This window comes from Agarivorans sp. JK6, from assembly GCF_045277145.1.
Classification (GTDB): domain Bacteria; phylum Pseudomonadota; class Gammaproteobacteria; order Enterobacterales; family Celerinatantimonadaceae; genus Agarivorans; species Agarivorans albus.
In genome coordinates this window covers 3,344,729-3,402,399 of record NZ_CP113525.1, presented here as the reverse complement: position 1 = coordinate 3,402,399, position 57,671 = coordinate 3,344,729, and the positions used below count along the sequence as shown (strand labels likewise).

Here is a 57,671-nt window from a genome sequence, read left to right as displayed (position 1 = left end):
CGTACATGTATATGTTTGCCATTTTAAATCGAAACGACCTACACGAATAGATAATGAAGATTGGTATGACGATGCGCAGCATAAACCGCATCGTAATGCCTTGGGTTATGCCATCTCTACTTTGCGCCGCACCGCTGAGGCTGTAGCGTTAAGAATGATCTTAACTGAGCAAATGAAACACACCGATACGCCAGTGATTGTCTTGGGCGACTTGAATGATGGTCAAGCCAGCAACACCTTGAATATTCTTACCGAGCAACCGCGCTTTTTATTAGACGGCGATGCGCGAGGAGGGGCCGATAACGCCTTGTACTCAGCTGGCACCATGCAGCAATATCGTAGTCAGCGTGATGTTTACTACACCCATGTGCATAACAACCAGCTTGAATCCTTAGACCATATATTACTTAGTGAGCAGTTTTACGATAAAAGCCGCGATAGAATTTGGGCCTTTAAAGGTTTAGAGGTATTTAACGATCATTTAAACGATGAGCATTACGAGCAACTAGGTGCCACAGACCACGGCATTATTAAAGCAAATTTTGTTTATAAGCCTTTAGATTAAACCAATTTTAGGGGGCTTAAGTGCAACGCTAAGCCCCCTAAAGCTCTATTGGGGAGCGTCGTGCTGGTAGCCAAACTGTTCAATAAACTCGGCCACCTTGGGAATGTGTGGCTGTAAGAATTGTTGGTAGTTAAGCCACTTGTAGCGTGACTCTGTATAAATCGGTTTAACTACTTGGTTACTTGAGGCAGACATAACAATTTTTTGTTGGGCGTATTTCTCAAACTCCAAATAGCTACTGTTTGCAGACATCCCGAGGAACTCAAACACTTTGCTGGCTTCTTTCTCTAAATCTTCAACTAAGTCTTCATAACGTACAAAATGAATATTTAAGGCTAACTCAGCTTGGTAGCGATTAAACAGCTTGAATACTTGTTGGTAGCGCTTAAAGCAATCGCCTAGTTGGTTAAGCCAGGCTTGCTCTTGGTTATTGGCAGAGTTTTGCTGAAAGTTACTCAAGCATGTGTCGATTGGATGGCGTAAACAAAAGATAATCTTCGCCTTTGGGAAGAGCTGCAAGATAAACGGTAGGTCTACAGTATAAAGCGGAAACTTGTCCACTATAAGACTATTGGCCTGCGGAGCCAAACCTAAGCTTTGGATGTAGCTAAAGTATTCCTCCCGTAATTGTTGTAACTCATCTTCTGTTAGTGTCGCTAGATCTTGCGGATAACGTTTATTAAATTGGCTAGTGATACTTTGAGTTAAATTATAAATAGAACGTGTTTCACTTAAGGCAACGATGTTCGGCTGAGTATCTAATATGTTCTCCAGCAGAGTAGTGCCAGAGCGATTAAAGCCCATCATAAATACCGGTTGTGGTTCATTGGTCTCAGCTAGTTGTTTGATGAAAGACAGGTCTAGCTTTTGAAATTCTGCCACTTTGTCTGTGCGCGTTTGCCCTTGAACGCGTTGGTGATTCAAACTTGCCATGGCCGAAAAATCGGCAAAGGCTGCTGAGTAGTCTTGCTGTTTATCGAAGGCCTCTGCCCGCAGTTTAAAAGCCGCCTTTTGGCGCATAAAGTCGAGACGGTCAATAAGTTCATCGCTCAACAACTCTATGACGTGTTCGCTGTGACCATTCCTTGCGCTTAGTTCTGCTTGGTAAAAACTTATCCAAGCTTTATTTACAAAATCAATTTGCGCTTGCTGTAACAGTTGTTCGGCGTGTTGGTGCTCGCGAATGAACATTAGGGTGTCTATGGAAAATTCTAGCTGCCACTCTTCTACAAACTTGCTGTGGCTCAATAGCTCTTCAATTAGGTGTAATATGAGCGCTCGTTGATTTTGACGTTTAGCGCTAGATATGAGTAATGCTTGAGCTGGTGCAAATTGCCCCGGCCAGGTTTTCATTTTTTCTGCCAAGCTGCCTAAGTCTTGATATCTATCTTCTTCTAAGTAGCACTCGCCCAGAGCTGCAGCTACATCGGCATTATTTGCCTCACCGGTTAAGCTAAAGCTTTGTTCAAAATGCTCAATGGCCGATGAAAATAAGCCAAGTAGTTTTTCTGCCTTAGCCATGTTTTTGTATGTGGCGCTTCGTTGTTGTTGGTTTTCGCATAGCGCTAATAAACTTTTATAGCTGGCTAAAGCACGCTCTAGTTTCTGCTGTTGAAAAAGTACAAACGCCTCCAACTCTAGGCTTTTATAGTCTTGCTGAGACTTAAGCTTATTGATTTTGCCAATGGTAGATAAGGCTTGGCTATATTTACCCGCTTGTAAGGCCTTTACGGCTTTTTCCATAATGGCGTGGCGCATCTCAGGCTTCATTAGTGCTTCCTATCATGTCGAGCGTTTACTTGTTTGGCATTACTTTAAAGCAAAATAACAGTTTTTGATGCGCTGTTTATCGCAGTGCTAAAAGCCAATGATGTTTCATGAAGAAGTGTTAGCTAGCGGTTAATTTCATCATTGAGCTGCCCAAGCTTGGGGAGTTGCGACAGTAGCCTGCTGCACCAACTTGTCGTATGGCCTTTATTGGTGCAATTATCAACATCTCGGTGCAAATCCAGTTAAATAAACACTTTTTGTTTTGCCACATTGTATTTGAAAATCAGGCTGCAGTTGCCGTGTTGTTAGGGTTTTGTGTGTTTTTTGTGGTGTTTGGCTTAACAATTGCAATTTCCCCTTTGTAGGTCAGGGACAGGCCCAAGCAGCAAGGAAGCAACGAAATCCGTTCTACTTGTAAAGGTGAACTCGCCAAGGGAAACCTAGGTGAACAGAACCAGCCAACAGTTTTTATCTACTACTTAAGCAATATAGGGAAATATTATGTCTTATTTAGCTCCTGCGGAGTTCGTAACCAAAATGGTTGACGCTGGTGAATCTAAAGTATTCATGTCAACACGAGATACTCTTATTCGAGCCTTTATGGCTGGCGCCATCTTGGCATTGGCAGCAATTTTTGCCATTACCATGGCAGTGAATACAGGCAACTTCCTCATTGGGGCTATTTTGTTCCCTGTTGGTTTCTGTATGCTTTATTTAATGGGTTTTGACCTATTAACGGGTGTGTTTGTACTGGTGCCTTTGGCCTTGTTAGATAAGCGGCCTGGGGTTGATGTTAAAGGCATGCTAAGAAACTGGGGCTTTGTATTTTTAGGTAACTTTGGTGGTGCACTTACCGTTGCCTTCATGATGGCCTTTATCTTTACCTACGGGTTTAACATTGAAGCGGGCGCTGTAGGTGCTAAAGCTGCCGCCATTGGTGAAGCACGTACTGTAGGTTACGCAGAACATGGTGTTGCTGGTTGGTTTACTATTTTCATCCGTGGCATGTTGTGTAACTGGATGGTATCAATGGGCGTAGTAGGCGCAATGATTTCTACTAACGTTAGCGGTAAAGTAATCGCCATGTGGATGCCTATCTTCTTGTTCTTCTACATGGGCTTTGAGCACTCAGTAGTTAACATGTTCCTATTCCCATTTGGTTTGATTATGGGCGGTGATTTCTCAATCATGGATTACTTCCTATGGAACGAAATTCCAACTGCATTGGGTAACCTAGTAGGTGGTTTAGCCTTCACTGGTTTAACACTTTACACCACCCACGTAAGAACCGCGCCTAAGCGCAAAGTAGCTAAAGCAGCGGTTGAAGCGCCAAGTAAAGCGGCTACTAGCAACGCTTAATTAAAGGACAGTAGATGACGAGCCAGCTGAGTATCTCCATCGGTCAGTGTTCTGATAAAGGTCGCAAAGACATTAATCAAGACAGTTATGGAAGCTATACTCCGCGTGGCTCTCTACTCAATCATAAAGGCTTTGCTGCTGTGATGGCCGACGGCATAAGCAGCAGCGAAGTAAGTCAAATAGCCAGTGAAACCGCAGTAAAAAGTTTTTTAGATGATTACTACTGCACCTCCGAAACTTGGTCAGTTCAACATGCAGCAGAAAAGGTCTTAGACGCCACCAACTCTTGGTTATATAGCCAATCGCAGCAAAGCCCTTACCATTACGACAAAGACAAAGGTTATGTTTGTACGCTTAGTGCTTTAGTGATTAAAGGCAATAAGGCGCATATTTTTCATGTTGGTGATACCCGAGTGTATCGCCTCAATCAGCAGGGCTTAGAGTTACTCACTAAAGATCACCGACTATGGGTGAATGACAATAAAAGCTACCTAAGCCGTGCGCTGGGTATTGAAGAATATTGTGAGTTTGATTACCACACGCTGCCTGTGAGCCCTGGTGATATTTTTTTGTTGGCTACCGATGGTGTGTACGAGTTTGTTGATGCAGAGCTTATCAACAATACTATTGCCCAATGTGCCAACGATTTAGAAGCAGCGGCAGCGCAAATTGTTTACAAAGCCTATCAGGCAGGCAGCGACGACAACTTAAGCTTACAAATAATAAAGGTAGAGCAACTAGCAGAACAAAGCTCTCAGCAGCTTAAAGAGCAAATAGAGACTTTACCTTTTCCCCCAGAGTTAAGTGCTCGAATGAGCATAGACAACTACACCATTGTTCGACAAATTCATGCCAGTAGCCGAAGCCACGTGTTTTTAGCATTGGATGAACAAAGCGGCGAGCAGGTGATACTAAAAACGCCTTCGGTAGATTTGCGGGACGACCCCGATTATTTAGAGCGCTTTTATACCGAAGAGTGGATAGCGCGGCGTATTAACAGTGCCTATGTGTTAAAAGCGAGCCGCAACCCACGCCAACGTAACTACCTTTATACGGTATTTGAATACATAGAAGGGCAAACCTTAGCCCAATGGATTATCGATAATCCCAAGCCAGAACTCGCTAAGGTGAGAGAGATTGTAGAGCAAATTGCCAAAGGCCTACGTGCCTTTCATCGCATGGATATGCTCCATCAAGATCTTAAGCCAGACAACATTATGATTGATAGTTCTGGCACCATTAAAATCATCGACTTTGGCTCGGTATGGGCCGCAGGTCTTGCAGAGCAAACTCAAGACATTACCCAGCAACATTTGCTAGGTACTGCGTTATATTCGGCGCCAGAGTTGTTTTTGGGTATTGGCGGCAGTACCCGCGCAGAGCAGTTTTCGCTGGCAGTAATTACTTACTACATGCTAAGCGGCCGCTATCCTTACGGTACTAAAGTGGCGGGTGCAAAAAGCCATGCAGCGCAAAAGCGCTTACGCTATCAATCGGTAATTGACAGTGACAGCGAAATCCCAGCTTGGATTGATGATGCCCTAGAAAAAGCGCTGCACATAAACCCCTTAAAACGTTACGAACAAATCACCGAATTTCTCTGTGATTTACGCCAACCCAACAAAGCTTTTTTGAATAAGGCTCGCGCTCCATTGGTAGAGCGCAATCCGGTGGCGGTATGGCAAGGGATCTCTGCAATTTTAGCAGCTATGGTGGTGTACCTATTACTTAGGTGAACACCGAGTTGTTTCGTTTTTCAATCAAAGGAAGGAAGCAAAAAATGATATCAAGTAGAGAAGAAGTAACTCAACAAATTGTATCAACCAAGGTGAGAAAAGGCATTAAGTGGAGTGAGGTTGCCAGCGCTATTGGTTTATCGAAAGAGTGGACAACTGCAGCGTGTTTAGGGCAAATGACCTTTGATAAAAGCCAAGCTGAAACCGTGGGCGATATTTTTGAGTTAAGTGACGAAGCCATCGCGTGGTTACAAATTGTGCCTTACAAAGGCTCACTGCCTACCGCTGTACCAACCGATCCGCTTATCTACCGTTGGTATGAAGTTGTAAATGTATACGGCAGCACCATTAAAGAGCTCATTCATGAAGAGTTTGGTGATGGTATTATGAGCGCTATTGATTTTTCGATGGACATCAAGCGTGAAGCCGATCCTAAAGGTGATAGAGTAAACGTAGTGTTGTCGGGTAAGTTTTTACCTTACAAAACTTACTAGATGCTAGCCTCATGAAGCATGAGAGCCAGCACCTCGCTGGCTTTTTTGTGAACGTCATAGCCAGATACTGACCCATGATCTACAAAGTTGTTGTTATGAGTACTGGTCAATTCCATACCTACAAAGCTAAACTGTCGCCTAATTTTATTTAGTCTAAAAGGTAATGTGATGAACCCAATTCTTGCCATGTTGAGAGAGAACAATATTAGTGACCAGCAAATCAGTGAGCTTTTTGAAGTGCTTACTCAAAACCCCCTTGCTGCTATGGCGACTATCAGCCAGTTAGGTTTGCCTCAAGAAAAATTGCAATTGCTGATGGGACAGGTGATGCAGAACCCAGCTTTGATTAAAGAAGCAGTAGAAGAATTAGGTTTAGACTTTGCCAAAGTAGAGGCAGCTAAAGAACAGCTTAATAAATAAGAAAAAAGCGCTAAAACCGTCGATTTTAGCGCTTGAAGATTGTCTGTTTGCTTATAGCCTCGTTAGATTTTAGCGGCTGTAGCGTTGGTTTTTGCTGCGTAAACGGCGTAACCACTGGAAGCGAGCTAAGCGTTGCATGTCTTCAATAGCATCGGTTTCGTCGGTAATCTCTTGGCCTAACAGGGTTTCAATAATATCTTCCATGGTAAGCAAGCCTTGCACTTCACCGTATTCGTTCACTACCGCTGCAATAAGCTCTCGAGCCTGTAACAAGCTTTGGTAGGCGTGCCTAACACTTACGCTAGCTGGCAGCATTAGTAACTTACGCGAGTAATCACTTATTTGTGTGTCGCCATTGCCACTAGCAGCAGCGCCTAAAACATCTTGTTTATGCACGTAAGAGACAAAGTTGTCGCGCTCACCTTGGTATACCGGAAAACGCGAAAACGGCTGGCTTAAGTGCTCTTCAACAAAGCTTGCCACGGTGCTATTTAGTTCAACACGCTGCACTACCGCGCGCGGGGTCATCACTTCAGTAATCTTTAACTTTTCTAGTTGAAGTAGATTACGTAATACTTGCGACTCGCCTTGCTCAATCACACCTTGCTGGTGGCCCAATTCAGCTAAAGCACTAATTTCGTCTCGCAAGCTTGAAAAATCTTCTTGCTGTTTACCAATACGTGCAGTGATGCGATCACTTAACCATACAAAAGGGTAAAACACTTTAATCATTAATGGCAGCAACCAAGAGGCAAACGGCGCAAGTTGGCGCCAATAAGTCACTCCTAAGGTTTTAGGCACAATTTCAGACAATACTAATACCAGTACCGTCATAATTGCTGATGAAATAGCTAAGTATTGTGAGCCATAAAGCTCTGCTACTTGTGCACCCACACCAGCGGCTCCGGCTGTGTGAGCAACAGTATTTAGGGTAAGAATCGCCGCCAGCGGCTTGTCGATACTCGCCTTTAGCTTGGCGAGCCGCTCTGCAACTTTAGGATATTGCTGCTGTTGCAGCTGAATATAGCTAGGAGAAACGCTAAGTAGCACCGCCTCTAGCACAGAACACAAAAATGAAACAATAATAGCAAGACACAAAAAACTTACTAAAAGAAACACTTAATCCACCATTTTATAAACCCAAATACACTGTTGGGCGTGCAGTAACGCTGCCACAAATAATCTTGCCGCTGTCGTTAGCCGCAGTTTATCAAGTTATATCAACAAAAGGGCAGAAGAATATTTAGATTTACATAACTTCGGCGGTAAATATGAGGCACAAAAAAGACACCCTTAGGAGCCTTAGTTGCCAGTATTTAAGGCTCATAGACTTTCTCTTCATGTTCTAGGTCGCGAAAAAGATTTTCTCGCCAATCAAACTCTAAGCTGCGGTCGTTGGGGGCGGGGTTGTAGTAGTAGGTGAACCTAATAGCGCCTGCGCTTTTTTTCTTTACTTGTGATGAAGTATTAATATAGCCTAGTATTTTTCCATAATTTGCGTTTATTATTTCACCGTCACTATTGATCTCGGTATTTACGCGAAAAATATAACCTAAAGCTGATTCATCATAGTTTAAAAGTCGTTTGCTTTCCAAACCTTCTCTTGACTTCTTAAGTACTAGGCTGTTTTTATATGATTGACTATAAGCCAAATAAGGGAATTTAAATTCAGAAGTACTAGTGTTTTTGCTTACTTCAATTATTCCATCTAGTGAATTTGGGAAGGTTATATTTAGTTCGCTGTGGTGATTCCACATATCTACATACTCCCCATCAAGGTTAAAGTAGATATGGGCCGTGCTTCCCTTACCATAAGGTGCAACCCAATCTGCTTGCTCAAAGTCAAAACCAATCGACGCTTGCTTCTTGGGAAAACGAAGAATATGTGTTTTGGCATACATGGCGGTGGGTTTTTTCTTTTTGCGCAGCTCGATGATGAGGTTTTGGAGGTTCTTGTTAGTTCTTAGTTTAGTTTGGTAGTAGCCTTCTTTATTTACCCTAAAAACTACAGCAAGATTTTTTCGGCCGATAGTTCGGAATACTCCCTCTTTATCTGTTAAATCTTTAATGTTTTCGCCATCAACACCTAACTGACCGCCAGCAAATACTTCAGCACCTTCAATTGCTAACCCGTCTTGGTCGACTACTTTGACTTTTACTGTGGTGAAACCTCCCGCACACCTGGTGGTGCAAATGATTAGCAAACTGAGCTTCAACCATTTATTAAAAGTCATTGCTTACATCCTTGTTATTAAGCTACTGCAGTATTACTTATCACCATGAATCATCGTTTATTCTTATTAATACTACTTTGTAACTAGTTGAACTACCTCGTGAATATACTGATTTATTTAACAGCAGTCTATCAAGTTATATCAACAAAAGGGCAGCAGAATATTTAGATTTACTTGACTTGGGTGGTAAATATGAGGCACAAAAAAAGACACCCTTAGGTGCCTTTATTTTGTCGAATTGGTGGGGCTGGCGGGAGTTGAATTGAGCTTTAAAGCCCAGTACTAGCGGGCCTTCTGAAGTCTCTATGTTGAACGGTGTAGCATTCCGTGTATTGATTCGTGAGGTCTAGCCTTTGCTAAAGTGGGGGCCAGCGCGAGTTAACACTGCTACTCATAGGCTAATGGGTCAGTAGCCGAGTTCAAGGCAAAGGCTTCTAATCGTTCAACACAAGACCCACAGCGGCCACAGGCTTTTGTGCGCCCATTGTAACATGTCCATGTCTTGTTGTAGTCCAAGCCCATAGCCACACCTTCCTGATTAATTGTCTTTCATGTAAGCGTGTACCGATACAAACCTGCGACGAAGTGCTTTTCTTCAAAGGCGTTCCCCTCGTCACGAAATCTCCTTAATGCGCGAGTAGCGCTTATTTCCGAATCGCTAGACAGCAGATTTTTCAGGTAGTTATCGACTTCTTCAATACTATTGCGTTTACGCTTTGGGGACTGAACCATTTCAGGTAGTCCTCTTGTGTAAGTAGTAATTTTTTCTTTGACTACAGAAGCGCTTAGGGCCTGACGAAGTTCTAACAGTGCATGCCCAGCAAGACGAATATTGAGTGTGGTGTCGCCACCATCAAGCCAATGCTGGCTCATCTTTCGCTCGGCGCGGATGAGATATGGGGCAAAAGTGGCAGCCATAGTTGAATCCACTTTGCTTGTTACAATCAATAGCTGTTCTTGCGGTACTCGCAAGTGCTGGGTAGCTCTTAGCAGTTCATACTTCACGGCTCTCAAGTAGGGTATAGACCCCGCGATGACAAAAAAACTGTCTCGGTTGGCCTCGAACAAGGCGGTGAGAGAGTTAGGTTTTTGGGGCTCAAGTTTGGCCTTTCTTGCACATACCAACTCCCACCAACGCTGCTCTAACGTTGGTTTGTCCGAACAGCTATTCTTTTGTGTGGGTTTGTTTGGTATCCGGTCTTTGTTTGAACGGTCGAACGTCGCTTGATAGCCAGGAATTTGCTCTGTTGAGTGCAACAGGCCTAATCCTGCAGACAAAACCCACAGTTCAGCGTCGGCATCTTCTGCAGACTTTTTGCGAAACTCCAGTGAGGCCCTTTATACATCTCTCCAGCAGGTAGGGATTCTTCGGCGCCTGCTTTCTCGGATGCTCTTATCCAGTCATCAGTCAACTGCTCCAAGTATTGATAGTCTTGGTACTCGTGAAGACATCCTCCAGCTTTTGCTTTGGCTTTGGTGCAGGTGGTGATTGGGTGAAGATTATACATTGAAGCAATCGGTGATTAATAAATTCCAAATTCTAATTATTATGTAACAAACCTCCGCTATCAGATACTCCAGATTGACTTGTTGTCGGTAGTATTTGTGAAAATGTCTAATAAATCGCAGTAAATGGTCAAGTTTGTAAGTAGCATAGTGGTTTTGAGATTCTGGATTGTACCACCATATTAGGAGTAGGCTGATTCGATCGGATTTCTCTCGGCGAGATTTGCGATGTGAGCGGCATTGCGGTTGAAGCAACCTACCGAGAGTTTTTGCAGAAAGTCGTCTCGGGGCAACTTTCTTTGAAAGATTCTGATTTAGATTGGTCCTCTTACTTACACCAAGTTATGGAGTCCCAACTCACAGAAGAAGTGTTGGATTACTTAGCTAATTGTTTTCCTGACGAGGAGTTATCAAAAGCTTGGACTCTATATATAAAGGTGTATGCAGGCTCGGATTCCACATAATAGTGTGCTCATCATAGAAGAAGACTTATTCAAGTTGGTTTGACGCCTATCAAAGATGTTTGGTCTTTGAGTTGTAAATATAACAGGTACACCGACTTGCTGTCCCGCTTGTCATAGTTTATTAGTTATCTCTATACGAAGTACTGTCCTTTTTTCTTTTTCTTTTTCTTTATGTGCTTTTATGGTTAATAAAAATGAGTTAGTTTTAGCGAGAAACGGACTTGGCATTGGTAAGATTCTTGCCTCAGAGACGAACTTTGTCACCGTTAGTTATTTCGACTCTCCGATGTCGATTAACGCTCACAGTGTTGAAGTATCTTTGGGTGATGTGAAACCTGCTGCGTTAAATCAAGAATCCCTTGTCTTTTATTTCAACCTGGAAAGCAGTGCGTGGGAGGTTGGACGAGTTATTGGACCTGCTCCATATCCCAAAGACTACCGGATTCAGTTTCCAAACGACGTTTTGAGGGATTTATCGGAGGCCGAGATTTATGTGCGGTGGGATAAACCCATCCAAAATGCTATGGAGTGGTTAGCTAATCAGCAAACGTACACACCATTTTTTCAAGATTCGCGCTTGGAGTTTCAAAACCACATGCTCGCTCAGCGAGAAGCGTGTGCAGGGGTTACAGCGGCACTTTCTTCGTCGATTGCGCTTGAGGCTCATCAATTGGCAGTCGCGCGCCGGGTGTTATCTGATCCCATTCAGCGCTACCTTCTGGCTGACGAGGTTGGATTAGGCAAGACGATTGAAGCCGGGTTGATACTGCGCCAGCACGTCTTGGAAAACCCGCAGCTGCACCAGGTATTAGTATTAGTGCCGGATCCCTTACTGCAGCAGTGGCATACAGAACTAACTGAGCGTTTTCACTTGGCAGAGTTGTTGGACATTAGTATCCGGATCAGGACCTACGACCAATTTGTAACCGATGACCAAGAGTTTGAACAGGCAAACTTGGTCGTTATCGATGAAGCGCACCAGGTCGGTGAATGGGCCTGGTCAGTGGAGCGCGTCGCGCACTACAAAGCCATTGCCGACCATGTCCACGCCAGTGAAAAGTTACTGTTGCTTTCGGCAACGCCGCTGGTGGGCAACGAACGTAATTTCCTGGCTATGCTGCACCTGCTCGATCCACTGAGCTACCAGTTGAGCCAAGAGGGGGTAGCAGAGTTTCGCCAGCGGGTCGAAATGCGTGAACAGTTGGGTGGTATCATCCAATCTTTCCGTACCAATAACGGTAACCTGCAGTTGAGAAACAGCTTGAACAACTTGCTGCAACTGTTCCCATCTGATGAATACCTTCAAGAGCAAGGCCAGGCGCTGTTGACGTACCTCACGGCCAATCCGTTCAGCAAAGAGCGTCCGGATGAAGCGAACCAACTGGTTCAACAGGTACGTCACCATATTGCCAACCGCCATGGCGTTCATCATCGCTTGCTGCGTAATCGCCGCTCGATGCCACAAGTTGGCAATCTGCTACCTGGCTTGGATGGGCTTGAGCGCAGGGAATATCAAAGTGCCGACGTCGTTGAGAGCCTGTCTGCCTGGCGAGAGCACATGATGTTAAACGACGCCCATAGTGCTTGCTTCGCTTCGATTTATCACTTGTTTGTGGAAGCGAGCCTCGGTGCTCCTGCAGTTCTGTCTGAGTTTGCGTCCTCGCGCCTCGAGCAACGTAGTCTCGATGAGAATGATTTTTACCTGTCCCAACAGCAACGCATGGCTCTGTGCTCCCCGCTGTCAACGGGCGAGGCAGAATTGCTGCTAGAGTTGATTGGGCGTGCACAAACAGAGCAGCCGGCTCTTCAGCAGCAACTGAATCGACTGCTCGAAGAGTTACTACGAGAAGAACAGCTTGGCGTAGTGATTTTCTGTGACCATCCGTGGTCAGCTGACCAGTTGTTTATGAATATCGGCATTAAGTATTCAGGACAGATCCAACGACACAACCCGAGTAAGCCGTTACGGTTTGGCGACGATGAAAACTGTCGGATTTTGATTTGCGATCGCCGGGCGGAAGAGGGAATTAACCTTCACGGCAGTCACCGCGCAGCAATCCATTATGATGTGTTGTTTTCACCCAACCGGATGGAGCAGCGTAACGGGCGAATGAACCGTTACTACGCCGATCATCACGCAAAAGCTGTTCGCAACTTTGTCATTCTGGGCAATGATCAGCAGTCACTGGCTACCCATTGGATCAATATCCTCGAGCGCTCGTTTAAAGTATTCGACCGCTCTATCGCTGGTTTGCAGTTTATTATTGAAGAGCAAATGGAGCAGGTAGATCAGGAACTGTACTTGGAAGGTCTTGCTGCGTTACTTGCGCTGGATGAACGTTTAGTCGGTGAGCAAAATATCCTGGTTACCGAACTGGAAAAGATCCGCAACCTCGAAGCCTTGATGTCGGTTGATGCAGAAGTGATTGAAGCTGAACATTTTGTGCGCAAGTTGCAGACAACGGATGGGCAGGAAGAGGAGTTCCAGTCGGCTGCAATCAGTTGGATCAAGAAACAGCTTGGCTTTAAGGTTAGCGAAGGGGAAAGCCCGGGTATGATCCGATACCGTTTCGATCATGGCGGGGCCGCACGTGGCACCATGCTCAGCCTGCAGATGCTGATCAAGCATTGCCTTCTCGGCTTTGACTTCGAGAATGGGCACTGTGATGCACCGGTTACATATGAAGTGAGTTATCGCCGAGCGCTTGCTCAAAACAGTCGTCAACGGGTTGCTCGCTTGGGAGAGCCTTTCCACGACGCGATGTTCTCGATGCTGCCTTTCGAGTCACGTGGCATGGCCAGTGCCATGGTGCGGCAGTTACACGGCCTGCCAAATGACAGCATGCCACTGTTTTTTCGCTTGGATTACGTTATCTCTGCTGGCGTTGATGAAAACGCCGGCGCATTGCGCCGTTTGGCAGACCGTTTGATGCCGCCGAAGCAGTACACTGTATGGCTAGATGACAAGGGCAAGCAGGTCTCCAACCAGGATCTTCTGAATATCGTAGGGCGCCAGTACTTGAGCCATGAAAAAGGTGGAAGCGATAAGAACTTGGCCAAGCGTTGGCCGCTTGTCGAGGCGTTGTACAGCAAGGTCCAGTGGAAAGACATTTGTCTGTCTGTCGGGCAGCAAGCGCAGCAGGTGGTTGCCGGTGATTACCAGGACAATCATCAGCAAGGTATACATAACCTTGGTAATTATCTGACCTCCAGTGTTCAGATACCAGAAGGTTATTGTGCGCAACTGCGTCAGGCAATTGAGAGCCCGCAACACCAATGTTTGTCTGCGCGAGCAGTCTTCTTGGCTTCGTCTGAAGTCTTCAAAGCAATCTAGGCAGGGCAGGCAATGACGTGGAACAGATGCTGATACGCGCACTGGCTGAAGGCAGCAATGCTGGATTAGAAAAGCCACTGGACATAGTCGGTGTTGATAAACGGTTATGGCAATGCTTAGGTGAGGGAACAAAACCGCTGGATCGACGCAGCGCGGTCGCCCATTGGCTAAAACAGCAGGCGGCACAGGATGCTGGTTTCGAGATCCAGGTACCTATTGCAGGTACAGGTGCAGGCTCCTGGCCCACAAGAGAGCAATGGCTACAGTCGGGGATCCAATGCCAGCAACTGGGGCAGAGCTATTTGCTTCTGGCCGGTAGCCCTTGGAAACCGGACTGGTTAACTGATGCGCAGCGTCCTGTGTTTGCAGCCACGCTGGCTCAGGCAGAGCGACGCAAGTTCAGTTGGGTACCCATGGATGCCGGGGTAAGCAGCCTGCTGGGTAAGGGCTATAACCAGTACCAGGCGCCAGGCCAGCGAGAGGCCGTAAGGGCTGCACTGTTGAGTGAGCCCGGCAGTACATTGCTGGTTAATCTGCCAACCGGCACCGGCAAGACCCTGGTCGGCCAAGTCATGGCGATGGTGGCACCTCGCGAGAATGCGCTTAGCGTGGTTATAGTCCCAACTGTTGCGTTGGCCCTGGAGCAGGCTGAGCGCTACCGCGATGAGATTCTCAAGCAGGGCGGGGCGTTTGACGATGTCGTCGCCTGGCATTCTGGGTTGGATGTTGAAGAACGACGTGATGTTCGTAGCCGGATCCGCGAAGGGACCCAGCGTTTGATCGTGACCTCACCTGAGGCTGTTTGCAGTTCGTTGACCCCGGTGCTGTTTGATGCCGCCGAGAACGGTGGCCTGCGCTACTTGATCGTCGATGAAGCACACCTGGTGATTCAGTGGGGCACAGGCTTCCGGCCCGAGTTCCAGCAATTAGGGGGCCTGGTTAGAGGGCTGCGAACTGCGAGCGAAGCACAGGGGGTTACTCCCTGCACCACGATCCTGATGACAGCCACGTTGACCGAAGATACCCGCCAGGGTTTACTGGAAACGTTTGGCGCAAAAATGGCAGAAATCCATGCCTGTCACCTGCGACCCGAGCCTGCTTATTGGTGCGCCAAGGCTGAGAGCCAGGAAATCAAACAGCAATGGGTGATGGAAGCACTGGCCCATGCGCCAAGGCCGCTGATCCTCTATTGCACACGCCCGGCTGAAGCGAGGCAATGGCACAGCCTCCTGCAGGAAGCGGGCTACGGCCGCGTGGGAGTCTTCACGGGGTTAACCAAGACAGAGAGGCGTATCGAGTTACTCGACCAGTGGCGTGAAAACCAACTGGATATCATGGTGGCCACTTCGGCGTTCGGTGTCGGCATGGACAAGAACGACGTGCGTTGCGTGATACACGCCACAGTGCCGGAAAATATGGACCGCTATTACCAGGAAGTTGGTCGCGCTGGTCGCGACGGCCTGGCCGCGACGTCTATATTAATCTATACCAACGACGATATGAAACTCGCCGATCGCATTGGTGGGGAAACCGTTATCGGTGTCGATCTTGGTCATGAGCGCTGGTGCAGCATGTGGCAACGTGCTGAGTCCCTTCCTGGCGGTTACTTCAGGCTCAATCTAGCCAACCTGGTTCCTCGACTGCACCGTCTGTCGAAACAGAACAAGAGTTGGAACCTCAGGACTATTTTGCTGATGGTTCGTGCTGGCGTGATCCAGTTGGATGCGGTCAGGCAGCAGATACCACAGCAACAGGAGTCACAGTCTGATGTTGATTATGAGCGTGTTGTTCAGGCCGAAATGAAGAAGTACCAAGACTCGCTGGTTGTGCGGCCCCTGGTGACAAACCATACGGTTCCGGCATTTTGGCGGTCAAACGTGGAGCCGATTCGTAAAGTCATAGCCGAGTCAGCCAGTTCAAACTTGGCCGCCTTAAAAAACTGGTTGGCTACGCCGGATGAGGTATCGTTGTGCCGGACGCTGACATCGCTTTATACCTTGTCTGATGCATTCGCCGACAAGGCGTGTGGTGGCTGCCCTGCGTGTCGCAAGTGCTCGGCTGCGGTGCTTGGTTATGTGATGCCGAGTGCCAAGCTTAACCGTGAATTTGCCGTAGAGTCATCTGCTTTGCGTTGGCGCGAACTGACCGGTCTAACGTCTACCCGATGCTTCATCATGTATCCACGCCTCGATGGCAGCACCAAGTCACAACGTGAATGGGCCAGAGCCACGGTGCAACTGATCAAAGCCTTGGCCCAGGCTGGGGTGATTTGCGCCATTCGCATCGCGGATAGTGATTTTGCGCCGTTGCAAAAAGCAATTGCGCGCACAGGCGGCGTCAAACCGGAGCTGTTGACCCGTTATAGCAATCAGACTACTGAGCCTGCTGCGGCACCATGGCCGGAGTTGTTGATCCCTTCCAGCTCTGAGCATGAATCTGGGTATGCCTTTCCAAGACCGCTCAGACCCTTTAACGGTCCGCTGCAGTTGGCTCTGGTGCCAGAAGATATGGTGGATCGGAATCATCATGCCAGAGAGCTTTACGTAAAAATGGATCACAGCAACTGGGTGCGAAGAGACACACTGATGCAAGCGCTAGCGAAACGTTAACGGCAATAGCAACAGCGTGACTACAGGGACCAAAGCTGCTCGGCTATCGGCCCTGTTCTTCTATTAACAATGTGCATTGGCTCCCATTCTCAGAAGGTCTAGGTTGCATGAACGCCATCTTGGGCGTAGACTTACGTCCGTTACCTTGGCGTAGTCTACGTCGGCTTCCCTACTTACTGTGTCTGGCCTTATTTTCCTCAGCCAGAGCAAGAATAACAACTTTCCAAATTCAGACCAGCATCTCTAAGCAGGAATTCTGACTTAGCAACTGCGCCTGTTTATCCAGTTTGCCCAGAGCCGCACACAGCGCTTGAAGGGCAACTGGGAATAGGCTTTTGTTTTGCAGAGGAGATGGTGGACAGTGTCGATTGTCAATAATGATCACGGGGGCAGCCAGTTTGAAGTGCTGGCTGCCATCTACAGCGTGCTCAAGGGAAACAAAGAAAATCCCATGGAGCAGGAGGAACTCATCGCCTGGTGTCGCCCACAAGCTTTGATACCCGAAGGCAAGAAGAGTGCTCGAAGCAAGCTTGACAAAGAAGTGAAAGCTTGGAGCGAGCTTGGGCTGCTGGAGACTGCAGATACCAGCATTAAGTTAAGCTCTAACTATTTCACTGACTCAAAGGTACGATTGACAACAGGTGCACGTCGTTGTTTGCTGGCCTCGGAAAACAATAAAGACTTGATTTCAAGAGATCAGCGTGCAGCCGATTTCACCGTCCTGCTCAGTATGCTGCTTGCCTTGGATGTCTACCGTTATCCGGAAATCAAGTCGAATAACCTGGCTGAGATCATCGATCGTTATCTCAGTGATTTTCGAATCAACTCCAACGAAACGTCTGTTGTGCCGGGGTACGCCCATTGGTTAGGGTTTATGGTCCGCACCGGAAACAGCGTCTACAGCATTGATCCGACGTTAGCCATTAGAGAAGAAATTGCGGCTAGCACCAGCGTTTTTAAGCCGGATACACAAATGCCAATTGACACATTTATTGGGCAGTTGGCTAAGTTGATGCCTGTGCTTGATGGTGGTGCGTATCGTCAACAAGTCGAGCAACGCATTGAAGGACAGAGTTGGACAAAACCTAAAGACAATGAGTTGTCGACCTCTCTTTCCAGGGCTCTTTTGCGTTTGCACCATGGCGGTCAAATTCAATTGCAGAAACTGTCAGATGCTGGGCTACGCAATTTAAAGGGGCCTAAGGGCGAAATTCTGATGCCTGTAACGCATGTAACGGTACGTGGAGAGTAATGATGACAGCGTTAGCGACTTACTGGCCGGATAATAACCGGATCAATGACTGCATCATGACCGAGGCCGAGTCGCTCTCGGGCAGTTTGCTGATGGCCGTTCATGAGCCGATGCGCCTGATCAAGCGACAGCATACCACGGGCAACGAGGTGCGAGCAGACGAGCAGGCGCTGTTTGACTTTCTGCTGAAGCACAACCGACCGATACCTATTACGGGCGCGGCAGGGGTTGGTAAATCCCATATTATTCGCTGGTTGGGGGCGCAGTTAGAGCGGCTGCCAAACGCCAACAAATACAAGACTATCTATATTCCCAAGAGCTCTTCAATTGCTGATGTGCTGCGATTGATCACTGAAGGTCTCGAAGGCGAAGTTTACAATGACATTCGCCAGTCGATCGATGGAATCAGTCAAGCCATCGATGTCCGGCACATCGCTGAGCATTTGGCACTGAAACTGCGTCTGGCACTGAGCGAAGAGTTCGAGCAAGTTTGCGCGCACATCGAAGCAGGCAAGCCGGTAAATTCTGAAGATGAGCGGCGCTTCGAGTGTGTTTATCAACACGCAGAAGGTCTTCAGGCTCTATTGCAGGATAGCCACCTGACCAAGCACTTTACTCGCCCGGGGGCTTGTCTTTACAACATTGCCCAGAGGCTTTATCAAGGTGTCAAGGAGGAGCAAGGTTTTGAGCAGGACTACCAGATGTTCGCTCATGACTTTGAGATCCAGTTGGAAGTGGCTGCCGCGGCACATGACGCGCAGACGTATATTCAGAATGAGCAGATCCTGATGGTTCCAAGCGCACGAGAAAATGCCGCCTGGACCATTAACCAGGTGCTGTATAAAGCGTGCGGCAAGACCATTGAAGAGCTGCTGAAGATCAGCCCGACGAGCGTGCAGCAGGTCGTGCGCGGTATCCGTAAGCAGTTGCTGGCTGACGACAAAGACAACACTCTGGTGATCTTGATCGAAGACTTCACCACCACCTCGGCAATCCAGAAAGAGTTCATCGAATGTCTGATGGAAGAGGAGGTTCATCATGGTGAACAGCGCCTGTGTCCTCTGAAGTCGGTTATTGCTGTTACCGAAGGCTTTGCCGGTTACCTGCACGTTCGTGACGGTATCCTGGGCCGTACCGGCTATGAATGGCTGATTGAGTCAGCCAGTCAGAATGAGTCCGAGACCCTGGAGCGGATCTTCGATTTCTGCGGCCGCTACCTGAATGCAGCGCGCCATGGCGCCGAGGATCTGGAAAGTGCTTTCAAAAACGCCGGCGCTGAGCATGACTGGCTGACTACCTGGCACGATGGTGAAGTGCAGGAAAGTGAGTTTCGCTCGCGCCTAGATGCATTTGGCTTCAGCCGCCAGGGCGACCCGCTATTTCCATTTAATAAGCTGGCATTAGACAAGCTGGCACATGAACACTGCGTTGCCCACGGCCAGTTGATTTTTCATCCGCGCTCAATTTTGCACTATCTGCTGCGTACACCGCTCAAAGACGGGCGGAGCGCATACCTGGATGGGCAGTTCCCACCCGCCAAATGGGAAGGCTTTATCTGTAATCCGGCGATCGCAACTCTGTTCAGTGTATTGTCGGAGCAAGAGCGGGCCAAGGCACTGGCGGCTGTTTGGGGGGGCAATCCTAGCTCCTTGGCCCAGCTGGCTGGCTCGTTGCCTCTCGGCGTATGCGAAGAGTTTGGCTTGGCTGAAATGAGTCAGGTACTTGGTGAATCACCAAAGTCCATGCCAAAGCCAACAATAGAAGACGAAACCAAGGATACAGCCAAGGGTGAAACCAAGCCCCAGGTAAAAGTGACCGTCGAGGACGAAACCGACGAAGTGACCGCTCCTGAAGCTCCCAAAGAGCTAATCGAATGGATCACCAAACTGAATTACTGGTATCAGGGGACCGCAGGTTTACCACAGCCGGATGCTGCTCAACTGCGTAAATGGATCTGTGAAGGTCTTAATGCCGTGATTGACTGGGGTCACTACCTGTGCCGTCCTCAGGCTGTACTGGGTAGCGCTAAGCTCCCGGCCGGTCGGATTCACTTGCCAGTGAAAACGGGTAACACGGGTGCTCCGCTGGTGGATTTGAGCGATCGCAAAGCTTTTGCCCGGCATGGTGAGCAATGGATCAATGCGTTTAACGCCATGGCTGCTTATAACCACTACGGAAAAAGCTGGGACTTTCCTGGTGGCGCAAGCGCATATCTGCATTATCACAACTTCTTCGACAGTATTGCGCCGCAGGTAGCGGACAATGTTGTTGCGCTGGAGCGTGAGCGACTTGGCGCGGTAGCTGCCAAGCTATTGCAAGGGGCGGGATTCCTGGGAGCAGAAGGCGCTAATGCCAACGGGCTCGTCAAGCGGCTTAATGCATTGCTGTTTTCGGCCGACCAAAAACCAGAGTACGAGCTGCTGGGTGAACTTGATACCCAATGGGAGCTGGTGACCCAACGGCATAACGAACTGCGCAGTGAACTGCTGCAGTTGTCTGCTGCTAAAAAACCGGGCGCAGATCCTTACGCCATCGACGGTAGGTTGGTCGTCAAAGCCCTTAAGCAGCCAAAAGGTGCTGAGCCGGATGTGATTGACCAGGTACTGCGCGATTTGCCTAGTCTTCGGCAGAAAGTACAGCCAGTGACCAGCGCGTTGCAAGAGTTGTTCGCCGGCGATAAAACGGCCATTGTTGAAGCCAGCACCCAGATCAAAGACGTACTGACGTTGGCGGTAAAAGCCGATGTCGTACGGCCGCTTGATATGACCGCAACGCTCAAGCGTACGCTCAGACGATGGGACAGCGAAGAGCGGGTTGAAGCCGTTAAACTGCTGAGCCGCCTGCAATTGCCTGAAGAAAATTCTGTACGCCTGATGCAAGAGCTCATTTCTGTTGATGCTAAGCAATTGGATGATGTCCGAGAACTATTGGTCCAGTTCAGTAAATTCGACTCGGCGACGACTAAGCACTTGAAGAATAAAATCGAACAGCAGGGTGGTGCTGAGATTGAACAGGCTCAGCAGGATGTATTTGCACAGCTGGACGAAATTGAAAATCAATTACTGCAGCTCGAACCCGAGCAAAAAGAGGAGGTGAACTGATGAGTGAACTACCAATGGCGTCACCCGATGAAACCCTGGCTCCGGTTGAGAGTGGACTGAAAAAACGTTGTGCGGCGTTGAAAGAGCAGCTTGACCGGTATGGCCAATTGCAGCGCAAGACCCTGATCCGGGACACCTACATAGGTATTGCTAACAAACTGAGAAATGCGGGCACAAAGTTGCAAAGCCAAACCATCTGCTATCTGTTGCTACTGCAAAACGAGCGACTGGATGGTGATGGCGCAATCCTGCATACCATGGACAGTGAGCCTGTGAGCAAGGCGCGTGTATTGATTGGATTGTTTCGGCAGGCTTTTATCAACCAAAAAGAAAACGTTGCCCAGTCTGACGATCAAGAGTGGCCGAATCTGCTCGATAGCATGGCGTCGCTGACCAAGGAACTGAAGCAGCATGTCGAGCCGGTGTGGTCTTCCTATACCGAAGATCTGCGGCGTAGTTGGCAGGTCGACGAAAGCTTGCTGCATGGCCAGATGCTTATCGAAGAGCGCAAGAAAATCTTCGAAGCGTACCAGGTGGAGCGCGAACGCTTTGTGGAAGCAGCGCAAAATCCTCCGACGACGCAAGAAGAGTTGGATGCTTTTCATCAGTTGCAACGGCGTTTGGAAACCCTGCGCGGGAAGATGGACCTGAATATTCCTCCTGCTGTGAACCGCTTTCTCATGGCTTCTGGCCGCCGCGGTGCATCGTTGGATTTGCTTACTGACGAAGTCTTGGAGTGGTTAGATAACAATGACGATACTGCCCGCTACCGGATCACGCGACACTAAGGAATTGCATGAAGCAACTAATTTTACAACTCTTGGATCAACTCGAATCCCGGGAAGCTTCGTTGCTGACTTGGGGAAACAGCCAGGGGTATTTTTCAGAAGATGAAGTGGTTGAGGCCATCGAGCAGCTTCAACTGGCTGCTAATGGCGGTGCTGACCAACCACATGATCCGTATGATGTTATTGACACCATGCAGGAGCAGGGCTTGCTGGTAAGTTGGACAAATGCAGATCAAGAGATTTGTTACCGCAGCCGTATGGCCGAGTCGGTACGCTTGTTTAGGGCATTGCGCCAGCAGTTTCCCAAGCACGCCCGCGGTGACGCCTGGAAACAGGCACCAACCCTGGTTTCTGACTATCGATTCTTACGCCGCAAGCGTAATTATCCGCGTCGCGACCTGACTACAGTGCAGGTGCTTGATACGCTGAGCGAAGCGCCTGGTTTGTCAACGGTCGAGCGTCGGCTGCTTGGTGAGTTGCTCAAGCATGAGCATGGGTATTATGACCTGGCGACTTTCCAGCAGCGGGCTTGCGATACGGTGCTGCGTGGGGTGCGACGTAAGGGCGCATCAGGCTCGATTGTCTGTGCGGGTACCGGTAGCGGTAAAACCCTGGCGTTCTATCTGCCTGCCTTGACGCACATAGCAGGCCACCTGATTGCCAATCGCGGTGGTCATGTGCAGGCGCTTGCCATTTATCCACGTAACGAACTGCTTAAGGATCAGTTTATCGAGACCTGGCGTCAGGCGCGCAAACTGGATGTTGTCTTGGCGGAGCATGGCAAGCCCAAACTGCGCATCGGCGCGTACTTCGGCATGGCACCAACTTCGAAGAACTCGATTTTCCAGTCCTACATGAAAAAGGCCTGGCAACGCCGCAAGACGGGCTTTGTCTGTCAGTACATTCCGTGCCCGGATGAGAAGTGCAAAGGCAGCATGGTCTGGCTCAACGATGATCACAGTAAAGGCATTGAGCGCTTGTGCTGTGATAGCTGCAACCAGCGCATCGAGTCCGATGAGGTGATTTTGACCCGCCGTCGCATGGAGAAACATGCCCCGGATCTGCTGTTCACCACCACCGAGATGCTGAACCGACAGATGGGTAACCCGCACAGTCGCCAACTGTTTGGCATTGGCAAGCACGTTATTCCGCCTGCTTTGATGCTGCTGGATGAAGTGCACACTTACAGCGGTGTGGGTGGAGCCCAAGCCGGCATGTTGCTGCGGCGCTGGCGGCACTTGGCTGACGCGAGTCCCCACTTTGTCGGCCTTTCGGCCACCTTGGAGCAGGCGCCGAGATTCTTGGCCACATTGGTGGGGGTCAAAGAGTACCTAGTGGCGGAAGTGAGCCCGCTGGAAGACGAAATGGAGCAGGAAGGAGCAGAGTACATGCTGGCACTGCGCGGCGATCCTGCCTCGCGCTCCAGTCTGTTGTCTACCACTATTCAGGCTTCCATGCTGGCCAAGCGGGTGATGGACAACGTGCAGAGCCCGGCGAGTGAAGGCTTGTACGGTACCCGTAGCTTTGTGTTTACTGACGATATTGATGTGATCAACCGCCTGTACTACCAGTTGCTGGATGCGGAAGGGCGCTATTCCAACGGTAACATCAACGCCAAGAAGAAGCCGTTGGCTTTGCTGCGCCAGCCGGTTTACGGCGATAGCGAGCGATTTGCTTATGGCCAAAGCTGGGATCTGCCATTGGCTATTGGTCATGACCTGGATAATAACGATCGAGCCAATATCAAACGCACTTCATCGCAAGATGCCGGGGTAGATCAACAAGCTGACGTGATCGTAGCTACAGCCTCGCTGGAGGTGGGCTTTAACGACCCAACCGTAGGGGCGGTGATCCAGCATAAGGCGCCGCGCGACAACGCACAGTTCTTGCAACGCAAGGGCCGGGCGGGCCGTCAGCGCCGCATGCGTCCGTGGACGGTTGTGGTGCTGTCTGATTATGGCCGTGACCGCATGGCGTTCCAGTGCTATGAAGATCTGTTTGATCCTGAACTGAAAGCACGCCGGCTGCCAGTACATAACAGTTATGTGCTGCGGATACAGGCGGCATTTGCCACCATGGACTGGCTATCTCAGCTGCCAAGTGTCGCTAACGCTGGCGGATGGGGCGGGATATGGGAGGATCTCTCGTGCCCGCAAAGTGATGATGCCGCGCTGTCCGGGCGCCAGGAATCCCTCAAACGGGAGATTCAGCAATTACTGAATGACCCTGCCCGGGTTGCGAGCCTGACTAAGTATTTAACCGGTGCGCTTGGTCTACAATCTGCCAACCCCGAACATAATCGACTGATCCAGTCTCTTTTGTGGCAACCGCCGCGGGCAATTTTGACCGCGTTTCTGCCAACGGTGCTCAGGCGTCTAGCCACCAGTTGGGAAAAAGCCGGGGTTAAGCAAAGCGACAACTGCCGTCGTAACGCGCCGATGCCAGAGTTCGTGCCCGCGGCACTGTTTAGCGAACTGTGTTTGCCAGAGTTAACGGTGCGGTTACCAGAATTTGACTCGGAAGACGGCGCTCCGGCGCCGCAAATGCCGATCTTGCAGGGCATGCGTGATTTTGCTCCGGGACGCATCAGCAAGCGGTTTGCTACCGAGAGTATTCGTCAGCGGCACTGGGTGGTACCCCAGGACTTTGAGCTGGTAGCCGGAGATCGAGTGTTCCCTATTACCGACTACTGCCCACCAGAGCGACTTGAAGCGATGGGCAGTTGCCAAATAGACACCGGCGCTGAGGTTCAGACTATTCCTTGCTTCCGCCCCTACGAAGTGAATACTTCCACGCCTCCTGACGAATGGGACCTGCAGGATACTTCGCAGGCGTTTTTGCAGTGGCATACGGAGATTCGGCCACCTGCAGAGCGCAAAAATGCGGAACTACCTGAGCGCAACATTTGGCGCCGGGTGTTCACTGGTGTCGAGTTCTTTACCCATCAACAGCATCGCCCAGTGGAGGTAGTGCGCCTAGCCGCCGGATCCCGGGCAGAACTCAAGTTCAAAGGCGGCCAAGAGAGTGCGGCGGTTAATTTCGAATTTCAACATGAGGGCCAACCGGCGAGCTTGGCATTTTCTCTGTGGGTTGATGCTGTGGCGTTTCGTTGTCGTATGCCGGAGTTCCACCTTGATACATTGATGCAGGATAAAGCGCTGCTTTCCGGTGTGCGAACGGCGCGATTTATCGATGAAGTTCGCACCGATAAAACTCTCACCGAAAACGTGTTCCTAGCAGGGTGGTTGGCTGAGTCATTGCTGGCTGGTATGTGTTGTGAGGCCCTACTGAGTCAGTGTTCGCTGGAGCAATCCCTGGAGGCGTTACGTAATGGCAAGGCGCAGGTTGCGCTGAAAGATATCCCGGCTAAGATCTTCCAGACGCTGCCGGGGACTTCAGGCGATGAAGGCGAGCAGGATCTGCAGCAAAATCTACGCGACCTGCTGGGCCGAGGTGGCGTCGTTGCCAAACTCGCCCGTTGGGCAGAGTTGCTTTGGCAGCAGCCGGATGCCAGTTGGCTGGATTGGCTGAGAAAGGTCTTTCAGACCTCCTTGGGTGCAGCGTTGCAGCAAACGGCAATGCAACTGTGCCAGGATGCCGACGAACAAGATGTGGTATTGGATCTGGATCCGGGCCCTGCCCGGCGCCAGGTTCTGGCTGAGGATGAACTGGAGATATGGCTGTCGGAAACTACCGTGGGCGGCGGCGGGATAATCGAGCGCATTCAGCAGGTGTACCGGGAAGATCCGCGGCGATTTTTTGAGTTGTTAGACTTTAACCTGCGCGCTGGTGATTACGAGACGATGGACAGCCATGTTTATCAGTTGCTGCATACTCTGCAGCAAGACGCCGATGTGGCGACGCGAGTAGAAGCTATGCGGACGGCAAACGACCATCAAAGCCAACTGCAGGCGCAGCGTGGCCTACTTGGCGTACTGCAGCAAAACGGGTTCATGACCAGCCACAATTTCATGTCGGCAGTGAACTCCCGCTTGTTGCGGCCGGGCAGTAGCCAACATAGCGATTTTTTGCTGCTGCAATTGCAACAGGGGTGGCGGGATGAAGAGAAGCGTTTGGGAATTGAACTGCCTCAGCGTGTTTATGCGTTTGCCTGTTCGTTAAACGATGAACTGGATCAGTTGTTACCGCAGGCTGCTGCAGGGCAACAGGACGTGCAAAGTTGGCGCTTCAATGTGTGCAACGGATTACTTTGGCCCCGGGGCTATGTGATTCGCGATGCCTGGCTGAGTTACTACAATCCTTTCGCCTTTGCCGGGCTCACCGAACGATTGCTTGTGAGAGCGTCTATTGGTGCTGCCTGTGAGCAAGTCGATCTGTCCGATGGTGACTGGATGGCACAATGCCATGCGCTGCTGGACAAGCATGGCAAATGTGAACTGGTGGCAAAACCGGAGTTGGACATTAACCAGGCGTTGGCCCAATTGCTGGTCAAGCCTGTGGACATGTATGGATTATTCTTCTATCCGCGGGTGGCATCGATTCGCCGTGAGCAGCACGTAGTCTGCGCCCAGGTGGAAATCGCGGAGGCTGTGCAATGACCACTCGTCGTATCTTCAAATCCCGTACTTCACGCCAGGCCGAGATCCAGGATGTGTTGTGCGGTTTGCTGACAGCCGAGGTGATTAGACCTAGTCACACGTTGTGGCTGGTATCACCCTGGGTGACAGATCTCGAGCTATTGGATAACCGCACGGGCAACTTTGATTACCTCGAGCCTGCCTGGGGGCAGCGTAAGGTGCAAATCACCGAACTGTTGACCCGCATGTTGGCCAACGGTGGTCGTTTGAAGTTGGTGACAAATCGCGATGCGCACAATGCGCGTTTCTTGCGTCACATAACAGAGCGCGCCGAAGGCTATGGGGTTTCCGAGCGACTCAGCGTGCTGCAGAAAGATAAATTGCACACCAAGGGGATCTTAGGTGAGCACTACTATCTTCATGGTTCGATGAACCTGACCATCGGCGGCGTTGAAATCAATGATGAGCAGATAAACCTGAGTACCGATAAGCAATCCATTGCCGAAGCGAGACTGACGTTCCGCAAGCATTACGGCCCAGTTGACGTGAACACTGGAGGTACGGAATGAAACTGCCGCAACAGCATGAGTTTCTTGAGCGCTTTTTTGCTACTGGTAACCGGATAACCTGGTCGGAGATCGTCAACCGTACGCTCAACCCCAGTACCTTGGCGCGGCTTGAGCCGTGGCTGGAAGACGTGATCAACGAGCGTTTCCCGGTGATCCTGCCGAGAGTCTATCAAGGCGGTATTTGTTGGTATGCGCTAACCGATTCTGAAACGGCACGGGTTGAACTTGGTGAGTTACTGGCGGCACATGTCGGCGCATCTTATACCGACTTTGACAAACAGCCGTGTGAGCTTAATGCGAAAGATCCTATTGAGCGCGCCATTATTGATACTTTTGGCGACATTCGCACGTGTAAGGTGTTTCGTTTTTCTGCCAGCAGTAGACCACATATAGACGCGATATTCAGCGCGCTGGAAAGGCTACGCCAGCAATTGGCTCAACGACCGGCGTTGAAGCAACACCTGGTCCGACATCGTGGGCGCATCTTGCGTGATATCAACCAGGCGCTGTATCGTCATGACAGCCAACAGGCGATGAAATACCTAGCTGAGTTGCGCCGTGCTGGTGGCATTGGTGATCAGAATGAGTTGTTCCTGGAGCTGCGCTGCCACGCCATTGCCGGAGAGTGGCAGCAGATCATGGAGCACCCGGATCTGCGCATCGTGTTGGATCTGCCGCGGCCACGTGCCTTAACTGAAGCTTTAATGGAAGCCGTCTACGGCTCCGAGTTATCGAATTTCGAGGTGCATGATGACTTAGGCGGCCAGCGAGAGTTCTTCCAATCCTCTGTGGCAAAACGGCTCCAGGGATTGTTTTCTGCTAATCCCCGGGTCACTTCGGCCAATTCTGTCAAGAGCAGCTTGCTTTGGTTGTTGTCAGAAGGCGACGCAAAACCAGACGTTGTCCGCCGCCGTGCTGAGCAGTTGGCACAACACGCTGTTTGTCACACGGAAACTGATCGGCAGTGGATCGTTCAATTGCTTGCCGAGTTCCCTCCACTTCCAACACCAAAAGATACTGCATTAGAGCGGCCTGTGGACGCTGAACATCAGGTGACGGCAGCTTCGTTTACAGACTTTGAGCGATTGCGCCTGGAAGCCGATGACGACCCTACGGCCGTGCTGGAGGCTTTGACTGAGTCACAATGGTCGGACACGCCTGCGATACAACTGGCTGCTTTGGCACTGAAGTGCGCGTGGGGAATTTCATCGACCAAGTCCGCGCAACAAGCAAATGAGCTAATTGGGCGTCTTGGCGAGGCCGAGCGCGGGCAACTCTTAGCCAAGCCTGCCTACGGAAAGTACTTCGAGGAAATCAGCGCTAAGTTGCCTGATCGAGCTGCTGATGTAGAGACATGGCATGAGTGGTTGCAGCAGTTGCTGGTGCAACCAACCTGGCATGGTGCAAAAGACGTTGCCGAGGAAGGAGCGCTGGATTGGCCTGACACTGCGCTAGATAGTGAGTCGTTTACCGAGTTGGTCATGCAATGTGGTGATAGCGCCCATGAGCAGGCTGCCCTGGTCGTACGAGAATGCTTGCCCTATCTGGCTGCCTGGTTATACCGACATGAGTCGGCAACCCGTTGGCAACCCGTTTGGTTGGCGCTCATAGAGTTGTTGTCCTTGGACGAGCAAAGCTCATCAGAAGACATGATCTTTGCTATCGACCTAGCACGTGGTTATTTGCATGGCACGGTAACGGCTGACGGCTACAGTGACTTGATTGACTACCTTACTGAGTTGCAAGTCAGTAGCGGATCGGGAGCTGATAGCGGTGACATTTGGTTGGATACGCTGGAGCTGCTGGTACTGAATCCATGCCCACAACAGCAAAAACGCGAAGAATTGTTCGCCAGTGTTTACGGAGCATTCTGCGCCAATGCCAGTCGCTATAAGGCAGTTCAGTGGGGGTATCTTGTGCTATTTGCCAAGGAAGTTGGTCTCGATTATTGCGAGCCAGAATCTGTGTCAGAAGGTGAACAGCAGCCCGATGGTAAGCTACAACCTGTTGCCTCACTGAATGGCAAAAAGATTGGCCTCTATACTTTGACCGAGTCTGTAGCTAAGCGAGTAAAATCTGAAGTACAGAAGCTTTACCCGCAAGCTGATGTTCGGATCAATAGTGACAAGGCCTCAACCGAGCCGCTAAAAGCTTTGGCCAAAGATGCCGATCTATTTGTATTTGCTTGGTTGAGTGCTGCGCATCAGGCGTATTACGCTATCAAAGATGCCCGTGGGGATAAGCCTCTGTTGCAACCGCAGGGAAAGGGAAGTTCTAGCATGATGCGGTGTTTACTAGAGTACATAGACCAGTAGGCTTCAGTGGGATTTATGAAGACGTGTATGAGCTGTTGATTTTGCATTTATGCAAAATGGCTCAGCGTGAACCAACTGCATTCGCGCGGCACCGCTATCGCTGCACTCCAAAATCCGTGGGAGCCTGCACTGCCAAGCAATTATCAATGCTCAACCAGCAATACTCCTCCCGTTATCGTCGAGGACTGTTTAATTTTTACTTCTAGAGACCAGGGCTATCTCGAATGAGCGAAGCTATTGCTTTGGGAGGTGACAGTTTTTGCAGGCTTCCGCGTGAGGCTGATAATCACACAGCAAATCCAGAGCTATTGGTATTGGTTATTGCTTCAAGGAGTTAAACGTATTGCTATTCACGTACAAGCCGGCGACATCCATCAAGCTCCCTCGATGTTCAGGGGAGCCGAGCACGTCAGCTGGTGCAGCATCTAAGTCGTTGTTAAACGAAGTGAACCAGTTAAAAGTAGCCCAATCTGACAATGGCTCGAAGTAGGCCAACAGCGTTGGTACACATTCATGAATTTGTCCGTGGGCGTTGAACTGAAACAAGGGAAATCGTGGATTAGAAGGTTGGCTAAAGTTAAAAGCGAGGAGTTGATGCTTATCCACCAAACCTTGAAGAATATCCAGTCGGTTAGCTGTGTCATTGATTCCCAATTTGTTCAGCATTTCCTCGACATTTAAGCAAGGGTACTCATCCTGTTTAGCTTCGATCGCTTTCAGACTGGCTAAGATTGAATCTCTTGTTGTTGTCTTCTTGGTATACATAAAAATCGGTAAATAGTTCCGCTCGCTTGGTGAAGGTTTACCTGCTTTGTTTGAAAGCTGGGCACCATCCTTCTTATAAAGTAGCCAGATTTACTGAGCGATTTCGCAGCGTAACTTTGCAGCTTTACTGCATAAATATAGTCTAGATTAGGGGCGTGAAAAAGACGAATAGTGGCATCTTTATCGCGACCAGCTGATTGATTAACTCGCGAAAATAAAAGAATCTCATCCGCAAATCTGAAGTAAGTGTTGCGCAAAAGTACCTGGAGTATTGCCTTTAAGTTTACCGCTTGGGCATTTTTTACTTCAGTGTGTGTTAAAGGTTTTACTACTCTTGCCATTTAGTGGTCCAAGTGCTGGTTGTTTTTTGATCGGTACGCTATAAATAACACTAAAATAATGAGATGTCACGGAATCAAAAAGAATCAATTAGGACAATGTGGTGGATTTATAAGGTGTTGAAACATATATAGTTATATATAATTTGGTGCTTTTTAGGCACAAAAAAAGACACCCTTAGGTGTCTTCGTTTGTAGAATTGGTGGAGCTGGCGGGTTTCGAACCCGCGTCCAAAACCATTCTAACCAATGGCGCTACATGCTTAGTTTGTCTTTATTCTCGTTAGCAAGCTGCGAACAAACACGCCACTTACTAACATACCAGAATTCTATTTCGCGGTTCAGCTCTCTAGTCAAAGCATCCCTCGCTATCTTGTTTGGGTTTGAACTTCTATGATTCCCCGTCTTACAAGCGGAAGCTAGGGTAGAAGTGCTCTAGCAGGTTATTAAGCTGCTAGTGCGTAGTTTTCGTCGTTTGCGACTATTTTTTTGCGGCTTTTTACGTGGCAAACCGCCCCACGACATGCTCCACAAGCCTTCCTGATCCTGTCGAATCCAATTCAGCCCCGGAATTTCTCAAGCATTGTAACACAAGCCAACGGCGTGCGGATATACAGTGCTGTTTAAACGCTGCTTATTTACCCAATAGGGTAAAACTATCTGAAGCTGTGCTTCATTACGCGGTCTTTAGTACGTTGCCATTCGCGATCTTTTTCATCTTCACGCTTGTCTTGGTCTTTCTTACCTTTGGCTAAGCCCACTTCTAGTTTGGCCCAGGAGCCTTTCCAGTATAAAGCCGTTGCAACAATGGTATAGCCTTGGCGCTCAACCGCACCAATAAGTTTATCTAGCTCTCGGCGATTAAGAAGCAGTTTGCGAATGCGTGTTGGATCTGCCACAACATGGGTTGAGGCTGAAATTAGTGGTTGAATGTTTAAACCAGAAACAAAGGCTTCACCGTCGCGCACGTATACGTAGCTCTCGGCGATATTTACCTTTCCGGTTCGCATGGATTTTACTTCCCAGCCTTGTAGTTCCATACCCGCTTCAAATTTGTCTTCGATACGGTATTCATGACGCGCTTTTTTGTTTAGCGCAATGGTGTTGGAACCAGCTTTTGATTTTGATTTTTTCTTGCTCATGGCGGCTATTATACCGATGCGGCGGGGCTTTAAAACTGATAATGTGCGGATTAGCTCAGCTAATGATAAAATGTGTGCAGATTTGATGAAAGAGTGGGTTCATGCCGCAAGTAAACCGTAGTGCCTTAGTGATGTTTAGCGCTAAGCAAATGTACCAATTAGTTAATGATATAAACGCCTACCCCGAGTTTTTACCTGGGTGTGTGAATAGTGAAATATTAGAAGAAAGTACTTCTAGTATGGTAGCCGAAGTTGGGGTTGCTAAAGCGGGCATAAAAAATAAGTTTGTGACTAAAAACACCCTTACTGAAGATCAGTCCATTCAAATGAAATTGGTGGATGGTCCGTTTAAATCTTTAACTGGGGTATGGAACTTTGTGGCCTTGGACGAGCAAGCTTGTAAAGTGATGTTGGATTTAGATTTTGAGTTTAGCAACAAACTAATAGCGGCGGCGTTTGGCCGTGTATTTAATGAATTAGCTGGCAATATGGTGCAAGCCTTTGTTGAGCGGGCCAAGCAGGTATATTAACGGTGTCGGATCTAATAAATGTAGAAGTGGTTTACGGCTTGCCAGAGCATCAAGTGTTGTTGGCGCTAAAGGTTGAGCAGGGATGCAGTATTTTGGAGGCCATTCATCAATCTGGCATTATGCAGCATTTTCCTGAAATTGAGCCTGAGAAGGCCTCGGTTGGCATATTTAGCCGAGCAGCAAAACTCGCTCAGGAGTTAAGAGATGGTGATAGGGTTGAAATATATCGCCCACTGATAGCAGATCCTAAAGAGTTGCGAAAAATTCGTGCCGAGCGGGCTAAAGCAGAAGGGCGAGCCAGTAAGGTAACTGGCGGCAGGCCAAAAACGAAAAAAGCTGATAGCTAGAAGCAAAAAAGCCAGATGATTAATCTGGCTTTTTTATTGATGCTTTGTTTTTAACCGGCGTCGAGCGGTTGCATAAAGTCTTCGCTGACTTGGTAGTCACCTTCGATGAAGGCTAAGTGGTCATTCACAAATTGAATCACTAAATCGCGCTTCTCAAAATCACCGTTGCCACTTTGATAGCTGTATAAGTAATACCAACGTTCTTTATCGAAGGCGTCAATTAACATTGGAGTACCTAGTACAAAACGTACTTGCTCCTTAGTCATGTTAATGCGGAGCTGTTCTACTTTGGCATCGTCAATGTAGTTGCCTTGTGGAATATCAATTTTATATACCATCCAGTCGAAGGCAGAACAGCCACTTAGGCCAATGCTGGCTAGTAGAACAAAAATTTTGGCAGTAAAACGCATGTGAATCGAAGCTCCTTGTTAAGGCAAGCATCATAACTAAGCCTTGCCATAAAAAGAAGCTTGGAATGCTAAGAATTCAATCCTTAATCAATAATTCTTGCGCGTTTGCTAGCGCCGAAGCGGTAATTTCATCACCTGCAAGCAAGCGGGCTAGTTCTCCAAGGCGTTGTTCTGTATCCAAGGCTTGCATGTTTGTTATCGTTTCGTTTTTCTTTTGCTGTTTGCTTACCAGCATTTGTTGATGGCCGTGGCCTGCAACTTGCGGTAAGTGAGTGACACACAATACTTGGCATTGTTTACCCAGCTGGCGCAACATGCCGCCAACCACTGCAGCAGTTGGGCCGCTAATACCCACATCCACTTCATCAAAAATTAGCGTTGGGGTTAAGATACTGGCAGAACAAATTACCTGAATTGCTAAGCCTATGCGTGAGAGCTCGCCGCCGGATGCGACTTTTTCGATGGCCTGCATCGGTTGGCCTGGGTTAGTGCGCACCAGTAGTTCAACTCGGTCAATACCGTTGGCGTTGGTAAATTGCTCATCACTTTGTAAAGAAAACTCACACTGGGCTTTTGCCATGCTTAGTTTGTGAATTTCTTTGGTGATTTGTTTGCTTAAGCTATTAGCGGCGCGCTCACGACTTTTAGACAGCTTGTTAGCTTTAGCTAAATATAGTTGCCATGCCTTATCAATATCTTCGGCAAGGTGTTCAAAGCGTTCTGTTTGTTGGCTTAGTTGTTCTAGTTGATGTTGTAACTGTTGATGCAGCTCTGGCAGTTGTTCTGGGTTTGTTTGGTGTTTCCTTGCAAGCTCTAAGGCTTGGCTTAAACGCTCTTCTAATTCTGCAAATAACTCTGGGTCGTAATCCAATTGCTCACTGTAACTACTTAACTGCTGAGTGGCTTCTTCTACTTGGATTTGAGCTTCGTGCAATAGGTTATTGATTGCATCTAGTTTAGGGTCTAATTCGAGCAGTTGGCTGGTTGTTTTGCAGGCTTGGCCTAGCATATCTAATACGTTTACTTGCTCATCGTGGCCAAGTAGCTGAGTAAGTTGATAGCTTGATTGTTGTAGCTCGGTGCTATGAGACAAACATTGATGCTGCTGCTCAATCGTTTGGTATTCACCGGGCTGCAGGGCGAACTCATCTAACTCTTTGACTTGGTATTCAAGTAACTGACGTTGTGCAGCCAATTCATTTTGCTGTTGTTCTGCTAGCTCTTTCTCGTTACATAAGCTTTTCCAAGCTTGGTAGGCTTGTTTTACATCTTGGATAAGTTGAGGGTGAGCTGCATATTGGTCAACAATGCTTAACTGCTGACTTGGTTTTAATAATAGTTGATGGGCGTGCTGGCCATGAATACTGACAAGGTATTGGCCCAAGCTTTTTAACTGCGCAGCGGGTACCGCGGTTCCATTAATATAGGCTTTCGAGCGTCCTTCTTTGGTGATCACTCGGCGCAGAATACACTCATCGTCACTTAGCAGTTCATTTTGTTGTAGCCAAAGTTGGGCACCTTGGTTATTGCTTAAATCAAATTGAACACTAATTTCGGCTTTATCTGCGCCTTGCCTAACTACTGAGGCTTCGGCGCGATTGCCTAAACATAGGCCTAACGCATCAATGGCAATAGATTTACCAGCACCAGTTTCACCAGTGATGGTGGTCATACCTTGGTGTAGGTCGAGTTCAAGAAACCGAACAATCGCAAAATTTTGTACGCTTAATTGAGTGAGCATATCCTTACCTGACTATTTATACAGTAACTGTATAAATATATAGTTCTATTTTTAAACATGCAAGCTTCAAAGCTTAAATGTTGTTCGGTATTACCTTGAAGAGATACTGCGTATCATTTTTCTTTGAACAGATTTGAACACTTACTCTTGCTGTTTAAAAACCTCTAATGAGGGTAAGGCATTACCCTCAAAATCAAACAGGGCTTGGTTTTCCCATGAGTTCCCTAGGCCCCATTGATCGCCGCTGTATTCCATGCCTGCGTTTGTCGACCAAGTGGCCCCTTGAATAGGTAGCCACGCGGGCTCCCAGTAGTAGATACCTAAGCCCATATTATTTGGAAGCTCGTTAACTAACGACATTATGTCTACGAGAAATTGTGCTTGCCCACTTACGCTTATTTGATAGCCTTCTATTGGATCTGCACTTGAGTAACTGTTGGCTAGTGAGTCGCCATTTTCATGTGTGAAAGGGAAGGCTGTTTCAACAAGTAACACTGGCTTGTTATAACGAGCAATTAGATCTTCCATGTTGGCTTTTACTTGTTCTATTGGGCCATGCCACCATGGGTAGTAAGACATGCCTATAATCTCGAAGTCGACACCTTGCGCACTTATTTCATCAAACCACCACCGAAAGGTTTGGTTGTTACCTGCTTCTGCTAGGTGCAATATGATTTGAATTTCTTTGCCACTGTTGTTGTCATGTACAGCTTGAATTCCCGCTTTAAGTAGTTGTGATAAGCGCTCAAATTCTTTGCCATCTTGTCCCCAGCTTTTTCCATCAGGCCAAAGCATTCCTCCATTTAATTCGTTACCAATTTGCACCATGTCTGGCATAACACCTGCGGCTTGGTGGGCTTGCATTATCTCGGTGGTATAGTCGTATACTTTCTGTTTTAGATTGTCAAAGGTAAGGGTTTCCCAGCCTTGGGGTTTACTTTGTTTTTTAGGATCTGCCCAAAAATCGCTGTAGTGGATATCTAGCAGGAATGACATATCGTTCTGATGAGCACGTATGCCAAGTTCTATGGAGCGCACAAGGTCATTGTTGCCACCCCCAAATGGTTCACCGTTACTAGAGCTAGGGTCAACCCATAATCTTGCCCGAATAGAATTTACGCCATGGTTTTTTAGGATGCTCACTAGATCTTGCTCGATACTGTTTTGGTAGTACTTTCCACCCAGCGCTTCAATCTCAGGCAGCATCGAGATATCCATTCCACGAATGAAATTATCTCTAAGCTCAGGAGCGGTGATGCTGGCATTGTTATCACTGCTAGTAAGTTGGTTCGCAGACTGGCAGCCGGCAACAATAAACACCATTAACAATAGCGCTGTCTTTATTCTCGAGTTCATTGTTTGCCTCGTTTTATAGCCAATGGTTTGGCGATTACCGTGGGTATTTGTGCTTTGTTTTGCAGCTAAATAAGTAAAACACAGAGTTTTGTTTGTGAAAGGTGTATTGGATCGGTTTAACATCAATATAGCTACTGTTTTTAAGTGAGATTGCGAGCTGGAAAAGGCTTTTCACAAAAACTGTTTGTTACCTCCAGGGCGCTATTTAATTTACCTTAATTTGCTGTGGTTAATTTTTTCTTTCAAGTTCTTTGCTGTTTAAAAATTTAGCGACTACGCTTTTGCTTGTCACATTAGTGTCATTAAATTGGTGCATGTTTATCAAATACTTGTTGTAAATAAGCCGCTTTTGTCGGTAAACCATTTAACCGTAGAACTACATGGAAGAGATTATGTTGAATAAACGTTTATCATTAAGTGCCTTGGCACTTAGCATGGGCGCAATGGTAAGTGCGCAGGCCAATGCTGAAACTTTACGTTTGCTTACTTGGGGCGGCTATGCACCACAAGAAGTTATCGAAATGTTTGAGAAAGAAACCGGCATTGAAGTAAAAGTGACTAAATCAAACAACGAAGACATGATCTCTAAACTTCGCGCTACCGGCGGCTCGGGGTTTGATTTAGCCCAACCTAGCCAAGACCGAATCACCGGTGTTCAACAGCAGTTTGGCATTTATCAGCCTATTGATTTAGCCCGTATTGAGCAGGCCCAAATTATTACTTCAATGTTAGATGCTACCAAAAAGAATACTGCTGTAGGTGAGCAAGTGTTTGGTGTTCCTCATGTGTGGGGAACCAGCGGCTTGGTGGTAAATGGTGAAATGGCAAAAGATGTGGCCGATTACACCGACCTATGTCAGCAGCAGTACCAGGGTAAAATTTCTTATCGCTTAAAGCGCCCAACCTTAATCGGTTTTGCGTTTGCATTGGGTGAAGATCCATTTGCTGCTTACGCTGATCCCGTTAAGTACCAAGAAATATTGAACAAAGTTGAAAAGACTCTGGTGGAATGTAAGCCTTTGGTTAAGACTTATTGGTCTGGCGGCGACGAGTTAATGAACTTGATGCGCTCTAATGAAGTAGTTGCCGCTATGGCTTGGGATGCTGGCGGTTGGAAGCTAAATCGCGATCAACAGAATATCCAGTTTGTAGCGCCTAAATCTGGAGCTTTGGGTTGGATCGATACTTTTGCCATTCCTAAAAAGTCTAAAGCAGTAGATGCTGCGTACAAGTGGATTAACTTTGTTATGCGCCCTGAAGTAGCAGCTAAAATTACCGAAGCTGCAGGTAACTTCACCGCTTCTAAAGGTTCAGACGCTTACGTAAACGAACTGGCGAAGTCGCAGTTTAACGCCAGCTTTAGTAGCGACGACATCGACAACATTAAGTGGTACCCCGCTGTTCCTGCTGGTTTAGAAGCAATGGAAGGCAAAGTACTGGATCGCGTACAAGCGGCCAACTAGTTTTATTGGGGCGCTCGCGCCCCTCTGCTTTATTTGGAAGTACTATGGCGGAAAACGCTAAATATGATCTTGAATGTAAACACCTCTCGAAGCATTTCTCAGAATTTACAGCAGTAGATAAGCTTAATTTCTCGGTTGAGGCTGGCTCGTTTTTCTCTATTTTAGGCCCTTCTGGCTGCGGTAAAACCACCTTATTAAGAATGTTGGCAGGCTTTGAATCACCCAGTGAAGGTGAGATTCAGATCCATCAAAAGCGGGTTAACGAGCTAGCGCCAAATAAGCGTCCAGTGAATATGGTGTTTCAGCACTTGGCTCTTTTTCCGAACATGAATGTGTCGGAGAACATTGCTTACGGCTTAAAGCGCCGTGGTATTAAAGCCAACGAGCGACAGCATAAGATTAAAGATGTGTTAGAGCGAGTGGGCTTAGATGGCAGTCAAAACAAGCAAATTACTCAGTTATCGGGCGGGCAAAAACAACGCATTGCGATTGCGCGTAGTTTAGTACTGGAGCCTCGATTACTGTTGCTTGACGAGCCATTAGGTGCACTAGATTTAAAACTGCGTGAAAAAATGAAAGTTGAGCTAAAACACTTGCAGCGAGAATTTGGCACAACCTTTATCTACATAACTCACGATCAATCTGAAGCCTTGGTTATGTCAGACAAGGTGGCGGTAATGAACAATGGCCGCTTTGAACAGGTAGCCAGTCCGCAGCAGCTGTATTATCAACCGAATACGGCCTTTGTGGCCAAATTCGTTGGCCAAACCAATGCGCATTCAGCAGTGGTGTGTGAACAACGACAAGGTGTTGCTTTACTTAAAACCGCTCGAGGTCGCCACCTGATTGTAGCGACTACTATTGATCAAGTAGAAAAGTCGGTGGTGGATGTATTTGTGCGGCCAGAAGCCATTGGAATTTGTGAAGCGGGAAGGGAAGTTCAAGCCGATAACCAGTTTGATGTAGAAGTTGAAGAATGTTTGTTTGATGGCGCCAGTTCCACCTTGGTAGTTAAAGATACTCACCATCAAGACAGTTATCGAGTGGCTCCAGGTGCTAGTTTTTCTTTGCAGCACATAGTTCCGGGCAGTAAGTTACGAATATTTTGGGATGCTAAGCAAGCAATTTGTATTAGCCAAGAGGTGAAGGGTGAAAGCTAAAGGGCTTGGGTTTTACTTATTACTGCTTCCTTTTGTGCTGTGGTTTGTTCTGCTTATTGTATTGCCACATTTGCAGATGCTAGAGCTGTCTTTCATCAAACGGGATTATGTGGCTGGGGACAGCGTAGGTTGGTACCAATACCAACAGTTTTTGGGCGAACCGCTCTATTGGCGAACCTTATTGCGTACAGTGTGGATGTCGTTGTTAGCCACCTTTATAACCTTGTTAGTGAGCTTTCCAGTGGCATTTTTCATTGCAAAAGTGGCTCAAGGTAAAGTTAAACGTTTGCTGTTGTTAAGTTGCTTACTGCCTTTCTGGGTAAGTGAGTTAGTGCGCACTTACGGTTGGATGATATTGCTACGTGAGTCTGGTGTGATTAGCCAAGGTTTAATGGCTCTGGGGTTAACCGAGCAACCGATTGAATTTTTGTACAACGATGTGAGCATGTTAGTGGGGTTGGTGTATACCTCAATGTTGTTCATGGTGGTGCCATTAGTAAGTACTTTAGAAGGTTTAGATCAAAGCTTAATAGAAGCGGGCTACGATTTGGGTGGCAATGGTTGGAACGTTACCACTTCTATTATTGTTCCTTATGCAATGCCTGGCATTGTATCGGGTTGCATCATGGTGTTTATGCTTTGCCTAGGAAATTATTTAACACCGCGTTTATTGGGTGGAAAAGATAGCCTTTGGTTTACCGAACAGATTTTTACTCAGTTTATTACGCGTTTTAATTGGGAATTAGGCGCTGCCTTTGGGGTGATTTTATTGCTGGTTTCGTCTTTAGTTGTGGCGCTGGGTTTAAAGCTAAGTGGCCAATCATTCAGTCGTACTTTGGGACGCTAGGGGAGCCTTATGTTGCATCAATTACGTGGCCCTGCTAAATCCCTTTATCAGTTCTATATGGTGGGGTTCTTGGTCTTTTTGGCACTGCCATTAAGCATTGTGGCGGTTTTTGCTTTTAATGATAGTTTGTTTGCAGCACTACCTTGGCAAGGCTTCACCTTTGATTGGTTTATTGGTCAAACTGAACCTAAGCTGGGCATTCTTTATGATGATGGTTTGTTATCTAGCATTGCGGTGAGTGCTTCGATAGCGTGTTTTGTTACCTTGTTTTCCTTACTGCTTGCCACCGCCAATGCGTGGCTGTTCGTTCGTTTTGATTTCCCAGGGAAGAACTGGTTATACATCGGCTTATTGTTGCCTTTAGTTATACCAGGAGTGATCTTAGGAGTGGCGATTTTAGTCGCCAGTAGCAGCTTGGCGAACAGCATTGAGAACAGCTTTGCTTGGGAGTTAGAGTGGTTAAGGCCGGGGTTTGTGTTGGTGGTGATTGGACAAGTAGCGTTTATTACCACTATTGCTACCTTGGTGGTGTTAGCGCGCTTACGTAAGTTCGACTTTAGCTTGGAAGAGGCGGCGCTAAACCTAGGGGCTAATTCTTGGGTAGCTTTTGTTACCGTGGTATTGCCGTTTCTTAGCCCTGCATTAATTGGAGCTGCGGTGGTTAGCTTTTTAATGTCTTTCGAAAACTTTAATACCACCTTAATGCTGGTAGGTTCCGACGCGCCGCTGACTATTGCCATGTATGACCGCTTGCGAGAAGGGTCAACTCCAGTGCTCAATGCTGTGTCATTATTATTGATGCTTGGCTCTGCTTTTATTGCTTTGGTATCGATGTTATTTGATGGCAAAAGTAAACAGGATTAAGTTCTTAGTGTTTAAAAAATAACAACGTTTTGTTGTGGCTTTTGCACTTAAGTTGACGATAAAAGTTAAAAATTAGCTGCGCTGTTATTGTTTATCGCTATTGCGATTTGAGCGTGATATAACCAACAGCTCACTGTTGTACTAGGGAGTAGTTGGTGAAACACAGCAGTACCCACTCTAAAGCCTTTATTATTTTACTTGCAGGTATGATGTCGTTGGTGGCTTTGTCGGTTGATGCGATGCTACCGGCCCTGGTAGCTATTGCCGAAGATTTCGAACTGGCTAATCCGGCGCATGCCCAATGGACCATAACATCACTGTTTATAGGCCTTTCGATTGGCCAACTTGTTTATGGGCCATGGTCAGATGCGGTTGGCCGAAAACCTCCTATCTATGTTGGTTACCTATTGTTTATTGTGGGTAGCATTATCTGTGTATTGTCTAGCTCGTTTGCTTGGCTTATCGCCGGGCGAGTACTGCAAGGTATGGGCGCAGCTGCGCCAAGAATTATTACCATGGCCTTAGTGCGTGACAAGTTAAAAGGCGCTGAAATGGCGCGTATTATGTCTGTGGTGTTTTCGGTATTTATTGTCGTGCCGATTTTGGCCCCCGCGGTGGGCCAAGTTATTTTAGGTCTGGCCCACTGGCGTTGGATCTTCGGCATGTTATTGCTAATGGCTATTGCTACTGGTCTTGGGTTTTGGCGGGGACAAGAAGAAACCTTAACCTTGGATAAACGTCGCCCTCTAACATTACAAAGTTTTGTAGAAGGACTTAAGTATTTACTGCAAAAGCGCAGTGCGCTGGTTTACACCATTGTATCTGGTTTTATTTTTGGCGCTTTTATGGGGTATTTAAATAGCGCGCCATTGTTGTTTATTCAACTCTACAATCAAGCAGACAACTTTGCGCTGCTTTTTGCTTTAGCAGCAATTGCCGTAGGTGTTGCATCGTTGGTTAATGGGCGCTTTGTACTTAAGTTAGGCATGCGCTTAATGATTAAGGCTGCGCTGTGGGGCTTACTTGCCCTTACGAGCGTATTTTGTTTATTACTAATAGCTAGCAGCGGAGTGCCTCCTCTTTGGTGGTTAATGGCTTACTTGATCCCAGCATTTTTCTGCATTGGTATTTTGTTTGGTAATTTAAATTCTTTAGCCATGGAGCCTTTAGGAGCAATTGCAGGAATGGGCTCGGCGTTTGTCGCGAGTATTTCAACACTGGTGGCGATTCCCATTGGTAGCCTTATCGGCCTTAGCTTTAACCAAACCTGTTATCCAGTAGTTATTGGATTTGGATTAGTGGCAGCGAGTAGCTTATTGCTAATCAAGTACTTCGATAATCCAGATATTGAAGACAAGCAATTATCGGCTTCTTAAAGCATAAAATATCGTTTTAAATCTACATTAAATCAGCGATTTAAGGAAAAACTGGAGAGTTTTTCTTTAATTCGCTGATTAGTTGTTACGGTTTGGTGTTTTGGCTAAGCATTGGAAAGATTTATTGGTTTTAAATGTTGAATTTATAGTTATTTGTGATTCTTAATACTGCTTGGTGTGGCGTTGGCAGCTGTTTATTATTAGTCTTGATGTTATCACTTTGTTAACCAGAGATTGGACCATGAACACTCACGCAGATTGTTTACTACAGCTAAACCATTTAAGCGGTGCCGCAGTGCACGATTTATCCTCTTCATTTGATAATCTTCCTCATACTAAGCATGCCGATGGGCAATACCGTTTACGTCGTTATTCTGTTGTTCGTATTAATGATGGAAAAGTGCAAGCTCTGCCAGGACGGAGCTTTGTGCAAAGTGAACAGGTGAATCACTTTCAAGGCGATGTTATTCGTCAGTTTGAGGATATTGAGCAGAGCATTATTGCTTCCAAAGGCATGTATGAAATGTGTGCCCTTTTCTTGGAAGCAAATAGCTTAAGTGAGCAGCAAGAGATTGAAATTCATCAAATTAGAATTGCCGCACAGGCTTCCGATACACCAGTTGCCCCTGAAGGAGTGCATCAAGATGGATTTAGCCATATCGCCGTAGTGGGCATTCGTCGCCATAATATTGATGGTGGAGACTTCATGGTGTTTAAAGATAAACATCAAGCACCGATTATGACCTTGGCACTAGACAGCGGTGAGGTGGCCTTACTTGATGACAGTAAACTTTGGCACTATGCAAGGCCCATTCGTGCTCACCGCCCAAGTGAACCGGGCTTTATGGATGTATTTGTATTAACAGCAAAGGATGAAGCATGAGTTTTTCTGTTGAGGCTGCACGCAAGCTGTTTCCTGCCTTAAATGCTAGGGGCGACGAAGAGCCCTTAATTTATCTGGATGGGCCAGGTGGGGCGCAACTGCCCGCTTCGGTGCTGCAAGCCATGAACGATTATTTTATAAAAGGTAATTCCAATCTAGGCGGCGCTTTTGCTAGTAGCAAGCATACTGAACAGGTTGTAGAAAAAGGGAGGCAGCAGGCTAAAACCTTATTGAATGCCGCTAGCGCTAATAACATTGTGTTTGATGCCAATATGACATCCTTAACCTTTAAGTTAAGTAGGGCCATAAGCCGAGATTGGCAAGCTAATGATGAAATACTGGTGACCGCACTTGATCATTATTCCAATGTATCGAGCTGGCAACAGGCAGCTGCCGACAAAGGGGCTAAGGTTCATCAAGTGAGAATTAACCCGGCTAACTGTAATTTGGATTATGCGCACCTAGAGTCACTGATAAATACTAATACCCGCCTTGTTGCGCTTACTTATGCCTCTAATACCAGCGGTAGCATTGTTGATTTACAAAGAGTTATCCAAAAAGCGAAAAGCGTAGGTGCAATGGTTTATGTGGATGCGGTGCATTATGTGCCGCACCGTTTAGTGGATGTACAACAACTGGGCTGCGACTTCTTGCTCTGTTCGGCTTATAAGTTTTTTGGCCCTCACCTGGGTATTGCTTATGTGGCCGACCCTTGGCTGGAGCTGCTCAAACCTTATAAAGTTGAGCCAGCAACCAATATCGGCCCAGGTCGCTTTGAAACCGGCACCCAAAGCTTTGCGGCTATTGCAGGCATGAGTGCAGCAGTTGACTACTTGGCTGATTGGAATCCACAGCAAAATAAGCGAGCAGCATTAACCGCCAGCTTTGAGCAGTTTGCCGCGCATGAACAAGCTTTAAGCGAGCATTTTTTGGAGCGCTTGGCTGCCCATCCGCAAGCCACGCTTTATGGTGAGAGTAGCTTGCAGCGTAGCCATATGCGCACTGCAACGTTCTCGTTGCGCTGGCCGAGTATTCAACCGCAGCAAATTGCCGCTATGTTGGGTGAGCATAATATTGCTACGTGGCATGGGCATTTTTATGCGCAAGGCATGATGGATCAATTGGGATTAATGGATAAAGGCGGGGTGCTACGCGTAGGTTGTATGCATTACAACACTCATCAAGAAGTCGACCGTTTGTGGGACCTGTTAGATAGTTACTGCGCCTAGTAACCTTTTTATACGTCTAAGGCTAGGTGAGCAAATAGCTCATCTAGGTCGGTAGCACCTTCAAACTTTATACCCACTGCAATATGGTTATGACCATCTCGGCTTTGGCTTTTAATATTGCCTTCGATTACTGTGTCATTCTCTGGTTTGCCAGGAATTCGAATGTACACAAACACACTATCAAGTAACAGTTTGCCATTGCTTTCTGGCCACGCCATCTTGAAGCGGCAACCACCGGCTGATAAATCGAGAATAATGCCGTCAAAGCTTAAATCGTTTTCAATTTGCTGGTCACTTACAGAGGAGCGGTGAGTAACGGTTGCTGGAATGCGTGTACTCGCGCGTTGCTGTTTGCGTAGGCTAAAACGCTCTACTTCAGATGGGTATTTAACAAACAATAAGTGCTTAGGGGATTTGATAATGTCGGTAATGATGCTGCGAAATGCAATACATTGACCGGCTTCTCCTTCAATGATTGAACGGATCACGCAAGCCATGCCTTCCACTAATACATCACCATGGCCTTGTTGAGCATATTTAGGCACAGCAAAGATAAGAAAGTTAGCGTCATCTAAACCAATAAGCTTACATTTAATCCGTACATTACCTACTTTTACAAACTGCACATCTAAAACGTCGCCAAAGCGCAGTTGTCGCATTATTTCTACAACTTCTTGGCGTTGGTTTACGCGAGGGCTTGGTGTAGCTGGCAAAATAAAACTTCCTTATTACATGTTTGCTTAAAACAGTCGGCTTCCCCAGCCAAGCTTGGTCCGTAATATCTTAAAGTAATCATAGCTTTTAGGATGAACTAGGCGCAATGGGTGATTTTGCTTACGAATAATAACCTCGTCCCCAGGCATCACTGGCAGTGATACATGACTATCACAGCTAATGTTCATATGGTCGCTATTGTCGTGAGACAGCTTGAGCTTAATTTCACTATCGCTGTCTACAACTATTGGCCGTGAACTAAGGGTGTGTGGAAACATCGGTACCAGTGCGATGGCATCCAAATTAGGAGTAAGGATCGGCCCGCCGGCAGATAAAGAGTAAGCGGTAGAACCTGTTGGCGTGGTAATAATTAGGCCGTCGGCGCGCTGGCTAAGCATGAAATGGTCATCAATATATACTTCAAACTCTAGCATTGTGGCCACTTTGTCGAGGTGAAGTACCACTTCGTTCACAGCACTATTGCGGCTTTTTACTGCGTTATGACGCAGCACTTTGGCTTCTAATAAGCAGCGTTTCTCGGTAATAAACTCACCTTGCAACACTTCCTTTAAAGGGTGTTCAAAGTTAAAAGGGTCTAGATCGGTTAAAAACCCAAGGTTGCCGCGGTTAACACCAAGCACTGCTATGTCGTAGCGCGACAATACTCGTGCTGCTCCCAACATATTGCCATCACCACCAACCACAATCGCTAAATCAGCTTGTTCCCCTACTTGGTTAATGCTAACCAGATTAAGCCCATCAATGCTGAGTTGCTGGCCGGTCTGCTCTTCTACCAATACGCTGTATGATTGTTCAATCAACCAATGGTAGAGCGCTGTTAAGGTATTATTGGCTCCCTCGTGGTGGGGTTTGCCAATTAAACCAATAGTGTTGAAGGTTTGAGTCATAACTTGTTGATTTAACATTGTGTTGCTAGTGATTATAACGTGTGGTTTTACTACTCAGCCAGTTTTATCGTGACTATCACTTGAAAGCGGCGGTTTGATCCCCATAATATGCAACAGATTTAAGTTATTTGTGAAGAATTACGGAGACCCTGCATGAGCAGTGAGCAAAACAAACCACAAGCCGAAGAAGTGGTAGCGGAAAACGAAGTAGAGCAACAGGTTGAAGCGATAGACGCTGAGCTTGAAAGTGAAGTGGAAGAAGAAGCTGCAGAGTCTGCTGGTGAAGAAATTAGCGTAGCTGAACTACTTGAGCGTTTGGCAACTGCGGAACAAACCGTGGCTGACCAAAAAGACGGTGTTATTCGCGCGAAAGCAGAAGTAGACAACATTCGCCGCCGCTCTGCTCAAGAAGTAGAGAAAGCACGTAAGTTTGCTTTAGAAAAGTTTGCTAATGAACTGCTACCGGTTATCGACAACATGGAAATGGCTTTGCAACACGCTAACCGTGAAGACGAAGCCTTAACTTCGATGATTGAAGGTGTTGAGTTAACCCTTAAAACCTTGATTGATGCTGTGAAGAAATTTGGTATCGAAGTTGTTTCACCGCAGGATGAAACCTTTGATCCTGAGAAGCACCAAGCCATGGGCATGCAAGAAGTTGAAGGTGTAGCGCCAAACACTGTAGTTGCAGTTCTGCAGAAAGGCTACGAATTAAATGGCCGCTTATTGCGTCCAGCAATGGTTATGATTTCTAAAGCTGCCTCGGTAGACACTAGCGCATAGTCATTATTGTTTAGAAAAAAGGGCCTTTTGGCCCTTTTTTTATGGCTGAATTTTAGCGTGTTTTTGGATCGCGATTTGGCGAATTCTTTGACCTAAGTTGCTTGGCTATGCCATTGTAGAGGTATGAATAAAAATTATTCGTATTGCTCAAAAGGTAAGCATTGCAGCAAATGGAACAGTTAGAGATTTTCGACATTCCCAATCCTTGTCGTGGCATTTGTCAAACAAATAGCCGCGGTTTGTGTATGGGCTGTTTCCGAAATCGCGATGAACGTTTTGCTTGGCAAACCTTAGAGCCTGCTCAGCAGCAGAACATATTACGGCTAACCAAGCAGCGCAGGATGCGTTTTATTCGTATGCAGCGCAAGAAGTTAGCGGAACAACAGCTGCAAAACTCGGTACAAGATGAACTGCCATTTGGTGAGTAAATGCTGCGCTAAATAGTGGTAGTTATCTATCACATCGGGCAATATATGCCTCTAGTAGTAGGGAAGTGTTGTTAACTAGAGGTCGTATGAGTGATTTAAATCAGCTGATAAGTAATAATCGTAGCTGGGCTAAAAATATAAAAGAACAGAATCCAACCTTCTTCTGTGATTTGTCTGAACAGCAAAACCCTGAATTCTTGTGGATTGGTTGCAGTGACAGCCGAGTACCTGCCAACCAGATTGCTGGATTACCCCCAGGTGAAGTATTTGTTCACCGCAATATTGCTAATGTGGTGGTGCATACTGATTTAAACTGCTTGTCGGTTATTCAATACGCAGTAGATGTTCTCAAAGTAAAACATATTATTGTGACTGGCCATTATGGTTGTGGCGGCGTGTTAGCGTCGATGGAAAACGAACAGTTTGGTTTGATTGATAACTGGCTACGTCATCTTAAAGATGTTTACCGTTACCATGAAGCGGAGCTGGATGCTATTGAAGACAAGAAGCAGCGTGCCGACCGTTTATGTGAGTTAAATGTGGTGGAGCAGGTTAAAAACGTATCGCAAACTTCTATCGTGCAAAATGCTTGGAGTAAAGGCCAAGACTTATCGGTACATGGTTGTATCTACTCTATTCAGAATGGCATTTTAAACAATCTAGATATCTCGATATCTGGCAACAGTTAGACTGTATTATTAACGATAAAAAAACGCGGCCAAGGCCGCGTTTTTTGTTGGTGTGTTTGTAAGCCTAGGCTTTTTCGGCCGAAGCCAAGCTGGTATCTGATTCACCGTGAGGAAGATGTACTTCTTCTTCAGATAAACCTGCTTGAGGGTTGTTGTAAGTCTCTACGTTTAAATCGCCTTCCGATTTAGCTACAGCAACCGTCACCATGCTATCACCAGTAATGTTTACCGCTGTGCGCACCATATCTAACAAGCGGTCTACACCAATAATTAGCGCAATACCTTCTACCGGCAAACCAACTTGTTGCAATACCATTGCTAAGGTGATTAAACCAACACCAGGAACACCTGCGGTACCGACTGACGCAAGCGTTGCCGTAACAATAACCATTAAGAAATTGCCTGCGGTTAGGTCAATGCCATACACCGTTGCAATAAAGATAGTGGCAACACCCTGCATAATTGAGGTGCCATCCATGTTGATGGTAGCGCCTAAAGGTACGGTGAACGAAGCTGTTGAGTTACGTACGCCTAGCTTATGAGTAGCTGTTTCCATAGTGACTGGAATAGTTGCATTTGAAGAGGCAGTACTAAAAGCAAATACGATAGCTTCACGCATTTTCTTAATGAAAATAAGCGGGTTTAAGCCAGTCAGTACTTTTAATAGTGAAGGGTAAACCAACAAGGCATGCAGCAGTAATACAACCAATACCACCATGAAGTAGCTGAGTAAGCTAGCAATCGCGTCAAAACCAATTTCAAAGAACAACTTCGCTAGTAACGCAAATACGCCGTATGGAGCTAGGTTCATTAAAATGGTTACTAACTTCATGATTACTACATTGAAGTCTTCGAAGTGTTTACCAATGCGCTTGCCTGGCTCACCAGAAATGGCAATTGCGATACCGAATAACAATGCAAACACGATGATTTGCAACATGTTGCCTTGAGCCATCGAGGCAATAGGGTTATCGGGGAACATATCAATGATAACTTGGCTAATGCTTGGCGCTTCTTTCGCAACAAAGGCCGCTTCGGTAGTTAATTCTATGCCAGTACCTGGGCGAATAAGCAGTGCAACTGCCATGGCCAGTGAAATGGCTATCGCAGTAGTGGCCAAATAGAGTAGTACTGTTTTACCGCCAAGGCGGCCTAAGCGAGCAGTGTCTTTCATTGAAGAAACACCACACACTAAAGAAACAAATACCAATGGAACCACTAACATCTTCAAGCTTGATACGAAAATCGAGCCAGTGATATTGAGGATGCCGTCAACGATGTAATCTTTGACTAAGATAGACTCAGCAAAAAAGGTTTGTAAGAACACCCCTAAGCCAATACCGGTAATCATACCTATTAGTATTTTATGAGTAAGACTCAGTTTTGAATCGTTTTTCATTTCCCTTCTCTCTGTATTTTATGCAGGATTTAACTCTGCATATAACCTAAAGTTGCGCGCATAGTATCACAGGTTATAAAAATAGCCATTTTTAGCACTGTCGTGGGTGATTCTGTTGGTTTTATGAGCTAAATGTGTGATCGCTTGCTCAATACCTAAGCTCTCTTGGATAATTTGCGAGAATAGGTTTTTAGTGAGTTTTTTTTATTTTTTCCCTTGAAAAGCAATTTGCCGCCCCCACTTAGTTCTCAACAACGAAATATTAGTTACAACCAGAATTTGGAGAACACCATCATGGGTAGAATTATTGGTATCGATTTAGGAACCACTAACTCTTGTGTTGCAGTACTAGACGGCGACACCCCTAAAGTAATTGAAAACGCAGAAGGCGATCGCACAACGCCTTCAATTATTGCGTTTACCGACGACGGCGAAACCTTAGTAGGCCAACCTGCTAAGCGCCAAGCGGTTACTAACCCAAAGAACACTGTATTCGCCATTAAGCGTTTAATCGGCCGTCGTTTTACCGATGACGAAGTTCAACGTGATATCGAAATCATGCCTTTCAACATTGTTAATGCTGACAACGGTGATGCTTGGGTAGAAGCAAAAGGCGACAAAAAAGCGCCACCACAAATCTCTGCAGAAGTTTTGAAAAAAATGAAGAAAACTGCAGAAGACTACCTAGGTGAAGCGGTAACTGAAGCAGTTATTACTGTTCCTGCTTACTTCAACGATTCACAACGTCAAGCAACTAAAGATGCTGGTCGTATTGCTGGTCTAGATGTTAAACGTATTATCAACGAGCCTACTGCTGCGGCATTTGCTTACGGCGTAAACAACGCTAAAGGCGACAACGTAGTTGCTGTTTACGACTTAGGTGGTGGTACATTCGATATCTCAATCATTGAGATTGACGAAGTTGATGGCGAGAAAACCTTCGAAGTATTAGCAACCAATGGTGATACTCACTTAGGTGGTGAAGACTTTGATAACCGCTTAATCAACTACTTAGTAGAAGAATTTAAGAAAGACCAAGGTTTCGACCTTAAGCAAGATCCACTGGCTATGCAGCGCTTAAAAGAAGCGGCAGAAAAAGCTAAGTGTGAGCTATCTTCAGCGCAACAAACAGATGTAAACCTACCTTACATCACAGCTGATGCTTCAGGTCCTAAGCACTTAAACATCAAAGTAACTCGCGCTAAGCTTGAGTCTTTGGTTGAAGAATTAGTTCAACGTTCACTAGAGCCATTACGTATTGCACTGCAAGACGCTGACCTTTCAGTTAGCGACATCAACGATGTAATTCTTGTTGGTGGTCAAACTCGTATGCCGCTAGTACAAAGCGCTGTAACCGAGTTCTTTGGTAAAGAGCCACGTAAAGACGTTAACCCTGATGAAGCAGTTGCTATGGGTGCTGCTATTCAAGGTGCGGTATTGTCTGGCGACAAAACTGACGTACTACTACTAGACGTTACCCCACTATCTCTAGGTATTGAGACAATGGGCGGCGTAATGACTCGCGTTGTAGAAAAGAACACCACCATCCCAACTAAGGGTTCACAGGTATTCTCAACTGCCGACGATAACCAAAGTGCGGTAACCGTTCACGTAATTCAAGGTGAGCGTAAGCGTGCTGCAGACAACAAATCTTTAGGTCAATTCAACCTAGAAGGTATTCGTCCTGCACAGCGTGGCGTACCACAAATTGAAGTAACTTTCGATTTGGATGCTGACGGTATTTTACACGTGTCTGCTAAAGACAAAGATACCGGTAAAGAGCAGAAAATTACCATACAAGCATCATCTGGTTTGTCGGATGACGAAATCAACAAGATGGTAAACGAAGCTGAAGCAAACGCTGAAGAAGATAAGAAGTTTGAAGAATTAGTTCAGGCTCGTAACCAAGCTGATGCACTTGTACACGGTACTCGTAAGCAAATTGATGAAGCTGGTGAAGCACTTCCTGCTGAAGATAAAGAGAAAATCGAAGCTGCAGTTAGCGAGTTAGAAACCGCTAGCAAAGGCGAAGATAAAGCAGAAATTGAAGCGAAAACTCAAGCTTTAATCGAAGCGTCTCAAAAACTAATGGAAGTAGCACAGCAACAAGCTCAAGCGAATGCTGGTGAAGCTGACGCAGAGCAAGCGGCTCCTGCCCAAGACGACGTTGTTGATGCTGAGTTTGAAGAAGTGAAAGACGACAAAAAATAATTTGTCTAAACACTTTTAGTAAGTAAATAACGGGCGTTGTGTGAACAACGCCCGTGTGTCTATCAAAAGCCATTACTTTCAACTGGTTTAGTTGCGAGAAAGTAGAACACCCATTATGTCAAAACGCGATTATTACGAAGTTCTTGGTCTAGGCAAAGATGCCGGCGAGCGAGAAATTAAAAAAGCCTACAAACGTCTGGCGATGAAGTTTCACCCTGACCGTACTAAAGGCGATAAAGCTTCTGAGGAGAAATTCAAAGAAGTTAAAGAAGCCTACGAAGTACTGAGTGATGCTCAAAAGAAAGAAGCTTACGATCACTATGGTCACGCTGGGGTTGATCCAAACCGTGGCGCTGGTGGTTTTGGTGGCGGACATGGCGACTTTGGCGATGCGTTTGGCGACATCTTTGGTGATATTTTTGGTGGTGGACGCGGTGGCGGCGGTGGCCGTCGTCAGCCTCAACGTGGCTCGGATCTTCGCTACAACTTAGAGTTGAGCTTAGAGCAAGCGGTTAAAGGCGTTAAAAAAGAAATCCGCGTGCCTACTTTAGTACACTGTGAGCAGTGTAATGGTAGCGGCGCTAAAAAAGGCTCAACACCAAAAACTTGTGGTACCTGTCATGGCCAAGGCCAAGTACAGATGCGTCAAGGCTTCTTTGCTGTTCAGCAAGCCTGTCCTACCTGTAAGGGTAAAGGCTCAATTATTTCAGACCCTTGCCATAAGTGTCATGGCGAAGGTCGTTACGAACGCTCAAAAACACTATCAGTTAGCATCCCTGCTGGCGTTGATACTGGTGACCGCGTTCGTTTATCGGGTGAAGGTGAAGCAGGCGAGAGCGGTGCTCCAGCCGGTGATTTATATGTACAAGTACATGTTAAAGAACACCCAATTTTCCAACGTGAAGAAAACAACCTTTACTGCGAAGTGCCAATTAGCTTTACCTTAGCCGCTTTAGGTGGCGAGATTGAAGTACCTACTTTAGATGGTCGAGTTAATCTAAAAGTACCTAACGAAACGCAAACTGGTCGTATGTTCAGAATGCGTGGAAAAGGAGTTAAATCGGTACGTGGTGGCCCAATTGGCGACTTAATCTGCAAAGTAATTGTAGAAACGCCGGTTAAGCTAAACGAAACGCAAAAACAGCTACTTAAAGACTTTGAAGAAAGTTGTGGTGGTTCTGCGAGCAGTAAGCACAAGCCTAAGGCTGAAGGCTTTTTTGACGGTGTTAAGAAGTTCTTTGATGACTTAACCAGTTAAAAAAAACTTAAAGAAAAGCGGCTATTAGCCGCTTTTTTTATGCTTATTGCTCACTCGTATTGTCTCATTACCAACGTTCCAAGCAGCCTGTTGACTATGTTATTCTTTGTTAAAATTCATTAGGTAGCATGATGATAAGTCTTGTTTTAGGTGGCATTAGAAGCGGCAAAAGCGCCTGGGCTGAACAGCAGTTTCAAAGTAACAGTGAGCTTAAGCCCGTTTATATTGCTACAGCGAAGGCGAGTGATGAAGAAATGAGCCAGCGGATTGCTCATCATCGTTCTTTGCGTAAAGCTTCTTTTGAGACTCATGAATTGGATTATTCTAAAGAAGTGTTAAGCCAAGTGGTACTGAGTTACGCCACTAAAAAGCAGCCAATATTGTTAGAATGCATGTCTACTTGGTTAGGGTGGTGGCTATGCACCAATAAATCTGTAGACCAGCAGTTACTCGATATTCAACAGCAGTCTGCCGCACTACTGGCAAGCTTGGATGAACTGGATAGTGATTTAGTTATCGTGAGTAACGAAGTGGGTTTGGGCTTGGTATCAGACAACGCCATGGGGCGTAGGTTTGCTGATGAACTTGGGCGACTAAACCAAGCCTTAGCAGCAAAAGCCGATAAAGTTGTTTTTGTTAGTGCTGGCTTACCGCTAGTATTAAAGGAGTGATTGCCGATATAGGCAGTAATGAAATGGAATGCATGAATGAATAAGATCTTAAAAAACGTCATTATTGTTAGCTCAATTGCAGCTTTGCTTAGCTGCTCTGCTTCTCCTACTGGGCGCAAACGGGTGTTACTTTATGATGACTCAAAAATGAGTGCCTTAGGCGCTCAGTCTTTTGAGGAGATCAAAAAACAAGAAAAGATTTATACCGACAAAGCCACTAATGATTATGTTGCTTGTGTTTCAAACGCGGTTACTGCAGAAATCCCTGGTCACTACGGTGATGAAGACTGGGAAGTAGTAGTATTTGATTCTGACCAAGTAAACGCGTTTGCCTTGCCCGGTGCACATGTGGGCGTATATACCGGTCTAATCAAGGTGGCCGAAACCCCAGACCAGTTGGCAACGGTTATAGGCCATGAGATAGCACACGTATTAGCGGAGCATAGCAACGAGCGCTTATCACAAAATCAAATTGCCGGAATAGGCACCGCAGTAGCGGCAGTGGCGATTGGTGTAAGTGATGATGTAAAGCATAAGGGCGCCGCTATGGCTGCACTTGGTTTAGGAGTGCAATACGGTGTGTTATTGCCCTATGGTCGTACCCAAGAAAGCGAAGCAGATTTAATGGGCTTAGACTTAATGGCCAGTGCCGGCTTTGATCCTCGTGCAAGTGTTGCTCTTTGGCAAAATATGGCTAAAGCGGGTGGTGGTTCCGTGCCGGAGTTTTTGTCAACTCACCCTTCAAATCAAACGCGTATCTCTGATTTAGAAGAGCGGATGCCACGTGCCATTCAACTAGAAAAGCAAGCCATTGCCCAGGGTAAATCACCGCAGTGTATTCGACCCGCGAGTTTTGATGCTAAAGAAACCTCTAAAGGGTCAGATGACGATAAAACTAGCTAGCCTTAGTGATGCCGAAGACATCTGCCGGGTTCAGCGACGAAGCTGGCAGCATGTCTACTCTCAGCAACTCATTTCCGATATGTTCCAAGCCCTACCATTTGAACTGCATCAGCAACTGTGGCAGCAACGTCTTAGCAGTGAAGAAAATCAAATTTGGGTATTAAACACGACTGGCATACAGGGTTTTTTAATGCTGGAAAAGCAAACGCCAGAGATTGAATTAGCGGCACTGTATTTACAGCCAGATGTCATTGGCCAAGGCTGGGGTAGAGCTCTATTGGAACAAGCTTGTCAGAGCGCTGCGCAGAAGGATGTGTTCTGCTGGGTGATGCAAGATAACCCGCTTGCAGAGGGCTTTTATCGCCATATGGGCTTTAAATTTACTGGTGAGCAACGCCAAGTAGAATTTGCCAGTAGTTACTTTGTTCAAAAAAAGGCGCATTTAGCCGCAGACCAACGGTTTTTCTAGTGACTTTGTGGTAATCTTTTGGCTCTTTTTAACGATCAGAATTAAGAGTTCAAATGAGCGATAAATATCAAGGCGCAGCAGCGCAAGCAAGTTACGGCTACGGCCTTCAAATTGGTGAGCAAATTGAGCGTGCAGCATTCGACGGCTTAGAAGTGAATGCAATGCTTGACGGTATTCGTGACGTAATGCAAGGCGCGCAACCACAGCTTGATGAAGCAGTTATTAGTGCGGCTTTCCAAGAAATTACTAAAGAAATTGAAGCAAAAAAAGCTGAGCAACATAAAGAAGCTATGGCTGAAGGCGAAAACTTCTTAGCTGATAACGGCAAACGCCCAGAAATCAATAAAACTGAATCTGGTCTTCAATACGAAGTATTAGTTGAAGGTGAAGGCGAATCGCCAAGTGCTAGCAGCAAAGTGCAAGTTCACTATGAAGGTACCTTAATTTCTGGTGAAGTATTCGATAGCTCTGTACAGCGTGGTCAACCTGCAGAATTCCCAGTAAATGGCGTAATTAAAGGCTGGACTGAAGCGCTACAACGCATGAAAGTGGGTGATAAATGGAAGCTATACATTCCTCAAGAGCTTGCTTATGGCTCTCAAGGTGCGGGTGCAGCAATTCCACCTTTTGCAGCCCTAGTATTTGAAGTTGAGTTACTAGCTATTCTTGGTTAATAGAAAACTCAATTAAAAGAAGCCGGCTTTAAGCCGGTTTTTTTATGCGCCAATATTGTGCGTGCCTGTTCTAAGTTAGTGAATTTTATGAAAAAACACGAATACTCCTTTAGGGGTAATAGTGTTTGTAAGTTAATGATTTTTGGTGTTAAAAAAATGTGATCTAGATCTTGGCACATCCTTAGCTACTCCCTAAGTGTTATCACAAATTAGTTACTTCCAAATGGGTATTAGGAGCAGGGAATGCAGAAATCAGCACCATTAAGCTTACAAAAAATCATTAAGACGACCATCGCCGCTGCAGTGGTATCAGCCAGTTTTATTGGCTTCAGCCACGCAGAAGTGGGAGAGCCAGAGAAGGAAGATCTTAAGTTTGGTTTTATTAAACTTACCGACATGGCTCCACTTGCAGTGGCGTATGAAAAAGGCTACTTCGAAGACGAAGGATTGTATGTTCAGTTAGAAGCACAAGCTAACTGGAAAGTATTGTTGGACCGCGTAATTACCGGTGAGCTAGATGGCGCTCACATGTTGGCTGGACAACCTCTAGGGGCAACCATTGGCTTTGGTACTAAGGCCGACATTATCACTGCGTTTAGCATGGACTTAAACGGTAACGCTATTACCGTATCAAACGACATTTGGGCGCAGATGAAGCCGCACGTGCCACATAAAGATGGCAAACCTGTTCATCCAATTAAAGCCGACGCGCTTAAGCCGGTAGTTGATAGTTACATCGACCAAGGTAAGCCATTTAACATGGGCATGGTTTTCCCAGTGTCTACGCATAACTACGAGTTACGTTACTGGCTAGCTGCTGGTGGTATTCACCCTGGTTACTACGCGCCGCACAAAGGCGATACCTCAGGCAAAATTGATGCTGATGCGCTGTTGTCTGTAACGCCACCTCCGCAAATGCCATCAACCATGGAAGCAGGCACTATCTACGGTTACTGTGTGGGTGAACCTTGGAACCAACAAGCCGTATTTAAAGGCATTGGTGTTCCAGTTGTTACCGACTATGAGATTTGGAAAAACAACCCAGAGAAAGTATTTGGTGTAAGTAAAGGTTGGGCTGATGAATATCCAAATACTCACATTCGCGTAGTGAAAGCGATGATTCGTGCAGCCAAGTGGTTGGATGAAGAGAACAACAAAAACCGCCCAGAAGCCGTTAAGATCCTTTCAAAAAGCCAATATGTTGGTGCCGATTACGACGTAATTGCCAACAGTATGACAGGTACCTTTGAATACGAAAAAGGCGATAAGCGCGAAGTGCCAGACTTTAACGTGTTCTTCCGTTACAACGCGACTTACCCTTACTACAGTGATGCAATTTGGTACCTAACGCAGATGCGTCGTTGGGGACAAATTTCTGACAACAAACCAGACTCTTGGTACATGGATATTGCTAAGAAAGTATATCGCCCAGACATTTACGCAATTGCTGCTAAAGAGCTAATTGCTGATGGTGTGATTGATGCTAGCGAGTTTCCTGATTTTGCTACCGAGAGTGGCTTTAAACCGCCACAAAAACACTTCATTGATAACATTGTTTACGATGGTTCAAAACCCAATGCGTATCTTGATAAGTTTTCGATTGGCCTGAAAAAAGACGACAAGATCTAAGCCGAATCGTTATTGAGAGCAGCCGGGCTTAAGGGCCCGGCATCGAGATTTGCAAAAGGAGTTGTAGAGATGAAAGACAAGTTAATTCACTCTTTAGAAACTGTAGGATTAAGCCCTATGGTACCAGTGGTTCGCTTGGCCAGCGGTGAAAACCCAAAGCAGCAATGCACCGAAATATTTGAACGAATAGGGCTGCCTATTTTGGCCATTGCTTTGTTCTTGTTGTTGTGGAGTGTATCAGCGGCAAAAGTACAAACTAGCCTAGGTACCTTGCCTGGCCCAGCCCAAGTTTGGGAGCAATATCAAGGCTTAGTGGTTGAGCATAAAGAGGAGCGTGCGAAAGAAGAGGCCTTCTATGAACGCCAAGAGGCTCGCAATGCGAAGAAACTGGCTAAAAATCCTGATGCAAAAGTAAAAATACGACCTTACACCGGCAAAGAAACCTTCTTTGACCAGATACTTACCAGTTTATATACAGTGTTTACCGGCTTTATACTAGCCAGTTTAATCGCTATCCCAATTGGGGTTGCCTGTGGTTTGAATAAAAAACTTTATGGCGCAGTTAGCCCGATTATCCAGATTCTCAAACCGGTTTCGCCATTAGCGTGGTTACCAATAGTTACCATGGTGGTGAGTGCGGTTTATGTAAGCAGTGACCCAATGTTTTCTAAGTCATTCGTGACTTCGGCCATTACAGTAACCTTATGTTCGCTATGGCCAACACTAATTAACACCGCAACTGGCGTTGCATCTATTGATAAAGACTGGTTAAACGTTGGACGAGTGATTCAGTTACATTGGTCTAAGCAAGTGACCAAAATCGCCATTCCAGCTTCTCTGCCAATGATATTCACCGGCTTGCGTATTTCACTCGGTATCGGTTGGATGGTACTTATTGCAGCTGAAATGCTCGCGCAAAACCCTGGTCTAGGTAAATTTGTGTGGGATGAATTCCAAAACGGTAGTTCTAACTCACTAGGCCGTATCATGGTGGCAGTAGTAGTGATTGGTTTAATTGGTTATGTACTTGATTGGTTAATGGTAAGCCTACAAAAAATCATCTCTCATTCAAGCCCAGAAAGCGCTCGATAGGATAAGGAAAACATTATGTCTCAGTATTTAGAAATCGATCACGTTAGCATTGATTTTCCAACTAAAAATGGTCCTTTCCGAGCGTTAAATGGGGTGGACTTAAAAATTGCGAAGGGTGAGTTCGTATCCTTAATTGGCCATTCAGGTTGCGGTAAATCTACAGTGTTAAACATTGTGGCGGGTTTATATAACGCAACAGAAGGTGGCGTGGTATTAGAAGGTAAAGAGGTATTTCAGCCTGGTCCAGACCGTGCAGTAGTGTTTCAGAACCACTCATTACTGCCTTGGCTTACTGCTTACCAAAACGTTGAATTAGCAGTAAAAGAAGTGTTTAAGGG

The 57,671-nt window shown here is 46.8% G+C and carries 47 protein-coding genes, 1 other RNA gene and 1 pseudogene (2 of these 49 running past the window's edge); 34 read left to right on the top strand and 15 right to left on the bottom strand.

Features of this window, described 5'->3' with window-relative positions; genetic code table 11:
* Window positions 1–565: the 3' portion of an endonuclease/exonuclease/phosphatase family protein gene (locus tag OV592_RS15755; RefSeq protein WP_406609220.1), read on the top strand. The gene continues 455 nt to the left of window position 1, outside the view; 565 of the gene's 1,020 nt are visible here — the last part of the coding sequence; its start codon lies beyond the left edge, outside the window; it ends in the stop codon at window positions 563–565.
* A gap of 45 nt (window positions 566–610) precedes the next feature.
* Here OV592_RS15755 and OV592_RS15750 read toward each other — a convergent pair whose 3' ends face one another.
* On the bottom strand, window positions 611–2,335 hold the full coding sequence (locus OV592_RS15750; protein WP_406609219.1) for a tetratricopeptide repeat-containing sulfotransferase family protein: 1,725 nt from the start codon (window positions 2,333–2,335) through the stop codon (window positions 611–613).
* 501 nt (window positions 2,336–2,836) lie between these two features.
* Here OV592_RS15750 and OV592_RS15745 point away from each other — a divergent pair.
* The 4 genes from OV592_RS15745 to OV592_RS15730 all read left to right on the top strand — a co-directional run bounded on the left by OV592_RS15745 (window position 2,837) and on the right by OV592_RS15730 (window position 6,344).
* The gene (locus tag OV592_RS15745) at window positions 2,837–3,694 is read left to right on the top strand and encodes a formate/nitrite transporter family protein (RefSeq protein WP_406609218.1); all 858 of its coding nucleotides are present in this window, start codon (window positions 2,837–2,839) and stop codon (window positions 3,692–3,694) included.
* Between the two features lie 14 nt (window positions 3,695–3,708).
* Complete coding sequence (locus tag OV592_RS15740) at window positions 3,709–5,430, top strand: protein kinase domain-containing protein (RefSeq protein ID WP_406609217.1); 1,722 nt, start codon at window positions 3,709–3,711, stop codon at window positions 5,428–5,430.
* Between the two features lie 44 nt (window positions 5,431–5,474).
* Window positions 5,475–5,924 carry a cyanase gene (cynS, locus tag OV592_RS15735; RefSeq protein WP_152779823.1) on the top strand — a complete coding sequence of 150 codons (450 nt, stop codon included), beginning with the start codon at window positions 5,475–5,477 and terminating at the stop codon, window positions 5,922–5,924.
* 168 nt (window positions 5,925–6,092) lie between these two features.
* Window positions 6,093–6,344 (top strand): DUF2999 family protein, encoded by a 252-nt coding sequence (locus tag OV592_RS15730; protein ID WP_406609216.1) that lies wholly within the window; start codon window positions 6,093–6,095, stop codon window positions 6,342–6,344.
* Window positions 6,345–6,413: 69 nt separating this feature from the next.
* On the opposite strand, the gene OV592_RS15725 is transcribed toward OV592_RS15730, so the two are convergent.
* The 4 genes and pseudogenes from OV592_RS15725 to OV592_RS15710 form a co-directional block, all read right to left on the bottom strand.
* Complete coding sequence (locus OV592_RS15725; protein ID WP_040306974.1) at window positions 6,414–7,463, bottom strand: CNNM domain-containing protein; 1,050 nt, start codon at window positions 7,461–7,463, stop codon at window positions 6,414–6,416.
* Window positions 7,464–7,660: 197 nt separating this feature from the next.
* On the bottom strand, window positions 7,661–8,578 hold the full coding sequence (locus tag OV592_RS15720) for a hypothetical protein (RefSeq protein WP_406609215.1): 918 nt from the start codon (window positions 8,576–8,578) through the stop codon (window positions 7,661–7,663).
* Window positions 8,579–8,965: 387 nt separating this feature from the next.
* Window positions 8,966–9,112 (bottom strand): annotated as a pseudogene (locus tag OV592_RS15715) (7-cyano-7-deazaguanine synthase); the annotation flags it as partial.
* Window positions 9,113–9,127: 15 nt separating this feature from the next.
* Window positions 9,128–9,835: a hypothetical protein gene (locus tag OV592_RS15710; protein ID WP_406609214.1), complete on the bottom strand. Its 708-nt coding sequence runs from the start codon at window positions 9,833–9,835 to the stop codon at window positions 9,128–9,130.
* A gap of 894 nt (window positions 9,836–10,729) precedes the next feature.
* Between OV592_RS15710 and dpdE the strand changes: the two genes are divergently transcribed.
* From dpdE to dpdD, 8 genes are all read left to right on the top strand, one after another.
* On the top strand, window positions 10,730–13,882 hold the full coding sequence (gene dpdE / locus OV592_RS15705) for a protein DpdE (RefSeq protein WP_406609213.1): 3,153 nt from the start codon (window positions 10,730–10,732) through the stop codon (window positions 13,880–13,882).
* A gap of 26 nt (window positions 13,883–13,908) precedes the next feature.
* Window positions 13,909–16,491, top strand: coding sequence for a protein DpdF (gene dpdF / locus OV592_RS15700; protein ID WP_406611438.1), 2,583 nt, complete (start codon window positions 13,909–13,911; stop codon window positions 16,489–16,491).
* Between the two features lie 361 nt (window positions 16,492–16,852).
* Window positions 16,853–17,743 (top strand): protein DpdG, encoded by an 891-nt coding sequence (gene dpdG / locus OV592_RS15695; RefSeq protein ID WP_406609212.1) that lies wholly within the window; start codon window positions 16,853–16,855, stop codon window positions 17,741–17,743.
* Window positions 17,743–20,844 (top strand): protein DpdH, encoded by a 3,102-nt coding sequence (gene dpdH, locus OV592_RS15690; RefSeq protein WP_406609211.1) that lies wholly within the window; start codon window positions 17,743–17,745, stop codon window positions 20,842–20,844. Before dpdG ends, dpdH begins: the two co-directional genes overlap by 1 nt.
* On the top strand, window positions 20,844–21,632 hold the full coding sequence (locus tag OV592_RS15685; RefSeq protein WP_406609210.1) for a hypothetical protein: 789 nt from the start codon (window positions 20,844–20,846) through the stop codon (window positions 21,630–21,632). Before dpdH ends, OV592_RS15685 begins: the two co-directional genes overlap by 1 nt.
* A gap of 8 nt (window positions 21,633–21,640) precedes the next feature.
* On the top strand, window positions 21,641–26,191 hold the full coding sequence (gene dpdJ / locus OV592_RS15680; protein ID WP_406609209.1) for a protein DpdJ: 4,551 nt from the start codon (window positions 21,641–21,643) through the stop codon (window positions 26,189–26,191).
* Complete coding sequence (gene dpdK / locus OV592_RS15675; RefSeq protein ID WP_406609208.1) at window positions 26,188–26,739, top strand: phospholipase D-like domain-containing protein DpdK; 552 nt, start codon at window positions 26,188–26,190, stop codon at window positions 26,737–26,739. Before dpdJ ends, dpdK begins: the two co-directional genes overlap by 4 nt.
* Window positions 26,736–29,054: a protein DpdD gene (gene dpdD, locus OV592_RS15670; RefSeq protein WP_406609207.1), complete on the top strand. Its 2,319-nt coding sequence runs from the start codon at window positions 26,736–26,738 to the stop codon at window positions 29,052–29,054. The genes dpdK and dpdD overlap by 4 nt, the downstream gene beginning before the upstream one ends.
* A 318-nt stretch (window positions 29,055–29,372) precedes the next feature.
* Here the strand turns inward: dpdD and OV592_RS15665 are convergent, their stop codons facing one another.
* From OV592_RS15665 to smpB, 4 genes are all read right to left on the bottom strand, one after another.
* Window positions 29,373–29,720, bottom strand: a complete 348-nt coding sequence (locus OV592_RS15665; RefSeq protein WP_406609206.1) for a hypothetical protein — start codon at window positions 29,718–29,720, stop codon at window positions 29,373–29,375.
* A 59-nt stretch (window positions 29,721–29,779) separates the two neighbouring features.
* Complete coding sequence (locus OV592_RS15660; RefSeq protein ID WP_406609205.1) at window positions 29,780–30,160, bottom strand: hypothetical protein; 381 nt, start codon at window positions 30,158–30,160, stop codon at window positions 29,780–29,782.
* Between the two features lie 198 nt (window positions 30,161–30,358).
* Window positions 30,359–30,725, bottom strand: a transfer-messenger RNA (tmRNA) gene (gene ssrA, locus OV592_RS15655).
* Between the two features lie 88 nt (window positions 30,726–30,813).
* Window positions 30,814–31,299, bottom strand: a complete 486-nt coding sequence (gene smpB / locus OV592_RS15650) for an SsrA-binding protein SmpB (protein WP_016401009.1) — start codon at window positions 31,297–31,299, stop codon at window positions 30,814–30,816.
* Between the two features lie 101 nt (window positions 31,300–31,400).
* Here smpB and OV592_RS15645 point away from each other — a divergent pair, with 101 nt between their 5' ends.
* Window positions 31,401–31,829, top strand: coding sequence for an SRPBCC family protein (locus OV592_RS15645; protein WP_016401010.1), 429 nt, complete (start codon window positions 31,401–31,403; stop codon window positions 31,827–31,829).
* Window positions 31,830–31,831: 2 nt separating this feature from the next.
* Complete coding sequence (locus OV592_RS15640) at window positions 31,832–32,176, top strand: RnfH family protein (RefSeq protein ID WP_406609204.1); 345 nt, start codon at window positions 31,832–31,834, stop codon at window positions 32,174–32,176.
* A 50-nt stretch (window positions 32,177–32,226) separates the two neighbouring features.
* Here OV592_RS15640 and OV592_RS15635 read toward each other — a convergent pair whose 3' ends face one another.
* From OV592_RS15635 to OV592_RS15625, 3 genes are all read right to left on the bottom strand, one after another.
* A complete protein-coding gene (locus tag OV592_RS15635) occupies window positions 32,227–32,586 on the bottom strand; it encodes an outer membrane protein assembly factor BamE (RefSeq protein WP_016402440.1) in 360 nt (119 codons plus the stop codon).
* A 76-nt stretch (window positions 32,587–32,662) separates the two neighbouring features.
* The gene (gene recN / locus OV592_RS15630) at window positions 32,663–34,327 is read right to left on the bottom strand and encodes a DNA repair protein RecN (RefSeq protein ID WP_406609203.1); all 1,665 of its coding nucleotides are present in this window, start codon (window positions 34,325–34,327) and stop codon (window positions 32,663–32,665) included.
* Between the two features lie 141 nt (window positions 34,328–34,468).
* Window positions 34,469–35,683, bottom strand: coding sequence for an arabinogalactan endo-beta-1,4-galactanase (locus OV592_RS15625; RefSeq protein ID WP_406609202.1), 1,215 nt, complete (start codon window positions 35,681–35,683; stop codon window positions 34,469–34,471).
* Window positions 35,684–36,075: 392 nt separating this feature from the next.
* On the opposite strand from OV592_RS15625, the gene OV592_RS15620 reads away from it, so the two are divergent.
* From OV592_RS15620 to OV592_RS15590, 7 genes are all read left to right on the top strand, one after another.
* Window positions 36,076–37,146: an extracellular solute-binding protein gene (locus tag OV592_RS15620; RefSeq protein ID WP_016402412.1), complete on the top strand. Its 1,071-nt coding sequence runs from the start codon at window positions 36,076–36,078 to the stop codon at window positions 37,144–37,146.
* Window positions 37,147–37,190: 44 nt separating this feature from the next.
* Window positions 37,191–38,306 (top strand): ABC transporter ATP-binding protein, encoded by a 1,116-nt coding sequence (locus tag OV592_RS15615; protein WP_406609201.1) that lies wholly within the window; start codon window positions 37,191–37,193, stop codon window positions 38,304–38,306.
* Window positions 38,296–39,153, top strand: coding sequence for an ABC transporter permease (locus tag OV592_RS15610; RefSeq protein WP_220720655.1), 858 nt, complete (start codon window positions 38,296–38,298; stop codon window positions 39,151–39,153). Before OV592_RS15615 ends, OV592_RS15610 begins: the two co-directional genes overlap by 11 nt.
* A 9-nt stretch (window positions 39,154–39,162) precedes the next feature.
* A complete protein-coding gene (locus OV592_RS15605) occupies window positions 39,163–40,017 on the top strand; it encodes an ABC transporter permease (protein ID WP_406609200.1) in 855 nt (284 codons plus the stop codon).
* Between the two features lie 155 nt (window positions 40,018–40,172).
* Window positions 40,173–41,393, top strand: a complete 1,221-nt coding sequence (locus OV592_RS15600) for a multidrug effflux MFS transporter (RefSeq protein ID WP_406609199.1) — start codon at window positions 40,173–40,175, stop codon at window positions 41,391–41,393.
* Window positions 41,394–41,634: 241 nt separating this feature from the next.
* Entirely contained in the window at window positions 41,635–42,276 is a 642-nt protein-coding gene (locus OV592_RS15595; RefSeq protein WP_406609198.1) for a 2OG-Fe dioxygenase family protein, read from the top strand.
* Window positions 42,273–43,505, top strand: coding sequence for a cysteine desulfurase-like protein (locus tag OV592_RS15590; RefSeq protein ID WP_406609197.1), 1,233 nt, complete (start codon window positions 42,273–42,275; stop codon window positions 43,503–43,505). Before OV592_RS15595 ends, OV592_RS15590 begins: the two co-directional genes overlap by 4 nt.
* Window positions 43,506–43,513: 8 nt before the next feature.
* On the opposite strand, the gene OV592_RS15585 is transcribed toward OV592_RS15590, so the two are convergent.
* Window positions 43,514–44,218, bottom strand: a complete 705-nt coding sequence (locus tag OV592_RS15585; RefSeq protein ID WP_016402405.1) for a flagellar brake protein — start codon at window positions 44,216–44,218, stop codon at window positions 43,514–43,516.
* A 27-nt stretch (window positions 44,219–44,245) separates the two neighbouring features.
* Window positions 44,246–45,127, bottom strand: coding sequence for an NAD(+) kinase (gene nadK / locus OV592_RS15580; RefSeq protein WP_406611437.1), 882 nt, complete (start codon window positions 45,125–45,127; stop codon window positions 44,246–44,248).
* A 153-nt stretch (window positions 45,128–45,280) separates the two neighbouring features.
* On the opposite strand from nadK, the gene grpE reads away from it, so the two are divergent.
* From grpE to can, 3 genes are all read left to right on the top strand, one after another.
* A complete protein-coding gene (grpE, locus tag OV592_RS15575) occupies window positions 45,281–45,910 on the top strand; it encodes a nucleotide exchange factor GrpE (RefSeq protein WP_338621906.1) in 630 nt (209 codons plus the stop codon).
* Between the two features lie 170 nt (window positions 45,911–46,080).
* Window positions 46,081–46,338: a DUF1289 domain-containing protein gene (locus tag OV592_RS15570; protein WP_406609196.1), complete on the top strand. Its 258-nt coding sequence runs from the start codon at window positions 46,081–46,083 to the stop codon at window positions 46,336–46,338.
* A gap of 86 nt (window positions 46,339–46,424) precedes the next feature.
* The gene (gene can, locus OV592_RS15565; RefSeq protein ID WP_016402401.1) at window positions 46,425–47,027 is read left to right on the top strand and encodes a carbonate dehydratase; all 603 of its coding nucleotides are present in this window, start codon (window positions 46,425–46,427) and stop codon (window positions 47,025–47,027) included.
* 64 nt (window positions 47,028–47,091) lie between these two features.
* On the opposite strand, the gene OV592_RS15560 is transcribed toward can, so the two are convergent.
* Entirely contained in the window at window positions 47,092–48,426 is a 1,335-nt protein-coding gene (locus OV592_RS15560) for a dicarboxylate/amino acid:cation symporter (protein WP_040307321.1), read from the bottom strand.
* A 294-nt stretch (window positions 48,427–48,720) separates the two neighbouring features.
* On the opposite strand from OV592_RS15560, the gene dnaK reads away from it, so the two are divergent.
* The 9 genes from dnaK to OV592_RS15515 form a co-directional block, all read left to right on the top strand.
* Window positions 48,721–50,637: a molecular chaperone DnaK gene (gene dnaK, locus OV592_RS15555; RefSeq protein WP_406609195.1), complete on the top strand. Its 1,917-nt coding sequence runs from the start codon at window positions 48,721–48,723 to the stop codon at window positions 50,635–50,637.
* A gap of 115 nt (window positions 50,638–50,752) precedes the next feature.
* Window positions 50,753–51,895: a molecular chaperone DnaJ gene (gene dnaJ, locus OV592_RS15550; RefSeq protein WP_016402398.1), complete on the top strand. Its 1,143-nt coding sequence runs from the start codon at window positions 50,753–50,755 to the stop codon at window positions 51,893–51,895.
* Window positions 51,896–52,023: 128 nt separating this feature from the next.
* On the top strand, window positions 52,024–52,566 hold the full coding sequence (cobU, locus tag OV592_RS15545; protein ID WP_406609194.1) for a bifunctional adenosylcobinamide kinase/adenosylcobinamide-phosphate guanylyltransferase: 543 nt from the start codon (window positions 52,024–52,026) through the stop codon (window positions 52,564–52,566).
* 36 nt (window positions 52,567–52,602) lie between these two features.
* Window positions 52,603–53,469 carry a M48 family metallopeptidase gene (locus tag OV592_RS15540; RefSeq protein ID WP_406609193.1) on the top strand — a complete coding sequence of 289 codons (867 nt, stop codon included), beginning with the start codon at window positions 52,603–52,605 and terminating at the stop codon, window positions 53,467–53,469.
* Complete coding sequence (locus OV592_RS15535; RefSeq protein WP_406609192.1) at window positions 53,450–53,938, top strand: GNAT family N-acetyltransferase; 489 nt, start codon at window positions 53,450–53,452, stop codon at window positions 53,936–53,938. The genes OV592_RS15540 and OV592_RS15535 overlap by 20 nt, the downstream gene beginning before the upstream one ends.
* Window positions 53,939–53,991: 53 nt before the next feature.
* Window positions 53,992–54,612, top strand: a complete 621-nt coding sequence (locus OV592_RS15530; RefSeq protein ID WP_016402394.1) for an FKBP-type peptidyl-prolyl cis-trans isomerase — start codon at window positions 53,992–53,994, stop codon at window positions 54,610–54,612.
* Between the two features lie 243 nt (window positions 54,613–54,855).
* Entirely contained in the window at window positions 54,856–56,241 is a 1,386-nt protein-coding gene (locus tag OV592_RS15525) for a CmpA/NrtA family ABC transporter substrate-binding protein (RefSeq protein ID WP_016402393.1), read from the top strand.
* Window positions 56,242–56,310: 69 nt separating this feature from the next.
* On the top strand, window positions 56,311–57,333 hold the full coding sequence (locus OV592_RS15520) for an ABC transporter permease (protein ID WP_016402392.1): 1,023 nt from the start codon (window positions 56,311–56,313) through the stop codon (window positions 57,331–57,333).
* Between the two features lie 15 nt (window positions 57,334–57,348).
* A protein-coding gene (locus OV592_RS15515) for an ABC transporter ATP-binding protein (RefSeq protein ID WP_152779759.1) crosses the window boundary here: on the top strand, window positions 57,349–57,671 show its 5' portion. It continues 517 nt past the right edge of the window; 323 of the gene's 840 nt are visible here — the first part of the coding sequence; the start codon lies at window positions 57,349–57,351; its stop codon lies off the right edge, out of view.

Excerpts from the sequence above, each read along its gene's own strand:
- OV592_RS15665 (WP_406609206.1), bottom strand. The coding sequence starts at position 29,720 with ATGCTGAACAAATTGGGAATCAATGACACAGCTAACCGACTGGATATT.
- dpdD (WP_406609207.1), top strand. The coding sequence starts at position 26,736 with ATGAAACTGCCGCAACAGCATGAGTTTCTTGAGCGCTTTTTTGCTACT.
- OV592_RS15620 (WP_016402412.1), top strand. The coding sequence starts at position 36,076 with ATGTTGAATAAACGTTTATCATTAAGTGCCTTGGCACTTAGCATGGGC.
- dnaK (WP_406609195.1), top strand. The coding sequence starts at position 48,721 with ATGGGTAGAATTATTGGTATCGATTTAGGAACCACTAACTCTTGTGTT.
- nadK (WP_406611437.1), bottom strand. The coding sequence starts at position 45,127 with ATGACTCAAACCTTCAACACTATTGGTTTAATTGGCAAACCCCACCAC.
- OV592_RS15745 (WP_406609218.1), top strand. The coding sequence starts at position 2,837 with ATGTCTTATTTAGCTCCTGCGGAGTTCGTAACCAAAATGGTTGACGCT.
- OV592_RS15570 (WP_406609196.1), top strand. The coding sequence starts at position 46,081 with ATGGAACAGTTAGAGATTTTCGACATTCCCAATCCTTGTCGTGGCATT.
- cynS (WP_152779823.1), top strand. The coding sequence starts at position 5,475 with ATGATATCAAGTAGAGAAGAAGTAACTCAACAAATTGTATCAACCAAG.
- recN (WP_406609203.1), bottom strand. The coding sequence starts at position 34,327 with ATGCTCACTCAATTAAGCGTACAAAATTTTGCGATTGTTCGGTTTCTT.
- dpdJ (WP_406609209.1), top strand. The coding sequence starts at position 21,641 with ATGAAGCAACTAATTTTACAACTCTTGGATCAACTCGAATCCCGGGAA.
- OV592_RS15605 (WP_406609200.1), top strand. The coding sequence starts at position 39,163 with ATGTTGCATCAATTACGTGGCCCTGCTAAATCCCTTTATCAGTTCTAT.
- OV592_RS15540 (WP_406609193.1), top strand. The coding sequence starts at position 52,603 with ATGAATAAGATCTTAAAAAACGTCATTATTGTTAGCTCAATTGCAGCT.
- dpdK (WP_406609208.1), top strand. The coding sequence starts at position 26,188 with ATGACCACTCGTCGTATCTTCAAATCCCGTACTTCACGCCAGGCCGAG.
- grpE (WP_338621906.1), top strand. The coding sequence starts at position 45,281 with ATGAGCAGTGAGCAAAACAAACCACAAGCCGAAGAAGTGGTAGCGGAA.
- dpdH (WP_406609211.1), top strand. The coding sequence starts at position 17,743 with ATGATGACAGCGTTAGCGACTTACTGGCCGGATAATAACCGGATCAAT.
- OV592_RS15615 (WP_406609201.1), top strand. The coding sequence starts at position 37,191 with ATGGCGGAAAACGCTAAATATGATCTTGAATGTAAACACCTCTCGAAG.
- OV592_RS15535 (WP_406609192.1), top strand. The coding sequence starts at position 53,450 with ATGACGATAAAACTAGCTAGCCTTAGTGATGCCGAAGACATCTGCCGG.
- OV592_RS15750 (WP_406609219.1), bottom strand. The coding sequence starts at position 2,335 with ATGAAGCCTGAGATGCGCCACGCCATTATGGAAAAAGCCGTAAAGGCC.
- OV592_RS15730 (WP_406609216.1), top strand. The coding sequence starts at position 6,093 with ATGAACCCAATTCTTGCCATGTTGAGAGAGAACAATATTAGTGACCAG.
- OV592_RS15520 (WP_016402392.1), top strand. The coding sequence starts at position 56,311 with ATGAAAGACAAGTTAATTCACTCTTTAGAAACTGTAGGATTAAGCCCT.
- OV592_RS15590 (WP_406609197.1), top strand. The coding sequence starts at position 42,273 with ATGAGTTTTTCTGTTGAGGCTGCACGCAAGCTGTTTCCTGCCTTAAAT.
- dnaJ (WP_016402398.1), top strand. The coding sequence starts at position 50,753 with ATGTCAAAACGCGATTATTACGAAGTTCTTGGTCTAGGCAAAGATGCC.
- OV592_RS15660 (WP_406609205.1), bottom strand. The coding sequence starts at position 30,160 with ATGGCAAGAGTAGTAAAACCTTTAACACACACTGAAGTAAAAAATGCC.
- OV592_RS15645 (WP_016401010.1), top strand. The coding sequence starts at position 31,401 with ATGCCGCAAGTAAACCGTAGTGCCTTAGTGATGTTTAGCGCTAAGCAA.
- cobU (WP_406609194.1), top strand. The coding sequence starts at position 52,024 with ATGATGATAAGTCTTGTTTTAGGTGGCATTAGAAGCGGCAAAAGCGCC.
- OV592_RS15530 (WP_016402394.1), top strand. The coding sequence starts at position 53,992 with ATGAGCGATAAATATCAAGGCGCAGCAGCGCAAGCAAGTTACGGCTAC.
- OV592_RS15525 (WP_016402393.1), top strand. The coding sequence starts at position 54,856 with ATGCAGAAATCAGCACCATTAAGCTTACAAAAAATCATTAAGACGACC.
- smpB (WP_016401009.1), bottom strand. The coding sequence starts at position 31,299 with ATGAGCAAGAAAAAATCAAAATCAAAAGCTGGTTCCAACACCATTGCG.
- OV592_RS15635 (WP_016402440.1), bottom strand. The coding sequence starts at position 32,586 with ATGCGTTTTACTGCCAAAATTTTTGTTCTACTAGCCAGCATTGGCCTA.
- dpdF (WP_406611438.1), top strand. The coding sequence starts at position 13,909 with ATGCTGATACGCGCACTGGCTGAAGGCAGCAATGCTGGATTAGAAAAG.
- dpdE (WP_406609213.1), top strand. The coding sequence starts at position 10,730 with ATGGTTAATAAAAATGAGTTAGTTTTAGCGAGAAACGGACTTGGCATT.
- OV592_RS15685 (WP_406609210.1), top strand. The coding sequence starts at position 20,844 with ATGAGTGAACTACCAATGGCGTCACCCGATGAAACCCTGGCTCCGGTT.
- can (WP_016402401.1), top strand. The coding sequence starts at position 46,425 with ATGAGTGATTTAAATCAGCTGATAAGTAATAATCGTAGCTGGGCTAAA.
- OV592_RS15595 (WP_406609198.1), top strand. The coding sequence starts at position 41,635 with ATGAACACTCACGCAGATTGTTTACTACAGCTAAACCATTTAAGCGGT.
- OV592_RS15625 (WP_406609202.1), bottom strand. The coding sequence starts at position 35,683 with ATGAACTCGAGAATAAAGACAGCGCTATTGTTAATGGTGTTTATTGTT.
- OV592_RS15720 (WP_406609215.1), bottom strand. The coding sequence starts at position 8,578 with ATGACTTTTAATAAATGGTTGAAGCTCAGTTTGCTAATCATTTGCACC.
- OV592_RS15740 (WP_406609217.1), top strand. The coding sequence starts at position 3,709 with ATGACGAGCCAGCTGAGTATCTCCATCGGTCAGTGTTCTGATAAAGGT.
- OV592_RS15560 (WP_040307321.1), bottom strand. The coding sequence starts at position 48,426 with ATGAAAAACGATTCAAAACTGAGTCTTACTCATAAAATACTAATAGGT.